The organism is Bradyrhizobium algeriense (assembly GCF_003062295.1).
Lineage (GTDB): Bacteria > Pseudomonadota > Alphaproteobacteria > Rhizobiales > Xanthobacteraceae > Bradyrhizobium > Bradyrhizobium algeriense.
Genome location: NZ_PYCN01000017.1, coordinates 1 through 55,939 on the forward strand (window position 1 = coordinate 1; position 55,939 = coordinate 55,939).

A 55,939-nucleotide genomic window follows, 5' to 3' on the forward strand; every position below is an offset into this window, starting at 1 on the left:
CGTGCGCGCTGATATCCATGATGGCCCGGAGCACCACACGCTCCAATCAGAGGCCGGATACATTGATGCAAGACCGCATCTGCCAGGTTGACGAAACCTCTTGCAACGCGCGGCCGGACCATACATTCGGGTCAGAACGATTTTCGATTGGTTAGCGCCAGTTCGAAACTGGCCGAGTCGTTTGCGAACTGTTGCTCGTCTCTCAGTAGGCAGGCTAACCACTAGGCCGGCGCAAGATCGATCTGCTCAAGCCGATTTCTTTCCGCATCATAAACCTTGACCTGAAGGTTGGGAAAACGCCTCTTCAAGTCTTTCGCTGCTTGATTGGCAGAGTCCTGGGTCTTGAACTCTCGCTTCGCTTGGCCGTCCACGACAAGTGCATAACCACTTGTCGGAAGGTCGGTCGGCGCCCTGCTGGTCGGCGCTCGCGCAGCCATAGGCGCGCCCTGCGTGCGTTCTTGGCGCATGAGAAAACTCCTTTTGGGGGATTGCTTATATAACGCCCCACCGGCCCAACGGTTCCTGGCGCAGCGACGGATTTATCTCAGAATGAAGTGGACCCCTCATCAATATTCGATCGCCGCCGCCGCACGCCGGGAAATTTGTGATGGGTGCGACAAAAAGGCTTTTGCAACACCATCAACCATAAGCAGGCGTAGCCGTTCGATCTCCTCACCGGCGAGCAGGAACGGCCTGACAAGCGTCGCTCCGCACGTTTTGACCGGTCTATCCACGTTTATCAGCAACGGCACCTCGCGCTGCCGCTAACCCATCGCCACCTTGTCGCCCGCGGCCCCGTGCTGGCGTTGGTCGAACCACATCGTGCCGAGCGCAAACGCCAGCCACCCGAAATTGTAGACAAGGCCTACCATCAGAACAATCCAGCCGGGGATCGGCCCGACAGCGGCGCGATCGGCAAATTCCGACAAGGTCGACGCAGGCGTCGGATGGATCGCTATCTTGCCGTAATAGGCAATGACCTGGACGGCGAGAATCCAGACGTAGTTGCGACGCAGCCGCCGCCCCGCCGCGCGGACAAACGAAATGTGGTGGCGGGGCGCCGTGTAGTCGCGCCCGAGAATCATCTGCCAGCTATCGTCGCGGGCTTCACCGGTGAATATTGGCGCGTAGAAATTCATCTCCATCCATCGAGCGCGGGCGCGCCAGACATTGAAGTAACGATAACGTCGCGCCTCCATGCCGAGAAAAACGGCAATGAGCAGGCCTACGAGCAGGAGTGGCAGGGGGGAAGCCTCCGGGCTCGAAAAGGTCGTCGACAGAGCGATGCCCATCGTGACGATCGCCCAGTTGGTCGTGTTGTCGAGTCGCGTTCTCCAGATCGTCGAACGGTAGACTTCGCCCCGGTAGAGATGAGCGATGGCGCCCATCTCAGCAGGATTGAAGGTGTGTTGGAGGTGTGTTTCGCTGGAAGCCGTAACAGACATGGCAGGACTCCGGTTGTCCGAACCGCAGATCACCGGCGTTGACCGGGAGAGTCCGCATCATCGACGCCGACGAACCTATCCGGAATTGTGACGTCGCAACTATGCTCGCCCCGGGGCCGAATTGCCAGCAACAGATCCAGCAATAGAACGGTGCACCACACCATCCTGAGCCGCGGCCGCATCAGGTCGCACCCTCTAAGTTCCCGCAACAGAGTCAGGATGGCGAAAGCGGCACTGCATACCGCGCAGCGGGATCATCTGAGCGCAGGAGAACAGCGGCATCAGAACTGGCGCAGGACCATGGTTCGATCGATTGGGAGATGGCCCCTGGCCGAGACCCGGCAGGTCGCGGCGTCCCTACCTCTTGGCCCCGAGATACGTCGTCCATACGGCGCTGGCTAAAGTCTGGGATGCTTTCCGAGCGCATGTCTTTTCGACTTCCGCCACGATCGACGACACATTGATCTTCGGCTGTGTTTGGCCACTCGCCGCTGCAACATAATTAAGTCCCGTCCAGAAACCGTGAATCCAGACCGTCCCCTCCAGTCGGTGCTCTTCCGTGGACCGCCAGTGCGCGCAACTCATGCTCCCGACGCCAATCATTTCGACTGAAACCTTGGCGTCCTGCGCTGAGGCCACGCAGACGGAAGCGCCGAAGACGATTGACGCAAATAGAGATCGCTTCACCATCCACCAGATCATCCTGGCACCTCTCGCCTGAACGCCAAAAGTCGGCTGTCGCGTAAGTCCAGCGATCGGGTTGTCCACCGGAATGCCGCTACCAAATGATGCCCGCAAGGTTCGCGGCACCATCGAGGGTTCGATCAACGTGGATTCTCTGCAGCATCACCACGAATTAGGCTGCAGCGTGACGAATGAAGGTGACGTCAGCCTTTCTGCCGCTCCCACGTGTAGGGGCGATGGATGGCGCCAGGATCACATCCTGCTCGGCAAAGTTGGTCCATCAGCCATTGCAATCGCAGCGACAGCGCTAGCGATCAGGAGCTCTATGAGTCCACGCCCGAGCCTGCCTGCGCTTCAGGCGCCGGCCATCGCCTGTTCGATCGCCGAGAGCGCCGCGTTGGCCTTGGCGCCATCGGGCCCGCCGGCCTGCGCCATGTCGGGCCGCCCGCCGCCGCCCTTGCCGCCGAGCGCCTCGGAACCCTTGCGCACCAGTTCCACAGCGTTGAAGCGCGCCGTGAGATCGGCGGTGACGCCGACGACGATACCCGCCTTGCCGTCCTCGGTGACGCCGACGATCGCGACGACGCCGGAGCCGATCTGCTTCTTGCCGTCGTCGACCAGGCTCTTGAGGTCCTTGGTCTCGACGCCCTCGACCGCGCGGGCCAGCAGCTTGACGCCGCCCGCTTCGCGCACGCCGCCGGCCACAGCCCCGCCATTGGTGGCGCCACCGCCCATCGCCAGCTTCTTGCGCGCATCCGATAGATCGCGCTCGAGCTTCTTGCGCTCTTCCATCAGCGCCGCGATGCGCGTCGGCATGTCGTCGACCGAGGTGCGCAGCTCCAACGCCGCGGTCTTGGCAATCGCCATTGTATCGTTGGCGTGCTTGCGCGCATGACGCCCGGTCAGCGCCTCGATTCGCCGCACGCCGGAGGCCACCGCGCTTTCGCCCGTCACGGTAATCAGCCCGATATCGCCGGTGCGGCGCACGTGGGTGCCGCCGCACAGTTCGACCGACCAGCCGAGCGCGTTCTGCCCCTGTTCGCGCGGGCCCTTGCCCATCGAGACCACGCGGACCTCGTCGCCGTATTTTTCGCCAAACAGCGCACGCGCGCCGGCTTCGCGGGCGTCATCAACCGCCATCAGCCGCGTTGTCACCTCGTCGTTTTCGAGCACCACCTCATTGGCGATGTCCTCCACACGAGCCAGTTCTTCCGCCGTGATCGGCTTCGGGTGCACGAAGTCGAAGCGGAGCCGATCCGGCGCTACCAGCGAGCCGCGCTGGGCGATGTGGTCGCCGAGCACCTGCCGCAGCGCCTCGTGCAACAAATGCGTCGCCGAGTGATGCGCGCGGATCGAGGAGCGCCTGCCATGGTCGACTTCGAGCTGCAGCGCTGTACCCACCTTCAGCGTACCCTGCTCCACCGTGCCGATATGCACGAAAAGATCGCCGGCCTTCTTCTGCATGTCGGTGACGCGGAACTTGACGCCCTCGCCCGTCAGCACACCGGTATCGCCGACCTGGCCGCCGGACTCCGCGTAAAACGGCGTCTGGTTCAGCACGATCGCGCCGCTCTCGCCGGTCTTCAGGCTATCGGCGTCCTTGCCGTCCTTCACCAGCGCGGTGACCACGCCTTCGGCGCTCTCGGTGTCGTAGCCGAGGAATTCGGTGGCACCGAGCTTTTCACGTAGCGGAAACCAGACGTTCTCGCTGGCGGTATCGCCCGAGCCTGACCACGACGCGCGCGCCTTGGCTTTTTGCTTTTCCATCGCGTCGGTGAACGAAGCCTGGTCGACGCTGATACCGCGCGATTTCAGCGCGTCCTGCGTCAGATCCAGCGGGAAGCCGTAGGTGTCGTACAGCGTGAACGCGGTATCGCCGTCGAACATGTCGCCCTTTTTCAGGCCGGCGCTCTTCTCGTCGAGAATGGCGAGGCCCCGCGCGAGAGTCTTGCGGAAGCGGGTCTCTTCCAGCCGCAGCGTTTCTTCGATCAAGTTTTCGGCGCGCACCAGGTCCGGATAGGCCTGCCCCATCTCGCGGACCAGCGCCCAGACCAGGCGATGCATCAATGGCTCATGCGCGCCGAGGAGCTGCGCGTGGCGCATCGCGCGGCGCATGATCCGGCGCAGCACATAGCCGCGGCCTTCGTTCGACGGCAGCACGCCGTCCGAAATCAGGAAGGCCGAGGAGCGCAGATGGTCCGCAATGACCCGGAACGACGCGACGGTCTGTTCCTTCGGTCCGGTGCCTAGCGCCGAAGCAGTCGCGTCGATCAGATTACGGAAAAGATCGGTTTCGAAGACGCTCTCAACGCCCTGCAGGATGCAGGCCATGCGCTCCAGCCCCAAGCCGGTGTCGATCGAAGGGCGCGGCAGCGGCTGGCGCTCCTCCTTCGTCACCTGCTCGAACTGCATGAAGACGAGGTTCCAGAATTCGAGGAAGCGATCGCCGTCCTCTTCCGGGCTGCCCGGAGGCCCACCCCAGATGTGCTCGCCGCGGTCGATGAAGATTTCTGAGCACGGCCCACAGGGCCCCGTGTCGCCCATCGCCCAGAAATTGTCCGAGGTCGCGATGCGGATGATGCGGTCGTCCGAAAAGCCGGCGATCTTCTTCCAGTGTCCCGCCGCCTCATCGTCGTCGTGGTAGACGGTGACGAGCAGCTTGTCCTTCTTGAGCCCGAACTCCTTTGTGATCAGCTTCCAGGCAAGCTCGATCGCGCGCTCCTTGAAGTAATCGCCGAACGAGAAATTGCCGAGCATCTCGAAGAAGGTGAGATGGCGCGCGGTGTAGCCGACATTGTCGAGGTCGTTGTGCTTGCCGCCGGCGCGCACGCATTTCTGCGAGGTGGTGGCGCGCTGGTAGGGTCGCTTCTCGACGCCGGTGAAGACGTTCTTGAACTGCACCATGCCGGCATTGGTGAACATCAGGGTCGGGTCGTTGCGCGGCACGAGCGGCGACGACGGCACGATCTCGTGGCCGTTCTCCGCAAAGAAATCCAAGAATTTCGACCTGATCTCGTTGACGCCGCTCATGTTCATCCAATCGGAAGTATGCCCGGGTCGGGCCGCAAATAGCCCAATCTTCCGGCGGAACGCTTTTAGACAAGGGCCGCCGTGCTGTCCAGAAACTGTGCAGGCGGATCATGGGCTTGCCGCAGCACACAAGATAGGCGCGCAAGTCCCGTTGATAATGCTGCGGCTGCGTTGACAGGCTTGGCAGGGCTGTGTTTCCCTCCTATCTGTAAGACGTCACGTCGGGAGAGATCGGCTTTAGCGCCGGCGCCGAAGGAGCAACCGCCCCGGAAACTCTCAGGCAAACGAACCGCGTGACGAACTAGCATCTGGAAAGTGACGCCGGGCGGCTTTCGCCCAAGGCGTCCGCCGACGGGATAATACTCTCAGGCACAGCGACAGATGGGGCTTTCTTTCGGGTTTTCGGGGGCTGGTCCCCGGAACCCCTGAGGGTCCCTGGATGCTGGCACGCGACGAATCTCACCTGAAACGCACCCCGTTGCACGCGCTCCATGTGGCGCGCGGCGGCAAGATGGTTCCCTTCGCGGGCTATGAGATGCCGGTGCAATACGCCTCCGGCGTGCTCAGGGAGCATCTGCATACGCGCGCGAGCGCCGGCCTGTTCGACGTCTCGCATATGGGCCAGCTCGCGCTGCGTCCCAAATCAGGCCAGGTCGCCGATGCGGCGCTGGCGCTGGAGCGGCTGGTGCCGCAGGACATCGTGGCGGTGGCACCGGGACGGCAGCGCTACGCGCAGTTCACCAATGAAGACGGCGGCCTCCTCGACGATCTGATGGTGGCGAATTTCGGCGATCATCTGTTTCTGGTCGTCAACGCCGCCTGCAAGGCCGAGGACGAAGCGCATCTGCGCGCACATCTCTCCGAGACCTGCGTCATCGATCCGCTGGCTGACCGCGGCCTGATCGCGCTGCAGGGGCCGAAAGCGGAATCGGTGCTGGCCAAATTTTGTGCAGACGTATCAGCGATGCGGTTCATGGATACCGGGCCACGGCAGGTCTTAGGCTTCGACTGCTTCGTCTCGCGCTCCGGCTATACCGGCGAGGACGGTTTTGAGATTTCGGTTCCGGCCGAGCACGCCGAGACGCTGGTGACGGCGCTGCTGGATAATCCGGACGTGCTGCCGATTGGCCTTGGCGCGCGCGACAGCCTGCGGCTGGAAGCCGGGCTATGTCTTTATGGCCACGACATCGACACCACGACGACGCCGGTCGAGGGCGCGCTGGAATGGTCGGTGCAGAAGAGCCGCCGCACCGGCGGCGCCCGCGCCGGCGGATTCCCCGGCGCCGAAAAAATCCTCTCGCAGTTTGAAAAAGGCGCGTCGCGCCGCCGCGTCGGCTTGCGGCCCGACGGCCGCGCACCGGTGCGCGAAGGTGCGCTGCTGTTTGCGGACGCCGCCTCAAGCGAACCGATCGGCAAGGTCACGTCGGGCGGTTTTGGCCCGAGCCTCAATGCGCCAGTTGCGATGGGCTATCTGCCGACATCGCTGTCCGCCGACGGCACGCAGGTTTTTGCGGAGGTGCGCGGCCAACGCCTGCCGCTGCAGGTCGCGGCCATGCCTTTCGTTCCCAACACCTACAAACGCTAGTTCTGCAAACGCCAGAGGAAGTTTCATGACGACGTTGTTCACCTCAGACCACGAATGGCTCCGCATCGAGGGCGATGTCGCCACCATCGGGGTCACCGACTATGCGCAGTCGCAGCTCGGCGACGTCGTGTTCGTCGAACTGCCCAAGGTCGGCCGCGCCTTGAAGAAGGCCGAAGCCGCCGCCGTGGTCGAATCGGTCAAGGCCGCCTCCGACGTCTATGCGCCGATCTCGGGCGAAGTGCTCGAAGTCAACGAAGCGCTCGCCGCCGAACCCGCACTGGTGAATTCCGACGCCGGCGGCAAGGCCTGGTTCTTCAAGCTGAAGATTGCAGACAAAAGCGAACTCGGCGGCCTGATGGATGAAGCTGCCTACAAGGCACATACGGCTTAAGGAAGAACGCCATGAACGCGCCGCTGAAAACGACCGCCGAAGCCGCCACCGATTTCGTGCGCCGGCATATCGGCCCCTCGCCCCGCGACATCGCCGCGATGCTGGACAGCGTCGGCGCGAAAAGCCTCGCTGAGCTGATGAGCCAGACGCTGCCGTCCTCGATCCGGCAGAAGGCGCCGCTCGATCTGGGACCCGCGTTCAGCGAAACCGAGGTGCTTTCGCATATGCGCGAGCTCGCCGCGCAGAACCAGGTGTTCACCTCGCTGATCGGCCAAGGCTATTCCGGCACCATCCTGCCCGCGGTGATCCAGCGCAACATTTTAGAGAACCCGGCCTGGTACACGGCCTACACGCCGTATCAGCCGGAGATCAGCCAGGGCAGGCTGGAAGCGCTGTTCAATTTCCAGACCATGATCTGCGACCTCACCGGGCTCGACGTCGCCAACGCCTCGCTGCTCGATGAGGCCACCGCCGCCGCCGAAGCGATGGCGCTCGCCGAACGCGCCGCGCAGGCAAAGGCAAAATCATTCTTCGTCGACGCGGAAGTGCATCCGCAGACGCTCGCCGTGCTGCGCACCCGCGCCGAGCCCTTGGGGTGGAATGTGATCGTCGGCGATCCCCTCACCGATCTCGACAAGGCCGAGGTGTTCGGCGGCCTCTTGCAGTATCCGGGGACGTCAGGCGCGGTGCGCGACCTCAGGCCGGCGATCAATACGCTGCACGCCAAGGGGGCGCTTGCCGTCGTCGCGGCCGACCTGCTGGCGCTGACGCTGATCGCCTCGCCCGGCGAACTCGGCGCTGACATCGCCATCGGATCGGCGCAGCGCTTTGGCGTGCCGATGGGCTATGGCGGCCCGCACGCGGCCTACATGTCGGTGCGCGATGCGCTGAAGCGTTCGCTGCCCGGCCGTATCGTCGGCCTGTCGGTGGATTCGCGGGGGGCGCCGGCCTATCGGCTGGCGCTGCAGACCCGCGAGCAGCACATCCGCCGCGAAAAGGCCACCTCCAACATCTGCACCGCGCAGGTGCTGCTGGCGGTGATCGCCTCGATGTACGCGGTCTATCACGGCCCGGAGGGGCTGACGCACATCGCGCGGACCGTGCATCGGCGCGCCGTGGTGCTGGCGGCGGGCCTCGCAAGGCTCGGCTTTGCGGCGCAGTCGCAGGCATTCTTCGATACGGTGACGGTCGCGGCCAGCGCCAGGCAGAATGAAATCGTCGCCCGCGCGCTCACTGAGAAGATCAACCTGCGGATCGGTCAGGGCCGGCTCGGCATTGCCGTCGACGAGACCACGACGCCTGAAATCGTCGAGGCGGTGTGGCGCGCGTTCGGCGGCATGCTTTCCTATGCGGAGGTCGAATTGACCGCGCGCGAGACGTTGCCCGTTGAACTCAAGCGCGATAGCGCGTTCCTTGTCCATCCCGTGTTCCATGCGCACCGCTCCGAGACCGAGCTCTTGCGCTACATGCGCAAGCTCAGTGACCGCGACCTCGCGCTCGACCGCGCGATGATTCCGCTGGGCTCGTGCACGATGAAGCTCAACGCGACCACGGAGATGATTCCGTTGACGTGGCCCGAGTTCGGCAGTCTGCATCCGTTCGCGCCGTCCGAGCAGGCCAAGGGCTATCATGTGTTGTTCAGGCGGCTTGAGAAAGCGCTGTGCGACATCACAGGCTATGACGCGATCTCGCTGCAGCCGAATTCGGGCGCGCAGGGCGAATATGCCGGGCTGCTCGCGATCCGCGCCTATCATGCCGCGCGCGGCGAACCGCATCGCAAGGTCTGCCTGATCCCCTCCTCCGCGCACGGCACCAACCCGGCCTCCGCACATATGGCCGGCATGGAGGTGGTGGTGACCGCGTGCGACGCGCGCGGCGACGTCGACGTCGACGACCTCCGCGCCAAGGCGGAGAAGCATTCCAAAAATCTCGCCGCCGTGATGATCACCTATCCCTCGACGCATGGCGTGTTCGAGGAGCATATCCGCGATATCTGCGAGATCGTTCACGGCCACGGCGGCCAGGTCTATCTCGACGGCGCCAACATGAACGCGCAGGTCGGTCTCTCGCGGCCCGGCGATTACGGCGCCGACGTCTCGCATCTCAACCTGCACAAGACGTTCTGCATCCCGCATGGCGGCGGCGGCCCCGGCATGGGCCCGATCGGCGTGAAGGCGCACCTTGCGCCTTATCTACCCGGCCATCCCGCCATCGACGGCGCGGTGGCGGCTTCCGTAGGACCGGTGTCGGCGGCGCCGGCAGGCTCAGCGTCGATCCTGACCATCTCCTACATCTACATTTTGTTGATGGGCGGCGAAGGCCTCACGCGCGCCACCGAGATCGCAATCCTGAACGCCAACTACATCGCAAGCCGGCTCGATCCGCATTTCCCGGTGCTCTACAAGAATGCCAAGGGTCGCGTCGCCCACGAATGCATCGTCGACCCCCGCCCCTTGAAGGCGACCAGCGGCGTCACCGTCGACGACATCGCCAAACGCCTGATCGACTACGGCTTCCATGCGCCCACCATGAGTTTTCCGGTGCCGGGCACGCTGATGATCGAGCCGACCGAATCGGAATCGAAGGCCGAACTTGATCGCTTCTGTGATGCCATGATCGCGATCCGAAGCGAGATCACCGAGATCGAGGCTGGCCGCTGGAAGGTCGAGGCCTCGCCCTTGCGCCACGCCCCGCACACCGTGCACGACATCGCCGACGATGCGTGGAGCCGGGCCTACAGCCGAGCCAAGGGTTGTTTCCCCGACGGCGTCTCGCGCACGGACAAATATTGGAGTCCAGTCGGCCGCGTCGACAACGTCTATGGCGACCGCAATCTGGTGTGCTCGTGCCCGCCGGTGGCGGACTACGCGCAAGCCGCGGAGTGATGCTCTTGTAGGATGGGTAGAGCGAAGCGAAACCCATCATGGTCATCACCGCGGGTGCGGCACGGTGATGGGTTTCGCTTCGCTCTACCCATCCTACGGCCACGCCGCTACGGCACGAGCAGGACGGGGTCCCAGCGCCACAGCCGGTCGTTGGTCAGGCGCGTGCCGCCCCACCAGCGATCGATCGGGTTATGGCGGCTGAAATCTTCAGCTCCCGCCAAAATTGCATTGCCGAGCGGCGTGAGCGATAGCCGGCTTTCCTTGTATCGTTCAAGTCGCTCACGCTCATTGTGCATCTCCAGTGTGAAGGGCCATTCCGCGAGGCCCGACACCGCGGGCATCGGGGCAAGCCCGAGCCCTTCCAGGAGAGCACCCGCTTCCCAATAGCCGAACACCCGGTGCTGAAAGCGCTGCCTATAATGGGGAAACACATCGAACGGATGCACGTAACCAGCCGAGATCAACTCGAGCATCCGCAACTCCGACGCGCCCAGCCTGGTTGCGCGCCCCGGTAACTCTTCGAGCATTTCCAGAACGCATCGCCGAAGGTGCGGCAAGATGCTCAGATCCCTGCCCAGCAGATCGAACCACGCGTGCGGCGTCGGTGCCCGGAAGGCCTGCCACGCAAGGCTTGCGATCTCGAGATGGTCATCGGTGATGGCGACGCCCATGAACTTCGATTTGGCGAGACGCGCTGGCTCTGCCTCGCCGAGAGAGGCATCCACGTGTCGCAAAATTATCCTTAAGGTTTTCGCCCGCGGGCCGAGATAATCCAATAGCCAGATCAATACCAGTTGGGCGTTCGGCTCGGTTTCCATCCAGAGTTCGACCGTTTCGCAACGTTCGCAAGCCTCGAGCAGTCCGAGATCCTTGATGCCGAATTTCTGACGGCGCTGCGGCGGCACAGAATCGAGCCAATGCGAGTCCGGCCCTTGCATTGTCCTTGCCGCCCAAAATGCCGCAAGCTCCGCATCGGAACGCGGCGGCCCCCAAACCAGCCGAGACTCGATGGCAATCGCCAGATCGGCAAGACCGGCCGTTACAGCGCAGCCCGCACTTGAGGAATCTGCCGTCAGGATCAAACGCGTCACGGTACGCCTCGTTCAGACTGCCTGCAGAAGGGCTTGGTCAGCGCCGGATTCCAGCACCAGAGCCGATCGTTGGTCAGGTGGGTGCCGCCCCACCAGCGGTCGATTGGATTATGCCGGCTGAAGTCTTCTTTGTGGGCGAGAACAGCCCTGCCGAATTCGGTGATCGACAGCCGGCTGCGCAAGTAGGCTGGGTGCCGGTCCCGCAAATTTTCGCGGTCGAGCGTACGCAGCGTGTCGTCGAGGCCCGCCACGGCCGGTCTGGGCCCGAACGCCAGCCCATCCAGCAAGTAGCCGTATTCCCACTCGCCGAAGATGCGCGTTTGCCGCAGCTGGTAGAGATGGAAGAGCGCATTTGTGAGCGAGTACCCGCGCGCGATCAGCTCGAGCATCCGCATTTCCGTGGCGCCAAGCCCGGTCGAACCTGACGGCAGCTCTTCGAGCAGATCGATCAGGACGGGTTTGAGAAGCGGAAGCGCGCTCAGATCCTTCCCGAGCAACTCGAAGCAGGCTTCCGGCGTCAGCGCCCGATAGGCCTGCCAGGCTGCGCTTGCCGTCTCAAGCTCCCTTTCGGTGACATCGACAACCACCGGCCGCCACCTGCCGAGCTGCCTAAGCTCGATCATCGCAAGGTCAATCAGACAAAATTTCAACTTCGCGATCGTCTCCGGATAAGACCGGAAATAGTCGAGCAGCCAGACCAGTTTCAACTGAGCATTGGGCTGCGTGTCGAACCATAGTTCGACGGTTTCGTATTGATGACAGAATTCAGCCAGACTGAGATTTCTGCACTTCCTGTTTTTGCTCTGGTTCCACCCCAAGGCAAAATCCGACCAGTGACACCCGCGTGCGACTTCTGACGTGCGCGGGCCGAGATAAGTGGCGAGTTCATCCGGCGAAGGCAACTCTCCCCAGCCGAAGCGAAAGAAGAATTCAACCGCGAGATCGGCAAATTCCGGTTCGTTGAATTCCGGGACCGACCAGCCGGTCAGGATCAGAGGCTTCATCGCGCTCATCCGCACTACACCTAACAAGACGGGCGCTGAAGACGTCGGCAACTCAACGTCTACAACACCCGTCCGTCACGTTTCAGGCCTTAACCCCTGACGCGTTTCTGATAGCTTATTCCTCTGCCGCCTCCGGCTCCTCGCCATCCGCGTCGCGCTCGGCGGGACCGGCGAGGATCTGCTCGGCGATCAGGCCGGAGTTCTGGCGGATCGCCATCTCGATCTTGGCGACCATGTCGGGATTGGCCTTGAGGAAGGCTTTTGAGTTCTCGCGTCCCTGGCCCAGCCGCTGGCTGTCATAGGAGAACCAGGCGCCGGACTTTTCGACGATGCCGGCCTTGACGCCGAGATCGAGAATTTCGCCCATCTTGGAGACGCCCTCGCCATACATGATGTCGAATTCGACCTGCTTGAAGGGCGGGGCCAGCTTGTTCTTCACCACCTTGACGCGGGTGGTGTTGCCAACCACTTCGTCGCGCTCCTTGATCGCGCCGATGCGGCGGATGTCGAGGCGGACGGAGGCGTAAAATTTCAGCGCATTGCCGCCGGTGGTGGTTTCCGGCGAGCCGTACATCACCCCGATCTTCATGCGGATCTGGTTGATGAAGATCACCATAGTGTTGGACTTGTTGATCGAGGCGGTGAGCTTGCGCAGCGCCTGGCTCATCAGCCGCGCCTGCAGGCCGGGCAGCGCGTCGCCCATCTCGCCCTCGAGTTCGGCCTTCGGCACCAGCGCCGCCACCGAATCCACCACAAGCACATCAACCGCGCCGGAACGCACCAGCGTGTCGCAGATTTCCAGCGCCTGCTCGCCGGTGTCGGGCTGCGAGATCAAGAGCTCGTCGATGTTGACGCCGAGCTTGCGCGCATAGACCGGATCGAGCGCGTGTTCGGCGTCGATGAAGGCGCAGATGCCGCCCTTCTTCTGCCCTTCCGCCACCGTGTGCAGCGCCAGCGTGGTCTTGCCTGAAGATTCCGGCCCGTAGATCTCGACCACGCGCCCCTTCGGCAACCCGCCTACGCCGAGCGCGATATCGAGCCCGAGCGAGCCCGATGAAATGGTCTCGATATCCATCGAGCGGTCATTCTTGCCCAGCTTCATCACCGAGCCCTTGCCGAACTGGCGCTCGATCTGGGAGAGCGCGGCAGACAGGGCCTTGGTCTTATCCATGGAGGATCCTTCAACGATACGCAGGGCAGTGGCGGACATAATACGTGCTCCTTATGGCGGGGATTCGCGAGCGGGACAAACGGGCGATGGAAGGTTTTAGGATTCGACGGTGTATAGGAATTTCGTACCACGTTTGTTCTATGTTCGCAATATGTTCTTTTTCCCGGAAATGGCAATGGCCTGTTTCAACCCCTGGTAGCCGGTTTTGAAGTTAACGGTGGCCTAATTTGATTTTGAGCTTAGCCTTCACTGCCTCACAAGAAGATAGAGGCAACGCCCGTGAAGTCTCTCCATTGCAGGTTCAGCAATCTGTATGGCTTTCGCAGCTTCGAATGGAGCCGCTCTGGCGGAGTCGCTGGGATATCAATGCCGCTCCGCCTGCTAACGCCGAGGTCGAAGTTATGGACAATAAAATCAAGGAGTGCGGAGGCCGCCGACTGAGGCGGCCTTTTTCGTTCAGGCCTGCCTTTTGCGAGCGGGCCTATTTCAGCCGGTACCTTGGACACGTGAAATTTGGCCACTGGTGTCCTTAAGCAGACTTGCCAGTTTCCCGACTTTTCATAATTCCGTAATTTTACGGGCGCGGACCTTCACGCGGCCCGCCGGCTTAAGTATGAATCGAGGCTTGGGGTCAATCGACGGGGTGCGTAAATGACGGGACACACTCAATTGGCAATAACACCACGCGACCGTTTTCTTGAGACGGCGCAAAAGGAACTGGCCGCCTTCGAGCAGCGCGAGCGTGAATTTTCCAGGAAGGAACGGCAGGAGCGGGCAGCAGAACTACAAATTCCCGTCTACAAGGGCGGACTTCACAGTTAGGCGGAGGCCTGTAACAAGACTGTCATCGATCGCTAATAGCCGTAGCGGACCATCCTTCGAGATGGATCATCAAAATGGTTAGACTCATAAAGCCGCCCAACAGGGCGGCTTATTTTTTGATGTTTTCCAGCCGGACGGCTCCAGCTACGTAACCATACGGAAGTGACCCGGCGCGCAGGGCTCGGCATGTTTCCGCGGATGGGCCGACACATCCTTTTCAAATGCCCACGGCTGGGCACCAACGTACAGCATTGGCTTCCGGCGGCCTCGCCGGGGGACGCCAGTTCCAATTCCGCCAGTTCCTATGTGTCCGTCGTCTGCCTCGCCTGCACCCGGCTTCATTTCATCCACAAGGAAACCGGAAAACTCCTGGGCAACGAGTGATACCGAAATCGGCAGCTCGGCTCGGAACGCCCGCCCTCAAGGCCCGGCACGAACATGGCGAACGCTCCATATCTCCGCCGTCTTGAGTCCATTTTTGTACTTTTCCGCCGGAACTGATTCCGCCGCAGTGCGTAATCGCATCAGGAGCGACGACGGGTAGTTTAACGGGGAACCAGAATTGTGCCGGGTAAAAAATATCTAACGGAACAAGCGGCAACCTTTTTGAAATTTGCAATGGCCACCACGGATCCGGACGTCGCCGCGGGCTTTCTCGACAAGGCCGCCGACCTTTCGGCCAGGAGTGAAGAGGCGCCGGACGCCAGCCCCCGGCCGCCTGACGTAGAGCAGCCGGAAAGCTAGCTCTCGCGATGAGGCCGCCGAACCGGCGGTCTCATCGTTTGTTGGTCGATCTGCAAAATCATGCCTTGCGACGTCTCATGCCTTGGACGCCCCTTGGACGCCCCTTGGGCGACGTCGCTTACAATTTTAGGCGTGCTTGCAGTTTCATCTGAACCGGCCGTCAAGACGCGCACGCTATGCCTTGCTGCATGCACATACAGGTTGCCCTCACCCCCGCTCCCACCCTGCCGATGCTTCAGCAGCATGGCGCCCATCTCCTCACACGGCGCTTGAGCCTCAGCCGCACTCCGGAGCCCTCGCGGGTGCCGCAGCCGGTCCGGCCGGACGCGCCCTCCAGACCCCATATGCCGCCGCGGCAGCCTTATCCAACGCGCCAGGAATAGGCGCCGGCAGCAGCGGCCTTTCCCTGCAAGCGCGGGTCGCCCCAGCCAAAACGACCCCGCCGCATGGGGCTGCTATGCAGCGAGGTCGCCGACGGCGGGGAAATCTGGAGGACCACCCCCGCCCTCGCGAGCAGATACGTCTGCCGCAAGGCCCCGTTTCAGCGTGCAAATTGCCCGGCAAATTCGCCCCCAGCGCGTTGAACCTTTTTCTCGCCATCCAGACAAAACCTTGCCTGGGACATTGCATCACTCGGGGAATAGGCCTGCGCCGCCAAGCGACCATACTCCGCTTGCGCGGCGCAGTGCTTTTCAGCGGCGCGCAAACGGGGACGGCGGGGGAATTCGGACGCGCCTGCGGGGTTGGAACGCATACAGCGCCAGGATTTCTGCCGCGCCGGGGTGCGGCAAATGTCAGCAGATGGAATATGGAACTTTGTGGTTCCGCCGCCGTTATCTCGGAGGAGTGCGGGGGATTTTCATGAACCACAAAGGCGTAGAATATACGCTCACCAAGTCGGAGACCCCGGGCTTCTGGAAGTGGCAATTTCGGATTGGCGACCTGGTCAGGTCGGGTAAGACCGAGGCGAGCCTTGTCTTGCTGGCCATGCGCCGCATCGAGTTAAGAATCGATCGCGAGCTGAACTACGCGGCGCGCCATGGTGTCCTGATCGGGGCCGTGGGTTTATTCCCGGCTCGTATCCGTTTCTTCGCAGGCGTCTGACTGGCGCCTGATCAAATCTCATACAGTTGCATTGTTTGTTTCTTGCAATTTTAGGTGAAGTATGGATTTGAAGCGGTTGGGGTCGCGGCGGGATTTTTGTATGGTCTACAAGGGTGTTGAATTCACCGTGACGGCGGTCGCTCCGGGCATTTGGAAATGGCAATTCCGCATCGGCGACCAGGTCATCGCGGGCAAGACCGAAGCCAAGCTCAATCTGCTGGCCATCCGGCGGGTCCAGCTTCGGATTGATCGGGAGCTGAAAAAAGCCGAACGGGATTAGCCCGCTTCGTCGGATCCTTGCGTCGGCCGCCCGCCCGTGAAATCTTAAGTAATTACATAATGTTACAGCCATATCATGATATGGCGCATATGCCCGGTAACGGGCATATGCCCGTAAAAACCCGGAGTTGATCTTTCCGCGCGCCAGGAATCCACTCCGCCTGCACTTGCGCATTCCAAGGGCCAACGGCGGCCCATTTGACGTTTGGTCCATTGCCATGCCGATCTTCTTCTTCAGCGTTCGACATGGCGAGGATGCATGCGTCAACAACGACGGCGCGGAGTTTGCGGATCATAACGCCGCCTGGAAGGAAATGACCGGCGTCTGCGGCGACATGATCGCGGACATTTCCCGCCAACTCTCCGAAAACGCCGAGTGGCAGATGGAATTGCTGGACGAATCCAGGAAGCCGGTATTCCGGATTCGCCTGGTAGCGGAGACGCTGCAGGACGCCGATTAAGCGTCAGGCGTGCGCTTTTTTTGAAGTGGCCTCCGGCTCGCCGGCCGGCGCAGCGCCCTTTCGCAGCTCCCGGGCGGAAATGAATCGGACGCCGACCAATTCGCCCCTGCGCCAAATCAGCGTGCATACCCGCCGCACCTCGCCGCCCGCAGTCAGCGAAAGGCCGAACACTTTTGGCACCGCGAGGTCGCCCACATCCAGGCAGGCCCCGTTCTCGGAAATGTCGAGGATGTAGCACTGGATCCATGGCGCATCCGGTGCCGGAATCAGGAATCCCGGCTTGCGCAAGTCGACCCGAACGAACTTGCGGGCACCGAGGTCTTTGCGGTTTCTCGTCATGGTTTCTCCTGCGCGGAGAAGTCCTAGGCGGAATACCTGAATACCGAGTTATCGGAATCCGGCAAAAATCGAGGTGTTGGTGATTTCGTGGACCCCCATAGCGTTTTCTAGCGAAGCATGCCCCGGACTTGATCCGCAGGTGCGGACCGGTTCGCGTGAAGAAAACGCGTCAAACAAGAATCTAAAGTTTCGGTTCGGATTCAATCAGAACCGAAACTGCTCTAATCGGCGCTGGCAAGCCGGCGCATCGTGAATTCGATGTCGCCATCGGGCAGCTCGCGCCAGCTTTCGACCGAGCTCATATAGGCCGCCTTGGGATAGCGGTCGAGAAAGTCGCGCGCCCGCGCTCTGGCCTTGTCGCGCGGCAGCGTAAAGGTCTCGCGCAGATAGCCGTCGTCCGGCTTGCGCCGGCCGGCCATCCGGCTCGCGAGATCGCGCGGACGAAAGACCATGTCGTAACTCCAGACACAGGACGACAGGTCGAATATAGGGGTTGCGGCGAACGAATCCTACTCGCCGCTTTTCGCGAAACTGTTACTGGTTGTTGCTGCCGGTCTTGCTCTTCTTGGGCGCCGCCGCGGCCTTGGGCGTGTCCGTGCTGCGCACGGTGCCCCAGGGATCGGAAGAGGCCTTGGCGTCGGGTATCTTCTTCAAGGATTCCCTATAGGCTTTGTCCTTGATCGCATCCGCCTCCTTCTCCTCCGGCGATTTGGACTGGAATTCCGGCATCAGGTTGATGTTCGGGGTCTGCGCGTAGGCCGGCACCGTCAACAACACCACCACCGCGGCCGCGCTCAGCATTCTCATGAAGCTCTCCTTTGGGACGCTGACTTTGCGTTTCCGGGAAGGATACCACCGGCTCAACCGCCTCGCCAAGCACGGGCGCCCCCACCTTTGGTTCGACGCGGCGGACGCGCCCCGCGAAGCACGGCCGAATTCGCAGGATTTCGTGCCGTATTTGTGGCCCGCCGCGCTGTTCCCTTCGCCGCAATGACCACTACAATACGGCCTGCAACACTATCAGGCGAGGAAACGGGCGTTCATGCAACAACAGCCACCAGCAACGGAATTCGGCATCGCGGACGCCAGGCGGGTGCTTGGCGAGGTCTTTGCGCCCTGGGTGATGGATCTCAATCTTGCGATCGAGCGCTTCGACTGTGCCCGACCAGGCGACGCCGCCGACTGGCAGCCGGGCGCGATCCTGCGCCTGCCGTTCTCGGAGCGGCTGTGCCGCAATGGCGGCACGGTCTCGGGCCAGGCGCTGATGGCCTTTGCCGACACCGCGACGGTGATCGCCAACCTCGCCGCCAACCGCGGCTACCGGGCCATGACGACGGTCGACCAGACCACGCATTTCATGCGCGCGGTCTCGGCCTCCGACGTGCTGGCGGACGCGCGCGTGGTCCGCCTCGGGCGCACCATGAGCTTCGGCCGCGTCACGCTTCTTTCCGCCACCGACAACAAGCCGGTGGCGATGGTCTCGAGCGCGTTCGCGATGCTGTAGTCCCGAAAGCGTTGCAGCGGAGGAGTTAATCGTGGGCGCTAACAAAGCGATCAAGCTTGCGGTGATCGGACGTGGTCTGATCGGGTCGGCGGCTGCGCGACATTTGTGCAAAATGGGCCATGATGTTGCACTGATCGGGCCCAATGAGCCGGCAGATCTTTCGCGCCACAGCGGCGTCTTTGGAAGCCACTACGATGAGGGCCGTATCACGCGGAGGTTCGATCCGGAGCCATTTTGGGTGCAAATGAACTGCGCTGCAATTTCGCGCTACGACGAGATTTCAGCGGAAAGCGGTGTGGAGTTCTACCGCGAAGTCGGCGTGCTGCACGTTGGCCCTGGCGAAAGCAGCGACGTCGCATCGGTTGGCAAAATCACCGCTGAGGCCGGGATCCCTTGTGAAGCATATAATGATACGGGGCTCGCGGAGCGATTTCCGTATCTCGGATCAACGGCGGGAATGCAGGGGTATTTCGAGCCGCGGAATGCCGGATACATCAGCCCGCGCCGCTTGGTCCGGGCGCAGACGATCGCGGCGGAGCGCGCCGGGGCTCGGATCATCGACGAACCTGCTCTGGGGATTTCGGAAAGCGGCTCTGGTGTGACGATCCGGACGAGATCGGGCAGTATCGAGGCCGAGCGTGTTCTCGTTGCGGCAGGCGGGCATACCCAATCACTGCTCGGTCGATCGTTGGGTTTTACGGTCTATGCGCGTACCGCCGCGCTGTTTCGACTTGGTGCGGCGGAGGTTCAACGTTTAGCGGGAATGCCGTCGATGCGTTGTATCGGGCCCAAGGGCGAGAATCCCTATATTCTGCCACCCATCCCCTATCCGGACGGCCAAACCTGGTTAAAGCTCGGCGGTGATCCGGTCGATCTTCCGCTCGAAAGCGAGACGCATATCAAGGACTGGTTTCAATCGGGCGGATCGATTCAGGTTGCTGATCGGCTTCAAACGCAGATCCTTGACCGTATTCGTGATCTCAATTTCGAAGAACGCCGCGTCGTCCCTTGCATGACCACCTTTGGCGACACTGGCCTGCCCTGCATCGGACCGCTTTCGGAACGCGTAGCGGTTGCATTCGGCTGCTACGGCAAGAGCGCGAAATGTTCGGACGAATTGGGTCGGTTAGGTGGCATGGCGCTGCTCGGCGAGGTTAGAGCAGAACTCGCACCCTGACTGAGTTTTGTGTAGGTTTTTCTGCAAGATATTGCGCGCCCAAGCGTGCTTCAGGGCCAAACACGCACCAAACGCGGACGGCGAACACGTCAGCAACAAGTTCACCGGGACCTTTTAGCCTTCGAGCTACAAGTTCGTCGTGGTGGAAAAGAGCCACGAGTTCACCTTCGTGACCACGCGGCGTAAGCCGGGCACATGGATGTCCATCCAGTTCGTCTCAAGGACGCCAAAGCTTCGACAACTTCAGCTTCCCAGACCTGTACCGGATGGACAACCTATTGAAAGCTCGCAGCTCTACCTTACTTGGCTGAGCCGGTAGTCGTACCTGCGCCAGGAGTCGTACTTGCGCCGGCTGCGGTGCCTGTGCGTCGCTCCGTGCGCCCGGTGCGCCGGTCGTCACGCCTGTCCTGCCGTCCTGCGCGTCGGTCCTGACGGCGCTCCATACCGACAGTCTGAGCCTCAGCAGCGGAAACCGTCAGTGCGGCAACAGACGCCATGACGGGAATGGCAGCAGCTTTTCCGAAAAGGGAGAGAGCCCTTCGACGAGAAATCGCTTCTGATTTGATGATTTCACTCATGGCCAATACTCCACGCAGGCTGGTGAACGCCCATGCGGTTGCCGTTCCAAAGTGCCCGTGTTGATTTAGATCAAACCGCCTGCCGCAGGCAGCGCGTCGGTGTTTGCGGCACCGCCCGTCGAGAAACGACGAGCCCGGCACCACAAACGATTGGAGGCAACCATGGCCGAGCCCGACGGCAATGGGATTTCCGCGCGACTGTGGAGGCTTCCTGGGCAGCTGCTGCTGGCACTGATCAATGCGACGGCGATCCTGGTGATCGTCGCCGCGATTGTTGCGCTCGTCGCGATTGGTCGCATCAACCATTTTGCCGAAAACGTCGCGACAACGATGACTGAGGCCGTGCTGTCGAAAGTCGACTTGCCGGAGAGAGGCGTACTGGCGAATATCCGGAACCTGACCGCGGAAGTTCGCACGCTTGGCAGCACGCTTCGGGAGATCAAGGCTGGAGAACGTCCGGCCCTTCAACCCGAGTTGGCGCGGCTCAGGGAGGCGCTAACCGTCCTGAATGTCAGCATTGACCGGATCGGAAACGCGAGATCGATCCTCACCGACGAAGCGATTGCGCAACTGGGCCGGACGGTCACCGACGGCCTGATGAAGTTAAGGGATTGCTCTACCAGTGCTCGCCAAGTGGAACGGCACCCTCAGAAGCAAAACGGTCGAAGCCGAGCCTTTCAGGAAGCGCCGCCCCATGAAAACTGACTCCGCCGCGATTGGATAGGCTGTGGAACGGCTATGCCGCCGGCAACGTTACCCGGAATATGGCTCCGTGCGGGGTTGCGCTCGAAACAGACAACGTACCCTCGTGACGCTCGACAATCATCCTGCTGATGGCGAGTCCCAAACCCATTCCATCTGGCTTCGTCGTAACGAAAGCATCGAAAATGTTTTCAGTATCCGGCGGACGAACACCTGGCCCCCTATCTTCAACAGCGATCGCGACCTTGTTGTCGCCTTCCCGTTCTGTTCGCACAATCAGCGCCCGAGGTCCAACTACCGAATTCATTGAATCGACCGCATTCTGGATCAAATTTGTAACAACTTCCTGCAATTGAACTTTGTGACCGAGAGCGGGCGGCAGCCGGCTTGCCAGTTCAGTTCTGATATCGAGGCGGATTTGTGTACTCGGTCTCAGTGCTTGCAGCACCTCGAGACTGAGACTGTTTAGATCGACACGTTCTCTGGTCAGCTCCGCTTCTCCAAACAGGGATCGAAGGTTGCTGAGTATTGCCTTGGCCTGCATGGTGTTCTCGACAATGCTCTCAAGAGCTTCCGTGGATTCGTCAATTTCCGGCGGCGTCGACTTAAGACACATCAGCGCTGACTCACTGTTCAATAGAGCTGCTCCGATCGGTTGGTTTAACTCGTGTGAGATCGCGGCGGCCATTGCTTCCATACTCATGAGCTTGTTGTGTCGCTCGCGCTGCAGCAGATTGTTCGACCGAGCCAAATGAACGTAGAGTAATGTCGTCTCTGCAAGCAGTACGATCAGGACGACACTTGAGGTAACGAGCGAGAACACGCGCCCCGCGTAAAAGCCAACACTAAAACGAACAGTTGGTAGCAGGCCGCTGAAGGCCAGTTCCCCAATGAACACCGCTGCCACCACGATGAGCCAAAGATCGAGTATCGAACGCCGGCGGAATAACAAAATGACAAGCCCCGCGGCGGTAATCAGGATGGTGAACCAAATTGGGTAAATCACGAAGGGACTGAGCCGTGAGGCATCAAGAATGATCGGCGGTAGCAGCGCCTCGCCTCCTGTGGTTAGCCAGGTAATTCCGCTCACCAACGCAACTACGGCAACCGCGCTCCAGCCGATCTCACGCACAACCGCTGTCTCGGCAGCGAGCCTGCCGCGCGTCATGTCCTTCGATAGCGCGTAACCCAGCAAAGCGCTGGCGAAGCCGATGTGCCAGAAGATGAAAAGCCATGATCCTGTCTGCAGGCCGGCACCGAAGAGGCCTGTCGGCGAGAAGGCGCCCGAAAACGTCAGGGCATGGGGAATGACGATCAATGCCGTGAAGAAGTAACCGCTCGCCAGTATGAGGAGCGAGCGCGAACGGGACATCGAAAATTGCGCATACAACAGAACGGCTGTGATCAGGTCAGTGACTAGTACAATCGCGTCGAGCGAGGGAAAGAATGCATTGAGCGCTGCCGCCTGCCTGCCGGAAAACGGGGCCACTAACGAAAAAGCAACCACCACTATAACGACAACGGCGATTGCCGCCCGCGTTTGACGCCTTGTCGGCGGCAGGTCCGTTAGCAAGGCAATGGATGCGTGGTTGTCCAAAATCATTGCAAACACCAAGACATCCGCTAATCTCTTGACGTCGCACGGAGAATATTGGTCAACGCGTGGAAAGAGTCCACCCGGCCCGCGTTCGGCGACCTCCGGACTGCACGATTGTCGGCATTTGTCGCGGTAAATTGCTGCCGCGGGGAGGCTGCTGGCCAAGGAGCGGGAATGGCTGATGTTTTCTGGCACAAGGCCGTTCGAACAATCTCACCTTGCAGCAAGCGCCTATGACCATCGAGAGGAGTTGGGGGCAACGCAGCCCGGTCCAAAGCTGCCGCATGAAAATGCGCCGCCACCATCTCCTACGTTGCCCCCTCTGTTCTGTCGTGAACTATCTTGAGAAGCTGGCAGTTCGTAGGGTGGGCAAAGGAGCGCTAGCGACGTGCCCACCATCTATCACCGATCGCGCTTCGAAATGGCGGGCACGCGGAGCCTGTCATCGGGCGCGCATTCGCGCGACCCGGTGGCTTTGCCCACCTTACGGACTGCGAACTGATTTGCTTCGCACGCAAGCGCAATCTCGGCGCGCAACTGCGACAAAACAACACGACGGGCAAATCAGTCAAAACCTGTCCAGCCATTCGCGCAAAAATATTCCGCTTAACACGCAGGCCAAATCAACCGCATAACTCCGCCCGTCTCGCGGCGGATGAGGGGCGTTGGCCATCGTCACGAACGTGCGGTGAGATGCGATGGACGCGAGAGCTGCGACTGACGTGTGCAGCTTGAGCGTACGGCGAAGTCGTGTGGTTCGGACGCCGCGGTGCTGGCGTTAAGTCCAAGAGAACAAAACTTCTCGCGGGCGACGGAGGCAAAAGAGCCGTTCTCCGGGAAGAGCACGAAGTAAGCCGTAAAGCCATTGCGCAGGGAAGGCCGGAGTGTTCCGCTGCCCTGTATGCTCGTGTGCATTTTACTTAGTGCAAATCGCACGCGAGACCGCGGGTGCAGCAAGCACCCGGTCTTCCCTGCGCCCTCTAATTTCAGAGGAGGGCAAACCAAGATGCAAACCTCGGACGCAATGCGCCGCGAGAATACGAAGGTATGTCAACCGTCATTGCGAGCGCAGCGAAGCAATCCATGCAGCCGCAAAGAGTGTATTGCTTCGCTTCGGTCGCAACGACGATGGTCCGCTCACACCCTCCCCACCCTGCTCCGCCGCCAGCGCCAGACCAACATCGCCATCAGCACGATCACAAACCCAACCACGATCGCCCCGCTCATGAATCGCCCGCCGGGCCGGTCGATGGTGCGCGACCGCAGCGAGGGCGCCTCACCCGGCCGCGCCAGCCGAAACGCGACCACGCTGTCGCCGATCGTGGTGCCCGACTCCGAATGACCGCCGGCGCCGATCGCGACATATTGCTCGCCCTTCCACAGATACGTCATGGGATTGGCGACGCCCGGCACCGGCAGCCGGCCCTGCCACAGCTCCTGCCCCGATCGCGCGTCGAGGGCGCGCAGATACGCATCCATCGCGCCGGTGAAGACGAGACCGCCGGCGGTGATCGCAACGCCGTTGACGAGCGGCGTGCCGAACGGAAAGGCGATGCCGAGCGGCGCGCGGTCCTCGGTGGTGCCCACGCGCGAACGCCAGAGAATCTTGCCCGCCTTCAGATCGACCGCGACCATCTCGCCCCACGGCGGCTTGTTGCACAACAGGCCCAGGGGCGACGTGGCGACAGCCCGCGTCATCGCAAACGGCGCGCCCTGCTGCCGTCCGAAATCGTGCCCGGGCGGCGGCTCGAACCCTTGCGTGGCCTCACGCGGAATCAGTTTGACGATATGGATCGCGCGCGAAATGTTGGCGTAAAGGATCTGGTTGACGGGATCGAAGGCAGCACCACCCCAGTTCACGCCGCCGCCGGTCATCGGAAACACCACGGTGCCCTGCGTCGACGGCGGCGTATAAACTCCATCATTGCGCGCCGCTGCGACCTTCGCGCGGCAGGCCCCGCTATCCCAAAACGGAATCAGGCCGAACACGTCGTCGGCCGAAATCTGCTGCGACAGCAGCGGCGGCACATGGGTCGGAAACGGCTGCGTCGGCGAGAGCTGCTCGCCTTCGGCGCCGCCCTGCGGCACCGCGCGCTCTTCCACAGGCCACACCGGCTTGCCAGTATCGCGGTCGAGCACGAACACAAATCCCTGCTTGGTCGGCTGGATCACGACGTCGCGCGGACCCTCCCCGGTATCGATGCGCGACAACGTCGGCTGCGCCGACAAGTCGTAATCCCAGACGTCATGATGCACGGTCTGATACGACCAGACCCGCTCGCCGGTCTCGGCGCGCAGCGCCACCACCGAATTGGCGTAGTCGTTGTTGCCGGGCCGCTTGCCGCCCCAGAAGTCTGGACTCGGCGAGGACGTCGGCAAGAACACTAGGCCGCGCTCCTCGTCCACGGACATCGGCGCCCAGACATTGGCGTGGCCGGCCAAGACGCCGCTATGCATCAGCGGATCGAAACTCCAGCGCGGATGCCCGGTTCGCGCATCGAAGGCGCGCACCATGCCGGGGGGCGCCTCGACACGGCGGTTGTCCGCGATCGCAGAACCGACGATGACGGTGTCGCGGATAATGACGGGGGCCGACGTGATCTGGAATTCGCCGGGCCACTCCAGCGGCATGCCGGTCTCGACCTTGATCTCGCCATTGGCGCCGAAATCGGCGCAGGGAATGCCGGACCTGGCGTCGATCGCGATCACCCGCGCGTCGTTGGTGCCCATGAAAATTCGTGCGCGGCAGGCGGCCGTTCCGGCCGCGTTGTCGTCGTCCCAATAGGCGACGCCACGGCAATTGTAACGGTTGGCCGGGCGTTGATTGGTCGAGATCTTCGGATCGTACCGCCACTTCTGCGCGCCGCTGCCGGGATCGAGCGCGATGACTTCGTTGAATGGCGAGCAGAAGATCAGGCTGTCTTCGACCAAGAGCGGCGTGGCCTGAAACTTGGTCCGCTTCATCACCTCGGGCGCGCGGGTGTCGAGATCGCCGGTGCGAAACTCCCAGGCGCGAACCAGATTGCCGACATTATCAGGCGTGATCTGGTTGAGCGACGAAAACCGCGATCCACCCCGATCGCCGCCCCAGTGCTCCCAGGCGGAAGCCGGAAGCGCGATAAAGGTGCAGAAGATGGCAACGATGAAAGTGAATAGACGAACCGGACTTCGCATCCTGCCCCCGCAAGCGCAACGCAACGCTTGCGGGATCGATTACCCTATTGCCACTTCAGTATCTACCCCGGTCGCCATAGTTGCCGCCATGGCCGCCGCGGCCGCCGCCAAATCCGCCGAGACCGATGCCGATGCCGATGCTGACCGGCGGTCTCGATGGCTCGTACACCTCGCGCGGCGGCGGGTCGTACACCACGCGCGGCGGCGGACGGCGAACGACCACGACGTCGTCATCCGGCTCGCTCCGACGCGGCGGCTTGCGATCGACCCGCTTCTTCGGCGGATCCGGCTCGACGCGCCGGACCGGGGCATTGACCTTCAGTGGCTGCGGCGACGGCGGCTGCACGTTGCAGGGGCACATCGGCCCGGTGAGCGCAACGTTTTGCGGCACGGCGGCGTTGGCGGCGGCGACCGCCGGCGTGAACTCGGGACGGTTGCGCAGCCGCTGTTCCAGCTTGCGCGCGGTCGCGCTGAGATCGCTGTCGGGGAATTTCGCCAGGAAGGAGCGATATCCGGACGCGGTGTTGATGAGCACGGCCTCGTTCCACGCCACCATGCGGCGGTGCCGAACCAGCCAGTCGCGCGCCAGCCGCCCGAGCGCCGTCTGCGGGTAGAGGCCGGCAAAGGCCTCATACGCTTCGTCGGTGCCGTCGGCCACGATCACCTCGTTCGCCGCCTCGACCGGCTTGCCCTTCAGATCGCGGGTCCACTCGGCGACCGACTTCTTCGGAGTTGCGGCAGGCTTCGGCCCGGCGACGGATGCGCCCGAAAAGCGGAAATCCTCGGTCAGCGAGGAGCTGTCCCACGGGGTCTGCCGCCCTTCGGTGACCTTGTTCACCGCAAGCCGCACCCGCTTGAAGGTCTCCTCGATCGGAATGTTCTGCTCCTTGCCGGCCGCCAGCAGCGCGTTGGTATACGGGCTGTTGGAGCCGGAACCGTCTTCCGCGACCGCGCCGGGCGAGGTCGAGAACGACAGGAACGTGCCGGGCGAGCCGACCTTGGCATCGACAAGGGCAAGCCCGCCGCCGGCGGTCTTGAGGTCCGGGAACGGATTGTTGCGGCAGGCGTCGAGCATCAGGATGCGCATCTTGCTCGGCACCGACGTCAGCGTGTTCAGGATGTCGTTGAGGCGCACTGCCTGGATCGGAATGTCGGCTTCCCGCTTCGGATCGATGTCGACCGGAACCAGAAAATTCTCGCCGTCGATCTGCAGCCCGTGACCGGCGTAAAACACCAGCGCTACGGTGTCGGCGCCCTTGGCCGCGACCTTGCCGGCGAAGTCGCTGACCGCCTCCCGCATCTGGCCTTGCGAAAGGTCGGACGCGGTCGAAACCTCGAAGCCGGAATCGGTCAACAATTGCGTGACCGCCCTGGCGTCATTGGCCGGATTGGGCAGCGCCGGCACCGAGCGATAGGCGGATTGGCCGATCACCAGCGCTAGGCGGCTTTCGGCAGACGCCGAATGTGCGCCCAAAAGAACCGCAGCGGGAATCATCAACTTGAGCAGCGTGTGACGGAACATGATGCCACCTCCCGGCAATGCAGGCTACGGATTGGTCATGGTCCCGAAGCCAAAGGTTCAAGCCGGCCGCGCCGTTTGGGGCGTGACAAGGGCTTCATTCAACGGCGATGTTGTCGCAGGCCCAAGTCCCGCGCAGTGATCTCAATCACAGTATCGGGATCGCTATCTGGTCAACATACCCTGTTCTACCGCAGCGTGTTCGGGGTAAAACCGCCCTCGGATGCGGCGGATCGTGGTTCACATAGCGCTGATGGCGGGCGCGGCGCTGATGCTTGCGGGTTGCGGCTTTGCCGACATCCGCTCGCCGGTGCCGGAGTTCATGCGCGCCAAGGCACCCGAACCGCCCGCGCTCGAGCCGCCGCCCGACGTCAAGCGCATGCTGAAGGAGAAACTGGATTCGGTGTTCACCGCGGCCTCGCAGCCGACCAGTGTTCGCGTTTCCGAGCCGCGCCCCAATCTCCGCGGGCCGGGCTGGACCGCCTGCGTCAAGGCCGAAGTGATTTCGGTGACCGGCAAGCCGTTGGGCACGCAGACCTATCGTGTCGAGATTTCCGGCGGCGTGATCGCCGATCGCCAAAAGGTCGAAGCCGAGGATACCTGCAATGCCGAGAGCTACGAGCCGGTCTAGCGCTACAGGCAGCGCGTCGTCGCCCGCACCGGACAAAGCTTCAGCGCGCTGGTCAGCGAGAACAACACCCGTGCGCCACGGGTGGGATTATCAGGCGCGCGATAGGTGAGCGGCGCGGCGGCGCCGATGTCGGCCTGCAGGCCGTCGGCGAGGAAGAAGCGAACGCCGCCGCCGGCCGATGTCAGCGAAAGTCCGTCGCTCAGCCGGTAGCCGTCATTCCAGGCCACGCCGCTGTCGACGAATCCGTAGATCTGGTAACCGCTCAGATATTGAAGGTTCGTCTTCTGGTCGAAGCGCAGTTCCGCCGAGCCCGCCAGACCGTTATCGCCGCTGATCTCGGCGCTGCCATAGCCGCGTCCGAATGCGATGCCGCCGAGATAGAATTGCTGCGAGGTGAACAGCGGTCCGGACGCCGTCTGGCCGGCCGCGGCAAATTTCAGCGACCAGGCATCCGACAGCGTCTGGTAGCGCGTGAACCAGAAATTCAGCGCGGAGAATTTGCCGGACGCCCCGTCGCGCGACAGATAGTCGTCGCGGTGCGAGGCGCCAAGAATGTCGAGGCCCTGGCGATAGTTCACGGTCAGATAGTTAGTGCCGCCGAAACTGTCCTGCAGCCGATAGTCCGACGTGAGGCTGGCGGTGCGGATACGGTCGGCATAGATCGGGCCGAACACATCGTTTTCGGTGGCATTGGTGAATCCGGCCGCCGCGGTCAGCGTCAGGCTCGATTTCTGCGATTGCAGCGCAGCGATACTGCCGCGAATTTCGAACGACTCGGTCTTGATGTTGTCGCTGTAGAGATGGCGGTAGTCGCCGGGCCACACCTCGCTGTAGTAGCCCGATGCGCCGATGCGGGCGCCGTCGGTGCCGACGGGCACTTCGTAGGACAAGCGGCCGAATGCGAGCTGCCGCGGATCGCCGGGCGTGGTCGACAGGTTCAACACAAGGGAATCGCCGGGAGCGAGATAGGAGTTGAGCGCCGCCGTCCCGTAGCTTTGCCACGGTCCGACCGACGACGATCCCAGATTGTCGACGCCGAACGACGTGAAGAGGTGCCAGGTTTTCAAAGACACGATCAGGCGAAAATGGCCGCTCGCGGAGCCGATCTCCTCGATCGCGGTGTCCTCGATCCGCACGCCGGGCCGTCCGTTGATCAGCAGCAACTGCCGTTCGAGCGTCGCAAGCCGCGAGGGCCGCTCAGTCAGCACGGCATCGAGCATCGGCCGGACGCCGAATTGTTCGGCGCCGTCTCCCTTCAGCGCCAGCTCCGTGATGCTGCCTTCGATGACTTGAATGCGAAGCTGGCCGCTCTGGATGTCCTGTGGAGGAACGATCGCCCGGCTGAGGTGAAAGCCGGCGGCGCGATAGACGTCGCTGACCGCAGCAGCGATAGCCGCGAGATCGGCCTGCGATACCTTTTTCCCGATGTAGGACTGATATGTCGCCGCAAGCCGCTCCTGCGGTATTGCGACGGCGCCGGAGATCGAGACATGGCGGAGCACGAACAGCGGACTGGAATCCCCCTGCCCCTCCGGCCGGGCGAGTTCCGGCAACGGCAACCGGGGCCGCCGCCCGTTCGCGCCCTGGCTCGATTGCTGATCATCGAAACGTTTTTCGGTCTGCCGCGGATCATAGCCCGGCTGGTTCGCATGCTGCGCTTGCGCCGGAAGGCAGCCGATCAGGGTCCAGAGGACGAGGCCGGCGGTGCTCAGGTGGTGCCGGGACAAAGCCGCATGGGCGCACTTCCGTAGAAGTACGGACGCCAAGCGCCAATCGTTAAGGGAGCCCCTACCCATATGATTTTTAATAAAATTTTATGGTCAATGAACCGTTAACGAGGCTCGCGCAGTTCACCGCTTCCGCTCACTCAATGTTGAAACATTTTCGGTACTAACCGGGACAAAGCGGCAATCAGAGAGAGTTTTCATGCGTGCGATCCCTCACGTCTCAAGAGCACTCGCGACCATGTTCGTGCTGGCGACGGCTTCCGTCGCTTTCGCCGCTGACGGCGGCGAGTGGACGGTCCACAAGTCCTCGGGCGAGGTATGGCTCACGGGCAGCGGCGTGCAGCAGGCATCGCTGAGACAGGAGGACGTGCTGAAGCCAGGGGACACCATCAGCACCGGCCGCACCGGGCGCGTGCTCCTGAAGCGCGGCGATGAAATGATCCTGGTTTCGCCGAATTCCGTGGTCGGCGTCCCCGCCCAGAAGAAGGAAGGACTCTCGACGACGATCAAGCAGCAGGCCGGCTCGATCCTGCTCGACGTCGAGAAGCGCAACGTCAAGCATTTCGAGGTCGAGACTCCCTACCTCGCGGCCGTGGTGAAGGGCACGCAATTCCGCGTCACCGTCAACGCGGGGAAGACCACCGTCGACGTGGTCCGCGGTCAGGTTGAAGTCGCAGATTTCAAGTCGGGCCAGATCGCCCAGGTGATGGCGGGCCAACATGCTACGGCGTTCGCAACCGGCAAGACCGGCCTCTCGCTGGGCGGCTCCGGCGCCCTCGCCCCGATCGAGCAAGGCAAGCCGCGCGCACCGTCGGTCGAGCGCGTTCCGGTGCCGCGCGGAGGCTTTACCGCGATCCGCCACGCCACAAATGGACAGGGCGTCCAGTCATTGCGGCATACAAGCGTGCAGCCCGCAAAGCATGGCGTCACCCGGATCTCGTCATCGATCGGTGAAGTCCGGTTGAACGTCCACCGCGCCACGCACGGCCTTGCCCATGGCGCTACTTCCTCGGGTAGCGCCGCGCGGGGCGTGGTCGATACCAATACAGTCTGGAACTCATCCGGCTCCGACTCGGCCGTCGCCAACAATGGTCAAGGAGATAATGGCAACGGCGCTGCCGCCAGCGCCGCCGGTCGAGCCAATGCAAGCGCGGTGGCGGCCGCTGGCGGAGGCAACGCCAACAGCGGCAATGGCAATGGCAATGGCAACGGCGATAACGGCAATAGCGGCAACGGCAACGGCAACGGAGCCAACGGCAACGGCAAGGGGAATGGAAACGGAAACAGTAACGGGAACGGCAATGGCCGCGGCCGGAACTGAACCGGCGACCTGACGCCATTGCACGAGACTAAAAGCCACAAGCACAACGACACCGCATTCGAAGCACCAGAATGGTGACCCCGTGAAACGATATCGGCCGCATATTTTCGTGATGATTGCGCTCGCAATCGTGTTGGCGGGCGGCTGGCACAATTCGCTTCGCCACGCATTGGCCGACCTGCGCTTTGCCTGGCAGTCGCGCCAGGCCTCTGGCGATATCGTGGTGATCGCGATCGACGCATCGTCGATCGAGAGGGTCGGCGTCTGGCCGTGGCCGCGCCTGCTCCACGCCGAGTTGGTCCGGCAGCTTCAGAAGGCGGACGTCCAGGACATCGCGCTCGATGTCGACTTCTCCACGCCCTCCGACGCGGCGTCGGACCGGAACTTTGCCGAAGCCCTGCAGAGCGCCGGCGGATCGGTCGTGCTGCCCTCCTTCCAGCAGCCCCGCACCGACAGGACAACGCTTCACGTCAATCGCCCGTTGCAGCAATTCGCCGAACATTCCTGGCCGGCGCTCGTCAATGTCGAGGTCGGACCCGATGGCCTCGTCCGCCGTTACCCGTTCGGCGAGAAGCTGGACGACAAATTCGTGCCCGCGATGGCGGCCGTGCTCGCCGGCCAATACGATGAGAAGCGCGCGCCCTTTCTGATCGACTTCAGCATCCGAACGGCAGGAATCCCCAAAGTATCCTTTGCCGACGTGCTGCGCGGCGACCCGGCGACACTGCAAAAGCTGCAGGGCAAGAAGGTCGTCGTCGGCGGCACGGCGCTCGAACTCGGTGACCGCTTCAGCGTCCCGAACGGCGCGATCGTGTCCGGCCCCGTGCTGCAAACACTGGCCGCGGAATCGCTGCTGCAGAACCGCGCGCTGCAATGGACTTCGCAAATCGTCACGCTGACCGGCCTCGCTTTGCTCGCCTTGCTCATGCTGTTCTCATGGCGGCGCCTTTCCGCCGGCAAGCGCGTGGCGCTGCTCGTCGCAACTTCTGTCGGCCTCGAAACAGGTGCGCTTGCGCTGCAGGCGGCTTTCCCCCTCATTCTCGACACCTCGCTGTTTCATATCGCCATCATCGTCTACATCGCCGCGATCGCGCTCGACGAAATCGACATCCGCGATCTGCTCGGCCGCGTCGCCGAAAACCGCTTTCAGCGCGTGGCGATGTCGCTCGGCGACGGCCTGATCTGCACCGATTCCAATTACCTGATCACGGTCTGGAATCCCGGCGCGACCGCTATCTTCGGCTACCAGCCCGAGGAGATGATCGGCCGGCCGTTCGACGAGATTTGCGCGCGCGATGCGGATACGCCTGCATTTTCCGTCAGGGATGCAGCAGCACTCGCCGCCGGCACGGTGATCGAGTTCGACGCACGCCGCAGCGACGGCGAGGTGTTTCCGGTCGAAGCCAGTTTCTCCGGCTGGCAGGGTACTGATGGATTTCAGTTCGGCGCGATCCTACGCGACGTTTCGGTGCGCAAGCGTGAAGCCGAGAGAATTCGATACCTGGCGGAACATGACACGCTGACCGGCCTTATCAACCGCAATACCCTTCACGCCAAGCTTGAAGCGAAAATTGCCAAAGCCGGGGCTGACGGCCGCAAGGTAGCGCTGCTGGTGATCGGCATCGACGGCTTCCAGCAGGTCAACGACATGCTTGGTCATGCCAGTGGCGATCTCGTGCTTCGCGCCATATCAGAGCGGCTGATGGAGGTGATGCCGGCGACGGGCCTGGTCGCGCGCTTGAGCGGAGACGAGTTCGCCATCGCAGTTCCGGCGAATGCCATCGGCCAAAACGTCAGCCGTTTTGCCGGGCAGATCGGTGCAGGCTTCGACGAACCGCTGCTCGTCGGCACGCGTCACCTCCGCGTCAGGGTCAGCATCGGCGCCGCTGTCTTCCCGTTCGACGGACGGACGGCGGCCGAGCTCCTGAGCAACTCCCACATGGCGCTGAGCCGTGCCAAGGCAACCCGGCGCGGCGGTCACGTGCTGTTCGAGGATTCGATCCGCCGCGAACTGGAAACCCGCTTGACCCTGGAAGCGGAGCTGGCGCTGGCCGCGGAGCGCAATGAATTCGAACTGTTCTACCAGCCACAAATACAACTGGCCGACGGCAGCCTGGTCGGCGCCGAGGCCCTGATCCGCTGGCGTCATCCCGAGCGTGGCCTGGTTTCGCCGGGGGAATTCATGCCGGTTGTCAACACCTCACCGATCTCCGAACGAATAGCGGAGTGGGTTCTCGAGACCGCCTGCGCCAAGGCGGCCGCCTGGGAGCGCGCCGGACAAAAACTCCGGATAGGCGTCAACCTTTCGCCCTCCCAACTGCACTCGGGTGACCTCGCAAGCTCGGTCGCGCAGGCCCTTGCCCGCACCGGTTTGAGTCCAACCAATCTTGAGCTCGAGGTCACCGAAGACATCCTGCTCCACGACGAGCAGAGCGCGCTCAATACGTTCCTGAAGATCCAGGCGCTTGGCGTGCGCCTCGTGTTCGACGATTTCGGCACCGGCTTTGCCAGCCTGAGCTACCTGAAGAAATTCCCGCTCGATGGACTGAAGATCGACCGCTCTTTCGTGCTCGGATTGCTGGTCAATCCCGACGACGCAGCGATCGTCAGCTCGACCATCGGGCTGAGCAAACAACTGGGCCTGTCGGTCATCGCCGAAGGCATCGAGGATCGCGCCACGGCCGACTTCCTGATCAGGATGGGCTGCGAGGAGGGACAGGGCTATTTCTTCGGACGGCCGATGCCGGCGAGCGAGTTCGAAGCCAAATTCCTCACCGCGCGCGCCACTGCCGAGGTGGCGTGACGGCTGCGCGACCTGATCAGACTGAACGATCCGTTAACGCGACCGCTCAAAACCGAGCTTCGCGGCAACGGTATTTTCCACCTCTGTCCGCTAGCGTCGCCCCGTGAACGCGATGGCCGGGCGGCCCCCTCAAGGTGTCGTCGGTCACATAAATCGCGAACGGGGATTCGGGGAAGTGGCTGACATTGCCGACACATCGACGGCTCGTCGTGCATCGAGCAAGGACGCGGATGCACATGCGCCAGACGCCGTCGGGGCGCTGACGCCGCTCGCCCGCATTTCCGCGCCCCAATGGCGCGCGCTCTCGACGCGCGCCGCCGAACCGAACGGCTATTATTTGCCCGAATGGGAATTAGCGGTGAACGCTTCGGCGCGGGGCCGCGGCGACACCGACGCGCTCGGCGCGCGGCGCGATGCTTCCAGCCTGATCGGCCTGGTGCCTGTGATCTCGATGTGGCGCGCCTACAAAATCCCGCTGCCCGCCTTGGTCAGCGCCGATCCCTACGGCACGCTTTGCACGCCACTGCTTGATCGCGACATGGCGGAGGAAGCCGTTACGGGCATTCTGCAGCAGGCCCGGCAGGCTGGCGCGCATGCGCTGATCTTCCGCGCCACCTCGCTCGATGGCGCGGCCATGAAAGCCTTTACCGACGTGCTGCATCGCAGCCGCATGCAGCCCGTTGTGCTGCAATCGCATGTCCGCGCCTGCCTTGATACCACCGGTGATGCCGACGAAGTGCTGCGCGAGGCGCTGGGCGCGAAGAAACTGAAGGAACTGCGCCGCCAGCGCAATCGCCTCGCCGAACACGGTGCTATCAACTTCGACGTGGCGAGGACGCCCGCCGAAATGACCACCGCCGTCGAAACATTCCTGATGCTGGAGGCCAGCGGCTGGAAGGGCCAGCGCGGCACCGCGCTCGGCCAGGACGACGGCGATGCGGCCTTCGTCCGCCGCGCCACGTCAGCGCTGACCGAGACCGGCCAGTGCGAGCTCGTGACGTTGCGGGCCGGAGAGACACCGGTGGCAGCCGCCATCGTACTGCGCCATCAGGATCGCGCCTTCTACTTCAAGCTCGGCGTCGACGAGCGCTTTGCGAAGTTTTCACCGGGCGTGCAGCTGACGCTGGAATTGACCCGGTATCTCTGCGCGGATCCGGCCATTTCAATGGTGGATTCCACCGCCGCCCCCGACCATCCCATGATCAACCCGATCTGGCGCGGACGCCTTGCGATCGGCGACGTCTTGATCCCGCTGCGACGGGGCGATCCGGTCGTGTCGTTGATCCGCGCCGCGCTCGGCTTGCGCAGCGCGATCCGCGAGCCGGTACGCCGCTTGGTTCATTTCGCCAGATCCCGGCGGGAGAAATCCTAAAATGAATACGCTCACCGCCATCGCGCCCGTGATCACGGCCGATCACGACGCACTACGCCGCGAATTTCCGCTCAAGCCGTTTGCGATCCATCACAAGCTCGCCGGCCATCCGCTGCTGACGCTGCCGCGCATCGCGCAGCTCGCGGCCGAACTGCCGCGCGATCTGATCGAATATAACTCCGGCAAGGTCGCGATCAGCCAGGATCCGGACGCGATTCCCTCCGTCGACCTCGATCCGGTCGAAGTGGTGAAGCGCATCGAAACCGCCGGCGCCTGGATGGTGCTCAAGCGCGTGGAGAATTCGCCGGAGTATCGCCGCCTGCTGGAGGACACCCTGCTGTCGGTCGCCCGCGCCCGCGGCTTCAATAGCCTGCTCGACGCCGGCTTCGAGCAGGTCGAGGGTTTTCTGTTCGTGTCCTCGCCGAACTCGACCACGCCGTTCCATCTCGACAGCGAAGACAATTTCTTCGTCCACATCCACGGCGAAAAATTCTTCACGATCTTCGACAATACCGATCGTTCGATCGTCTCCGACGACGAGATCGAGCGCTCGATGACCAAGCACCGCAACCTGAAATACGACGAAAGCTTTGCGCCGCGCGGCAAGGAATTCCATCTGTTCGCGGGCGACGGCTGCTACGTGCCATACCAATGGCCGCACTGGGTGCGCACATCAGGCTCGTTCTCGATCTCGATGGCGATCACCTGGAAAACGCGCGAAGTGCGGCGGCTGAACGACCTGCACTTCTTCAACTCGATGCTGCGCGGCATCGGCCTGCCGCAACATCCGCCCGGCAAGCAGCCAGTGCGCGATGCGCTGAAGCTCGCGTTCTATCGCATGGTGACGACGGCCATCAAACCGCTGCGCGCCTCGATGGCGATGCGCCGCATGCTGCGGCGGATCGCGCTCGGCAAACGGGCGAATTACTATTTGAAGGGGGCGTAATCGTAGCCCGGGTGAAGCGAAGCGTAACCCGGGGCCGGTGCATATGAGATGCGAAAGTCCCGGATTGCGCTTCGCTCCATCCGGGCTACGAGTAAGACTACTGCAGCGGCGAATGCGGCGCCGGCAGCATGATGGTCGAGTGCATTTCCTCGAGGAAGCCCGGCCCCTTGCCGAGAAATTCCTGCCAGGCCGGATCCTTCATCGCGTTGCCGCGGGCTTCGGCACGGGCGTTCAGGCTGGGATAGGCCCAGATGTGGCAGGCCTCGTTCGGCTGCCCCGCTTCGGTCGTCCAGAGGCCTACGATCTTTGAATATTTCTCGCGCTCCGGCAGCACCGCGGTAAACGCGTCGAGCCACTGCTTGAGGCCACCGGCAGGCTTGCCGTGGTAGTTGCGGAGTTCGTAGACATTGCCCGTCGATGCCGGCGCAACCGGCGGCCGCACCGCGTTCATCAGGCGGACCTCCTGACGCACCAGCAAGGGGCGGATCAGCGGCACATACTCGCCGGTCCAGCGCGGGTTCTTCGCAAGCTCCGCACGCATCCGCGCGCGCTCGTCAAAGCTGTTGTAGCTCCACATGTGCAGGACCTGATTGAGCGGCCCGATCTCGGTCGACCAATAGCCTTCGAGCTTGCCGTAATCATCCTTGCGGATCTCGCGCGACACCGTGCTCGCGGCCTTGATCATGTCGCCGAGCGTGCCGGGCTTTACGGTGTAGGTTCGCAGTTCGTAGATCATGGATGCCTCCCCAAATGTCGTTGTTGTTTATTGTTGGGGACGACACTCACTGTCAAACGCTACACTGCGCCCGCGGAGAGAAGCCCCTCACCCCGACCCTCTAAGAGCAAGCTTTCGCTCGTCTCGACCCCGCAAGAGCGGGGCGAGGGAGAAGAAAGCCGACCGCTACTCCGCTGCCTGCGCGTTGATTTCGCCGGATACCTGGCGGATGGCGCGGGCGAGCTGCTCGGCGGGCTGCGCGCCCGACACCGCGTATTTCTGCGCGAAGATGAAAGTGGGGACGCCGGAGATGCCCTTGTCGGATGCCTCCTGCGCCTGGCCGGAAATCAGCGCGACATCCTCGTCGGTAGCAAGCCGCCTGCGCACGTCATCGGCATCGAGGCCGACATCGGCCGCGGCCTGCACCAGCACGTTGACGTCGGTCAGGTCGCCGCCATCGCGGAAATACAATTCCATCAGGCGCTGCTTCATCTCGGCCGATTTGCCCTGCGCCTCCGCCCAGTGGATCAAACGGTGGCAATCGATGGTGTTCGGCTGGCGCTTCACGAGTTCGGGCCGGTAGGTCAGCCCCTCCTCGCCCGCGGCCGCCACGACGCGGCCGGCGATGCCCTTGTAGGCTTCGACCGAGCCGAATTTTGCGGTGAGATATTCGTCGCGGCTGATGCCCTCGCGTGGTACCCAGGAATTGAGGAAGAACGGCCGCCAGCGCACTTCGACGGGAACATCAGGCACCAGCGCCAGCGCGTTCTCGATCCGGCGTTTGCCGATATAGCACCACGGGCAGACCACGTCGGAGACGATGTCGATCTTGAGGGGTTTTAGGGTGCTCATCGGCGTCTCCTCGAGGGCTCATCGGGGCTCAAAAATGATGCCCGCAAAGTAAGCCAAATGGGCCGCCAAACAAGGCCGCCAGCCGCATGTCTCACATCTGGTGCGGATCTGATCTCAACAGAACGACTGGATCACAATCTAAGAGTGCGCAGTATACACATACAACGGGAGTGTGGGAAAGGGGCGATCGCCCCCGCTTCATTGTCGTGTTAGCGTAAAGGTTGTATCGCTCCGGTAGCGAAAGGAGGACAAATGGACATCTCGGAACGACTCCGAACCGCAATCGAGACCTCGGTGCTTTGCTGGCTCGCTACCGTGGATGCAGACGGTCAGCCGAACGTCAGCCCAAAGGAAATCTTCTGCATGGGCGCAGGCCCCAATGAGGTGTTGGTGGCCGAGATCGCGTCGCCAGTAAGTAAGAGAAACATATCCAAAAATCCTAAAGTTTGTATTAGCGCAGTCGATATCTTTGCGCAGAAGGGCATTAAGGCCTACGGCATCGCCGCGCTAGTAACTCCCGCAGAACCGAACTTTGCTGCGATTGTGCAGCCTCTTACACGAATGGCGGGACCTGAGTTCAACATACGCGCCGTAATTCGAGTTGCGGTTAGCAGAGTCGCGCCAATTCTTGCTCCCAGCTACATCATATTCCCCGAAAGGGCCGAGGAAGAGCAACGGCGACGTGCGTTCAAAACTTATGGGGTGCAAGAGTGCCAAGTGAAATAGAGGGTCGCCCGCTCCAGGACATTGAGCAAGCAACGGCAGCGAGTGTCAAGGCGCCAGATACTGCAACAGCCTTGGATCGTTGCGAACCTCCTGCGCCGATCCGGTGAGCGCGACCCTTCCACGATCGAGCACAAAGGCCCGGTCTGCGACGCGTAGCGCGAGATCGAGATGCTGTTCCACGATCACGACGGCGATCTCCCTGGCGAGCAGGATCAGACGTTCGGTGATTTCCTCGATCACGCCGATCCAGACGCCTTCGGTCGGCTCATCCAGCAGCAATACCCGCGGGTTCGACAACAAGGCACGGCCGATCGCGAGCATCTTGCGCTCGCCGCCGGACAATGTGCCGGCGACCTGATCCATCCGCTGGCCCAGTTTTGGAAATATCTCCAGCACACGATTAACGGCCTGGCTGTCGCGGTTGGTCAGCGCGCCGACGGCGAGATTGTCGCGCACCGAAAGCCTGCCGAACACGGAGTGCTCCTGCGGCACGTAGCCCAACCCGAGGCGAATGCGCTGCTCTGTGGCTAGCTGGCCGACGCTGCGGGCATCGAGACTGACGGAGCCGCCGAGCAGCGGCAATTCTCCGACGATGGCCTTCATCAACGTGGTCTTGCCGGCGCCGTTGCGGCCAAGGATGGCGACGCCGCCGCGCCAGGGAACGCCCAGCGTGACACCGAACAGCACCTGGCTGCGGCCATAGCCCGCATCAACATTCTGGATATCGAGATACTTGTCCTCGTTAGGCACGGCGGAGATAGACCTCCTGAACCCGGGCGCTCGACTGAATATGCTGCACCGAACCGGTATCCAGCACGCTGCCCTGATCGAGCACGGTCAGCCGATCGCAGATGTCGCGAATGAAATCGAGATCATGCTCGACGATGACGAGGGAGCAGCGCTTCTTGATCGGCTGCAGCAGTTCGCCGGTAACCCGCCGTTCCTCGAGGCTCATGCCGCCGGTCGGTTCGTCCAGCAGCAGGAGTCTTGGCTCGGGCGCCAGCGCCATCGCGATTTCAAGCCACTGCTGCTGGCCGTGGGAGAGCGCGGAGGCCGGATCCGCCGCCCGGTCCACCAGACGGAATTGTTCGAGCATGGCCATGGCGCGGTCGTGCAGGATTCCGCGGGTGCGCGAGAACACCAGCCGGGGAAGCGACGTCTGCGCCTGCAGCGCCAGCAGAATGTTGTCGTACAGCGTCAATGCCGGCAGCACGCTGGTGATCTGGAACTTGAGGCTCATGCCGGCCCGCGCCCGCTCGGCAGGAGAGGCTTGCGAGATATCGCGGCCGCCAAACGTCACCGTGCCCGACGTCGGGATTTCAGCACCGGCGACGCATTTCATCAGCGTGCTCTTGCCCGAGCCGTTGGGTCCGATCAAGCCGTGGAATTCGTTCTCCGCGACCGTAAGATCCGCACCGTTCAGGGCCGTCAGCTTGCCGAATATCTTGACCAGGCCTCGCGCTTCAAGAAGATCCATGATCGCCCTTCCCCGGCGGCCGGCCGAAATTACCGACGCGCTCGCGCTCGCTGAGGACCAAGCTGATCAGGCCGGCGGGACGAAACAGGATGACCAGCAACAACAATACGCCGAGGATGATCGGCCAGATATCCTGATAGCTGTTCGACAGCCAGAAACTGACCGCCTCGATCGCAACTGTTCCGATCACAGCTCCGATCAGCGTGCCGGAGCCGCCGAACAACACGTAGAGAACCACCTGCGTCGATATCACCACGCCCAGCATGTTGGGCCAGACGAAACCTTCATGAAATGCATAAAGGCTGCCTGCGAGCCCTGCGACGGCGCCGGCGAAGGAAAAGATGATCGCCTTGAGGCGTTGTACCTGATAGCCGAAGAAGGCGATCCGCTGCTCGTTCTCGCGCAGACCCGCCAGCGCAAGCCCGAACTGCGATCGCACCAGAAAGCGGCATAGAAGATAGACCAGGACGAGAATCCCGAGCGTCAGATAATAATAGACCGGCCCCTCGGTGATATCGTAGCTGCCGAGCGACATCGGCGGGATCGATGGAATGCCGTTCTGGCCTCCCAGATAATACCAGCCCCGCGCCACGCGATCCGCCGCGTAGGAGCCGGTGAGCGTGCCCAGCGAAACAAAGATCACGCTGGAGGGATGACGTCCGAGCAGTAGAAAGCCGCCAAGCAGCAGTGCAAATGCGAGCCCGATCAACAGGCCGGCCGGCAGCACCAGCAGGATCGAAGTCACGCCGAGATCGCGGGCGATCAGCGCAACGCCATATCCGGCGGTGCCGAAGAACACGGCCTGCCCAAAACTCATGATGCCGGCGTATCCCCACACCAGATCGAACGAGAGCGCGAACAGGCAGAGGATCAGGACGCGCGTCGCATAGACCGTCAGATAATCCTTGAGGACCAGCGGCAGCAGCGCGCCGATCACCAGCACCGCGATTTCGATGATCGGTAGCACCTGTAACCGGCGCGAGCGGCTGGCACGAAGCGAAAGGCTCAAGGGCGTCGTCTGTGTCGTTTCTGTCATCAAGTTGCCAGTAAATCCGCTCCGGAGTTCGCAGCGGCGGGTTGCCGCCGCTGCATTGCGCTCATCACTCAGCATTCCTTGGGATCGACGAGGCCGGCGCTGCGCGCAACGATCTCATAATTGCCGCCCTTGGCAACCGCCGTATACATCTTCATCTTGCAATGCCGCTTGCCGGGAACCATTTCCGCAGGTCCGCCGGGACCTTCGGCGATCTTCGCATGGTCCAGCGCAGCCGCGACCGCGTCACGATCGACCTTGCCGGCCTCTTTCACTGCCGCTTCCCATAGTTTGAGGCCACGATAGGTCCCGGTCGCTGCACTTCCCGCGGCAAACAGGAATGTGCCCGGGAACTGCTTTTCGTAGGTCGCCTGAAGCTTGGCGCTGAACGAATCTTCCGGCGTCAGCGCCTTGAAATAATCGAGGCAACTCGCAAGTCCTTCGATCTCCGCGGCCTGGTTGATGTTGAGCGTGTTCTCGTCGTAATAGACACACGACAGCCGGCCGCCGTTCTTCAGAAATCCGGCCTCGTAAAGCTGCTTGAAGAACGGTCCTACCCCCGGCGGGATCACGGTGTTGAACACCACGTCCACCTTGTTGGAAATGACCCGGTTCACCGTGGCACTGAAGTCGATCTGGTCGAGCGGGTAGTATTCCTCAAAGATGACTTCGCCGCCATTGGCCTCGATCACCTTGCGGGCATAGACGTTCAGCGTGTGAGGCCAGACATAGTTGGCGCTCGGCAACGCGAACCTCTTGCCGCCGTTCTTGATCAGCCAGGGAATGAATTCGTCGCACTGCTGCGCCGGCGTCGGGCCGGTACAGAACAGATAGGGCGTGCATTCCTTGCCCTCGTACAGCTGCGGATAAATGTAGAGCGTCTTGCCACGCGCGACGATCACGTCCTTGATGGCGTTGCGCATCGAACTGGTGATACCTCCCAGCACCAGATCGACCTTGTCGCGCTGGATCAGCTTGCGGACGTTGCCGACCGCGACCGATTCATTCGACGCGGTGTCCTCGATGAACAGCTCCAGCGGCCGGCCAAGCAGTCCGCCGGCGTCGTTGATCTCCTTGATCACCATCTTCGCGACATTCGCGTCCGCATTCCCGGCGTAGCCGATCGGACCGGTCAAGTCGGTCGCGATGCCGACCTTGATCGGGTCCGAAGCCGCATTCGCCCAGTCGGGGCGGACCACCCAACTGCCGACGCCGGTGGCAATGGCGGTACTGGCAAAGGCGAAGTTGGAGAGAAATCGCCGGCGGCTGAGATTGCTGCGGTCGCTGAACATGGACTAGACCCCCTTTGTTGAAATCAGGCCTTGCGGCCGAAACTTGATGAAGATGATGGCGAGAACGAACACGAGAACGTCGGCGATCACGGGCGGAATGATCCATGGCAATGCGGCGGCGAGCGTTCCGATTACGCCCGCGCCCGCCACCGGCCCCGCGAACGAGCCCACCCCACCGACCATGACGGCGACGAACCCCTGAATCAGGAAGCGCAGGCCGAGATCGGCAAACAGCGAGAACACCGGCACGATCAGCGCCCCCGCAAGCCCCGCGAGTGCGGCACCGAACGCAAACGTTGCACCATAGATCGCATTGGTCGAAATGCCCGAAGCGCGAGCGAGCGCGGGATTTTCCAGCGACGCCCGAATTCGCAAACCGAAGGCAGTGCGCGCCAGCAGCAGATAGCTGCCGATCATCACCAGTGCCGTAATGAGAATGATGACCAGCCGCCAGGTGGAGAAATGCATGGTCCCGATAGTGACCGAACCGCCGAGCGGCTCCGGGACCGACAGATACAACCCGCCGATCAAACCGCGGACGATCTCGCGGATGATGAGCCCGAGTGCGTAGGTGCCGAGCATCGCCACGATCGGTGCAGCGTAAAACCGCCGAACGATCGTCCGCTCCAGGAAAAATCCCAGTGTGCCGACGACAAAAGGCGCAGCCAGCATTCCGAGCCAGACCGGCAGGCCCGCACTGTAGACGATATAGGTGACATAGGCGCCAAGCAGGACGAACTCGCCCTGCGCGAAGTTGAAGATGCCCATCATGCTGGCGATGATCCCGAGCCCCAGCACGACCAGAACGACGATCGCGCCGAAACTCAGGATCTCGAACAGTGCGACGAACAGATTATCCATGTGGTATCACCAGCACCCCTGTCACCAGCCCCCGGGCGTTCGGCTGCCTGCTTACATTTTCTTCCAGTCGCCGGACTGCTCGAAGGCATGCGCCGCGCGATAGATGGTCATTTCATCGAAATGCCGGCCGACCAGCATCAGGCCGACAGGAAGTCCGTCCACCATGCCGCAGGGCACCGACATCGCCGGGTGGTGCGTGATGTCGAACGGCGCGGTGTTGCTGATCATCTCGAACGCGCGCGCGCACACCTCTTCCCGGCTGGCGCCCGGTGCAGGCAACGGCGTCGCCTTCATCGGCGTGGTCGGCATCAACAGCAGATCGTAGTTCGCCAGCACCTTGTCATAGGCCGCGGTCACGCGACGCGAAATGTTGACGGCCTTGCCGTAGTAACGCGGACCGAAATTATTGTTGACGTAGACGCCAAGCATCAGAAACAGTTTTGTCGTTTCCGACAGCGAGTCCGCCTGCCCGCGCCAGCCGCGGTGAAAATCCATCAGCGATGTCGAGTAGAGGTCCGAACGGCTGAGACCATAGCCGTCGCCAAACATCATGGTCTGCGCGATACCTTCGGCTCCGATCGGCGTCCAGACCGCCGGTGCGACCATGTGCATCGGGATCGAAACTTCCTCAACGGTCGCGCCGAGGCTCGCAAGCCGCTTTGCCGCTTCCCGCACGCTTTCGTTGACGGCGGCTTCGGCGCCGACCTGCTCAAAGCCTTCCTTGACGATGGCGATTTTCATGCCCTTGACGCCGCCGCCAAGCGCCTTGGTGTATTCCTGCACCGTGGGCGACTTGATCCGCGGATCATAGCCGTCGTCACCGGCAAGCACTTCGAGCAGCAGGGCGTTGTCGGCAACGTTCGCGGTCATCGGCCCGGTATGGTCGACGAAGATTTCGATCGGCATGACGCCGGTGTAAGGCACCAGCCCCCAGGTCGGCTTCATGCCGTAGGTGCCGCTGAACGAGGATGGCATCCGGATCGATCCGCCCTGGTCGCCGCCGATCGCCATGTCGACCTCGCCGAGCGCGACAACGACCGCACTGCCCGAGGACGATCCGCCGGCGGAGAATCCCATCTTGTGGGGATTATGGACCGGGCCTGTTGAGTTGGTGTGGCTGCCGCCGGATATGCAAAACGACTCGCAATGTACCTTGCCGGCGATCTCGGCGCCGGCATCGAGCATGCGTGTGACGATGGTGGCGTCGAAATCCGGCACGTAGCCTTCGAGCGTCGCGGAGCCGTTCATCATCGGCACCCCGGCCAGCATGATGTTGTCCTTCAGCGCCACGACCTTGCCTTTCAGCTTGCCGCTCGCGGCACCCTTGACAGTCGATTTGCGGTACCAGGCGTTGCGCGGATTTTCCTCCGGGCCGGGCCGATAGCCCGGCGTCCGCGGGTATTTGACGACCGGGACTTCGTCGGGCATCGCGCCGACAGCGTTGTAGGCATCGACCGAGCCTTGCATCAATCCGCGGAAGGAAGTGACATCCTCATCGGTCAATGCCAGGCCGCATTGATCGGCGACCGCGCGCAGTTGATCGGGCGTTGGAAGCGCTACTGTCACGATGGTTTCTCCTGTTTCTTCTGAATGCTTGTGGGCAAGTTGCCGGATGAAGGCCGGCCCCGTTCACATCACTAGAAACGGAAATGTTTTCCTTTTCAAGTATTATTTCGCAACCTTCCATTTTGGTGAAACGATACGTGCGGCCGTCAGAACTGCTTGATCAGCTGGAAGTCGAGCCCGCTGGCCGCCGCAAGATAGATCGGCATGCGTGCACTGCCGCGCCTGATGCCGACGGTGCCTCGTGCGCCCTGATAGTCCACATTCGCAGCAGCGGAGAGCAGCGGCTTCCTCGCCAGCGATCCTGCACGCGCTGCGACCGTCTCCAGAAACCGCAACCCTTCGTAGTTTGACTGCGCGATCGAGCCGAGCGGCGGCGCGTGACGGCCGAACGACGCCTCGTATTGGCTGAGGAAGGCATCGTTCTCGCGCGACGCCCTGTCGATGAAATAGCCAGACGCGCAGAACAGGTTTTCGGTGTTGTCGGCGCCGATCCCGAGCAGCACCGTCTCGTCCATCGCGCCGGCCAGACGGAGCATTCGGGAGCCGAGCCCCTGCTCGCCAAAGGTACGGTTGAAGACGACGCTATCGGCGCCGATCAACGTGATCAGAACCACGTCGGGCTTGGCGGCCCGAATCCGCGCGAGCTGGCTGCTGTGATTGTGCTCGCCGATGGGCACGAACTCTTCGCCGACGACACGCCCGCCGGCATCCGCGATGTATTTCTTGATCGCCTTGTGCGAGAGCCATGGCCAGACATAGTCGCTGCCGATCAGATACCAGTTCGACGCGTGCCTGGCGTTGGCGAGCCACTCGATGGCCGGGCGCCATTGCGCCCCCGGCGTCTCGCCGATGGCCATGACGCCGGGCGTTCGCTCGCCGCCCTCATAGACCGGCGTGTAAAGGTAGGGAATGTGTCCGGCGACGACCTTGCGCAACGCCACCCTGACCGCACTGATATGCGAGCCCATCACGAGATCTGCGTCTTCGGACGCGACAATGTCGGAAGCCGTCCGCGTCACGTCGTTGATATCGCCGCCGGTGTCATGGAACGCAACTTCAATCTCGCGGCCAAGAATGCCGCCGCGGCGGTTGATTTCGGAAACGCCCAGCAGCGTACTGTTGATGGAAGCCGGCCCCCAGATTCCCGACGGACCCGATAGTCCGACAAAATTGGCAATGCGCAGTTTCTTGCGGTCGCGGCGCTCACGGAACAGGCGCGGCGATGGCCCGGAGCTTCCCGAACCGAACTCCGGGAGTCCCCTTAGCAGCCATTCCGGCGGCATCGACGGCCCGCCGAACTTTCCAAATTGCGTTAGCGAGAGCAATTCGCTCTCCTTTCAGCTTCTTTAGTCCGGCGCGATCAGACTACCATCGGCAAGGTGATCGGCAACAAAAAATATCCTAGTGGAAAATATTGAATATTCAACGATTCCCATGCATATAGAACAAGCAAGAGCGCTAAATATTCATCCAAAACCCCCGTTATGAAGTTCAAACCCTTGGCCAAATCGCCCAGCAAACCCATCACCGAGCATCTCGCTTATCTGCTTGCGCAGGCCAACCGGGAGATCAACCGTCAGCTCGACGCGCGGTTTCGCAAGGAAGGCGTGCCGGTCGAGCAATGGCGTATTCTGAAAGTGCTTTCCGATGGCAAGGGCCATTCGATGGGCGAACTCGCGGAAGCGGTACTGCTCAATCATCCGACCCTGACCAAGATGGTCGACCGAATGGTGTCCGACGCGCTCGTGTACCGGGTCCAGGACGCCGACGACCGACGCAAGGTTTTGATGTTCTCCTCCGATCGCGGCAAGGCGCTGACCCAGCGCCTGAACTCGCTGGCGCTGAGTCAGGAAGCCTTTATCGCCGAGAACTACGGCGACAAGGCCACGGCAGAATTGAAACGCCTGCTGGAAAGCCTGATCGAGAAGGCGAACTGACCACGGCTCTGATTAAATCAGAGCCGTGCTCTAGTTTTTTTGTTTGACGCGTTTTCTTTACGCGAACCGGTACCCACTTCGCTCGAAAACGCTATGGATCCGCGCTACGCCGCCAACGCTATGAGCGCGGCCTCGGAGGCAGCGTCCGCCGGCATGAACATCTCCACGCGCAATTCTTGCAGCGTCACATCCTGTGGTGTGCCCAGCGTCAGCACCGCCCCGATCAGACCGATACTGACGTCGCCCTTGCGCAAGCGCACTTCGCACAGCGGTCCCGGCGCTTCGCTTTCGTTGAGCTGTGGGGCGAAGCGAAACCCATCAATACTGATTATGACGCTGATGGGTATCGCTGCGCTCCACCCATCCTACAAGTTACGTCAAACTCGCCGCTATCTGCCGCATCCGCTCGGCGGTCAGATCGTCGGCGGGGAAGAAGGTTTCCAGCGCCAGCTCCTGCAACGTGATGTCGACCGGCGTGCCGAATACCATGGTGGTCGAGATGAAGCTCAGCACTTCGTCATTGCGGCGCAGCTTGAAGGGGATCGCGACATTGTCGGCCGAGACCGGACCCGAGCGCGCCGGCATCCGATAGGCTTTCAGTTCCTGATACAGTTTGAGCAGTTCGGGATCGGCCGTCGCTTCGCACTGCCGGTGCAGCCGCTCCAGAAGATGCGCGCTCCATTCGGCGAGATTGACTGTGCGCGGCGCCAGTCCCTCGGGATGAAAGGCCAGCCTTAGAATGTTGAAGGGTTGCCCGAGCAGATGCGGCGGCAAGCCTTCGAGCAGCGGCGCCACCATGCGATTGGCCGTCACCAGATTCCAGTGCCGGTCATAGGCCAGCGCCGGATTGGGCTCATGCGCCTTAAGGACGAGGTCGATCGCCTGCCGGGCTGATTTGAGCGCGGGGTCGTCGAGCGAGCGCTGCGGAAAGGCCGGCGCAAAGCCCGCCGCGACCAGAAGCACGTTGCGTTCACGCAAGGGAACCTCCAATCGCTCGGCGAGCTTCAGCACCATTTCGCGCGACGGCGCAGCGCGGCCCGTCTCCACAAAACTGAGATGGCGCGCGGATATTTCGGCATCCCCCGCCAGATCAAGCTGGCTCAGATGGCGGCGCTGCCGCCATTCGCGCAAATGATCGCCGATATGGACGGGCTGGGTTCGTTCGGCTCGCGCCGTGGCAGCATGTGCGTTCATGGTGAAAAACCTACCATGCGAATTTCGTCCATTCCATTACGTCCGAGGTAATCGAAACGGGTCACGGGCTGGCTCATCCTGGGGGCACAGGAGATGACCCATGCTGATGCTTTCCCTCTTCCGCTTCGTCGCCGCTGTAATCCCCTGGGTGGTCAATCTGGCCACCTGGTTGCTGGCGCGCTCCCTGAACTTGCCGCAGCCGTTGGTGCACGACACCAGCGTCTTCGTGTTCGTGCAGGTGCAGACGATCGAAAACAGGGTCGGCAAGGCGCTCTGCCCGATGCGGCTGATGCGTCAGCTCCGGTCGCTGCTGCAGCGTTGATCGCTGTCTCGCCCAAAGTCCCCCCAAGCCAAAGGAGAACTGCCATGATTCATCCGTCCACATTCCTGAACCGCGCGCTGCTCGCCGACGCCATCTTCAGCGGCGTCGCTGCGGTGGCCCTCACCCTCGGCGCCGGCGCGCTCGCGCCCTTCCTCAATCTGCCGGAGGCGTTGCTGCGTGAAACCGGGCTGTTCCTGATCGCCTATACGGCGCTGGTTGGCTGGCTGGCCACACGGTCGACGGTGGCGAAGGCGTTGGTGTTGCTTGTCATCGTGGGAAATGCCGCGTGGACGCTCGGCAGCATCGCACTGCTGTTCTCGGGTGCGGTAAGCCCGAACCTGCTCGGCCAGGTCTTCATCGTTGCCCAGGCGATTGCGACAGGCGTGTTTGCTGAGTTGCAGTACATCGGCCTGCGCAAGAGCGGCGAGACGGCAACGGCATAAGCCTCAGCCGTCATTGCCTGCGACAAACGCGAAGCGTTTGCGCAAGGGAGCAAAGCGACGAAGCAATCCACGCCTCAGCAAGTGGAGAAGTGGATTGCTTCGCTTACATCGACAGCAATGACGGGGAAAGAGCCTCAGCTTAGCATTACCGCCGCGATCATCCCGGCAAAGGTCAGCACGAGCCCGATCACGAGCATCGGCACCAGGCCGCTGCCGGAATACGGATCGGCCTGCTCCTTGTTGGTCACGACATGCGCACGATAAGCCATCACACTGCTCCTGTTTGATTGCGCCGAAATCGTTCCCCGTTGCCGAGCATGACGCCGTGGGTGCCGGCGATGCCGAGTTCGAGGCTTGCCGCGATGCGTCGCGCCCGTTCCACGAAATGCACTTCCGCCTCAGGCGGGCAGATCTCGCGGGCGGTTTGCTCGAACAGTTCGAGCCAGCGGTCGAAATGCCCGGCGTCGACCGGCAGCGGCAGATGTTTGGCCATCGGGGTGCCGTGGTAGCGGCCTGTCATCAACGCGACCGATGACCAGAACGCGCACATCTGCGCCAGATGCGGCTCCCAATCCTTGATCCTGATATCGAAGATCGGCCCGAGCACCACGTCGGCCCGCACCTTGGCGTAGAAGCCGCGTACCAGGCGCTCGATCATCGCCTCGTCAATGCCTGTCCGTTCCATGATTTCGGCCGTCAACCGCTCCCGCCGCGCCGGCCCTGCCACGATCGCTTCCATTTTTGCGCCTGCCCTTAAATAGGTATTTCAAATACCTATTTAGACGGCTATAGATGAATTGCAAGCAGATCTTTCAAGAGGGCTCCCATGCGCCTGACGTCGTTCACGGATTTCGCGTTGCGCGCCTTGATGCGGCTGGCGGGCGAACCCGGCCGTTCCTTCGCCACCAACGAGATCGCGGCCGAGTTCGGCATTTCCCGCAACCATCTGGCCAAGGTGGTGCGCGACCTCGCCGATAGCGGCTTCATCTCGACCCAGCGCGGCGTTGGCGGCGGCTTCACGCTGGCCCGCCCCGCCCAGTCGATCACCATCGGCGAAGTGGTGCGCGCTCTGGAAGGGCCGCCGCTGGTCGAATGTTTTCGCGAGGACGGCGGCAATTGCGTGCTGAAGCCGCGCTGCCGGCTGAAGGCAAAACTCGCCGCCGCCCGCGAAGCTTTCATGCGCGAACTCGACGCTACGACGCTGGCGGAATGTGCCTATCCGCCAAGCGCCAGGCGGAGCCCGGCACTTGCGTGAGGGCTGCAAGAAACCATGACAAGGCTCAGGTGCAACTCATGAAACCGATCGAGTTCGAAAATGGCGCAGTGCAGATCGACGCCGCCATCGTCGCCGAAGGCCTCGGCCTGGCGCCTTCCCTGCTGCAGGAAGCAATGCGCGCGGGCCGGATCACGAGCCTTGCGGAGCGCGGGGTCGATGCCGATTCCGGCCGGCATCGCCTGACCTTCTTCTCCGAACACCGGCGGTTTCGCGTCGTGATCGACGAAACCGGCGCGATCATTCAACGCTCGGCGGTCGACTTCGGCGATTCGCTGCTGCCGAAGTCGGTGCACAAGGCTGGCGGATGAGACGTCAAATGGCGGTGGGCTGAGCCTCAACGGAGATGGCAGCGGGCTGAACCTCGAGGACCGGCGCGGGCGCGGAAACTGGCGGCTTGCTGGCGCTCGATTTTTTGCCGGCAACCCTGACGCGGCTGTTGCCGTTCAGACGTTTGGCGTTGAGCGACCTGCCGTTGAGAGACTTCCCGTTAAGCGAATGGCCGTTCAGCTTCAGCGTCTTCTTCGCCTTCCGCTCAGCCTTATCCTTCAGCTTCGCTTTAGCCTTCTGCTGTTCCTTGGCCAGCTTTTCAGCCTTCTTCAGCGCTTTCCGCTCGGCCTTGGCCTTGAGGCGGGCCTTCTCCGCCCGCGCCTCGGCGCGCTGCTTCTTGCGCTTCTTCTCGCAGGCCGCACATTTGCAGCCGATCGGCTTCAGATAGGCTTTGAAATAATCGGTGCCGTAATCGTAGTTGATCTCCTCGCCCGGCTCGATGTTCTTGATGGCGCGGATGAAGACCTTGCGCTTGCGTGGGCGAACGTCGGATTCCGCGTTCGGCTTGCAGGCGTGGTTGATGTAGCGGGCAATGTTCTTGCGCACCGAGCCGTCGATGGTCCAGCGGTTGTTCAACTCGAACAGGTACTTGTTCTCGATCGCGTCGTCTTTTTTCTTCTTCGAATCCAGAAGCGGCCCAAAATAGCGGATGATTTTGGTGCCCTTCTTGATCGGCTTGGTGGCGAAGAGTCCAAGTCCGGTGCGGGAGCGACCGACGCGATAGGGCTTATTCGATGGTATGGAAGGCATGAGGACTGAATGACTGCGCGCTTGGGAAACGACGAATTGCGAGCCGCCCTTCTAGGACGATTCCGCGGCAAAGTCAGGTGTTTCGTACCTTTGCCATGAACCTTCCCCAGATTGCACACGTCTGATGCTGGAGGTTCCATGCGAGAAGTGCAGATGAAACGCTTTCCCCATCGGCCGCTCACTGTGTCGGCCGCCGCGACCCTGTTCGCGGCTGCATTCGGCCTGATTTCACCGGCCAACGCCCAAACATTCAGCAGCAGCTACACATCGACGGCGCCGAAGGACTGCCGCACTATCGGCGAGCCCGAGAACGGCAGCACGACGCAGGTGTGCCCCGGCAAATCGGGGCTGGTGGTAGTGATCAGCGAGGACGACCTGCGCCAAACTGTCTCGGTCGGAGCCGACCGCGCTGCCGCCAGCAAGGAGCCGGCCGCGGAGGCCTGGTTTGCCCCCTTTAATTCCACCGCCAATACCGTCGAATGGCGGGCGGTGGACGGCAAGCCGTTCGCGATCATTCAGCGCTGGCTGATCGCCGACAACGACGCCCCGGACAGGACCGGAAGCCCGACCTCGAAACCGATGCTCGCCGTGACGCGGTTGCCGCCAGGGCCGGTCTGCCATGTCGCCTATATCGACGGCCAGGCCAGCCGCAATGCCAACGAGCTCGCGCGCCAGGCGGCGGACGAATTTGCGCGTGATTTCAAGTGCGGCAAGGACGAAGTGAAGGTAATCGGTGAAAAAGGCGCCGCCGTCAGCCTTGCAAAGCGCTGACGCAGCCCACGGCCGGCGTGTTTTCGCCGCATTAACGTCAAAGCTACAGCCTTGAGTGCTTGATATATTCTCACGTCACGGGTTTTAACGGCGGCCACACCGGAGCGACGATGCTAACGAGAATCATGGTTCTGCTGGTTGCAGGCTCCGCCCTCACCGGCTGCTGCGCCTCCGGCACCGGCTGCTCGACGACACAGACCGCAGGCGCGCCGATCGCCTGGGACGGGTTGGGCGAACCACCGACGGCAAATGACGCGCCGGGCGAGCCAAAACGGCCGGCAAAGCGAAGAACGGCCCGCAATCAGGAGATCATTCTCGGCCCGCTGAACGATGCCCCGGCCCAATCGAACGCCAAAGCGCGGTATGACGAGTGGACACGGCAGCCCAACGAAGACGCGGAGGCCGACGCAAGGCTCGCGCGCCAAACCAAGATTTGCAGGGGTTGCTGAGCGGCACGCCATCCACACCGTTGGCCGCGCAGGGTCCATTCCGGCGCCAGCGAACTCGCCCCCAAACCGCTGTCCTATAGCGCCGGCGGCCGTGCGACGGTCGAGACCAGCATCGCATGTAGCAGCTGGTCGACGCCGGTGCCTTCCGGCAGCCGGTGCAAAATATCCTTCAGCCGTCCATCGAGCAGCAGCGTGGTGAAGCCGTGCACCAAAGACCACGCGCGCGCGATGGCCGCAGCCTGGTCAAGCGACAATGCTTCCAGCGCCGCGCCGGTGAGCTTCTCATCACGGCCGAGGCCAGCCGCGGTTGCCAGTCCTTCGAAGGAGGCAGTGGCCGCCTCGTGCAGCGACGGCCGCGTCATGTCGAGCCGCTCGGTTCGGAACATTAGCCCGTACATGCCGGGACGCGCCTGCGCATAGGCGACATAGGCCTTGGCGCGCGCCATCGCCTTCATCAGGGGGTGCGTTTCAGTCTGGCCCGCGGCCGTCATGGCCTCGTTGAAGCGCCGGAAGCCGATGGCGGCGAGTTCGCTCAGGAGCCCGGTGAGATCGCCGAAATGATGAGTCGGCGCGGCGTGCGACACGCCGGCCTCGCGCGCCACCGCGCGCAGCGTCAGGCCCGCCAGCCCATCGCGTTCCAGCACCCGCTCGGCGGCGGCGAGCAAGGCGTCGTGCAGATCGCCATGATGATAAGGGGCCTCGCCGGCTGGACGGCGACGCCGGCTGGCCGGCCTTTCGGTCACGGCTCTTGCCGGCTTGCGCTTCGCGGAGGGACGGCTGGTTCTGGCTTCTCTCGAGATTCTTGTCATACGAATCCTTATAGCTGCAATTTTTACACTGTAAAGATTTTGCTTGACGGTCGATGGCAACGCGCTTACTGACATCTTTACGATGTAAAGATATATCCGGAGGAAACGTAAGATGCTCGACCAAGTGGCGACGACCAATACGGCGCGGGACAATCCGGCGCCGATCCCGATGGAATGCGACGCGCCGCATCTCAAGGTGACCGGCGAATTGCCGCGCGAGCTCAACGGCACGCTCTATCGCAATGGCCCCAACCCGCAGTTCGAGGCGCCGGGCGCACACTGGTTTTTCGGCGACGGCATGCTGCACGCCTTCCACTTGGAGAACGGCCGCGCCAGCTACCGCAACCGCTGGGTCCGCACCCCGAAATGGCTGGCCGAGCACGACGCCGGCCGCGCGCTGTTCGGCGGCTTCGGCCGCAAGCTGCCGGGTGCGCCGGCCGGGACCACCGACGACGGCGGCGTCGCCAACACCAACATCATCTTCCATGGCGGTAAGCTGCTGGCGCTGGAAGAAGGCCATCTGCCGACCGAGATCGAGCCCGACACCCTTAATCGCGTCGGCTATTGCGACTACAAGGGTGCCATCAAAGGCCCCTTCACCGCGCATCCCAAGATCGATCCCGTGACCGGCGAGATGGTGTTCTTCGGCTATAACGCCGCAGGCCTCCTTACCCCTGCCCTCTCCTTCGGATCCGTCAACGCCTCCGGCGTGGTGACGCGGTACGATCGCTTCGATGCGCCCTATGCCAGCATGGTGCACGACTTCATCGTCACCGAAAACCATCTGCTGTTTCCGATCCTGCCCATTACCGGCAGCATGGAGCGCGCGATGCGCGGCAAGGCGCCTTATGCCTGGGAGCCCGAGAAAGGCGGCTACGTCGGCGTCATGAAGCGCAACGGTTCCGCCAAGGACCTCGTCTGGTTTCGCGCCGAGAGCTGCTACGTCTTCCACGTCATGAATGCGTGGGAAGAAGGCAACCGTATCATTGCCGACGTGATGCAGTTCGAGGAAGCGCCACTCTTCAACCATCCTGATGGTTCGAAGACTGACCCGCAGAAATCACGCGCGCGGTACTGTCGCTGGACGTTCGACCTCGCCGGCAATACCGACCGCTTCACGCAAACCTATCTCGACGATCTGACCGGCGAATTCCCGCGCATCGACGACCGCCGCGCGGGACAGGCGAACAGCCATGGCTGGTACGCCTGCGCCAACCCTGATTTGCCGATGTTCGGCGCGCTGTCCGGCATCGTCCAGGTCGACGGCAAGGGCAAGCGGCTCGGCCATTATCTGCTGCCGGCCGGCGACACCATTTCCGAGCCGGTGTTTGTCGAACGCGGGCCTGATGCCGCCGAGGGCGATGGCTGGCTGCTCGCCGCCGTCTGGCGCGCGCAGGAGAATCGCAGCGATCTTGCGGTGTTCAACGCCCAGGACGTCGAATCAGGCCCCGTGGCGCTGGTGCATCTCGGCCATCGCGTGCCCGACGGCTTTCACGGCAATTGGGTCGGCGCGGCGTAGGCGTTCAACCGCCGTCATTCCGGGGCATCGCGCAGCGATGAACCCGGAATCCAGAGGTTGTGATCTCGAGATTCCGGGTCCGATGCTGCGCATCGCCCCGGAATGACAGCATCAATAGACGGCCCCCGAGGAGACACACATGCATCTGCCCTCGATCACGTCAGCCTATCTCGCCGTACTCGCCCTCCTCTATGCCATCCTCGCTGTTCAGGTCGGACGGCTGCGCATGAGAGACCGGGCGGCGTTCGGCGACAATGGAAGCCTCGCGCTACGCAGCGCGATCCGCGCGCATGCCAACTTCATCGAGTACGTGCCGATCATTACGCTGATGGTCGCGATGCTGGAAATGTCCGGCTTGGCAGCGATGTGGGTCCATCTGTTGATGGGCACGCTGCTGTTGTCGCGGCTCTTGCATCCGCTCGGCATGTACGCCGCGCCCAATACGCTGCAATTCCGCGTCGGCCGGATGGGCGGCATCACCATCACGCTGCTTTTACTGCTGGTCTGCGCTCTGACGATCCTGATGCGCGTCGTATAGGGCCACAAGCCATTGCAAATACGTTGATTTTCTCACTTCGCGATTTTTATTTTTACACTGTAAAGATTTTTCTTGACGACTCCCTGCCTCCCCCATAGTTTATCTTTACGTTGTAAAGATTAGCCCGAGAGGCTGCCATGACCATCTTCCTGATCCTCGCCCCATTCGGTTCGTTCGCCCTGCTGATGCTGGTGACCTCCGCCGAGATCAGCCTGTTCGTATCGGCCGGGATTTGCCTCGCCGTCATCGGCATAGACGTCTACCGCGGCCGTTCGATCAAGATGCTCGGCGCGGGCTGCGTCGTCGTGTTCGCCGCACTCGGCGCATACGTTGCGCTGGTAGATCCGAACCTGAGTCATTCGGCTGTCAAGCTGACAGTTGATATCGGCGTGCTCGCAATATCGCTGGCGTCGCTCGTCATCCGCAAACCGTTCGTGCTGCAATATGCGCTCGAGGAGGTCGATGCCGAGACGGCGAAGCTGCCCGGTTTCAAGAAGGCGATCTATATCATCACCTGGGCGTGGACCGGCGCCTTTGTCCTGATGATCGCGGGTAACGTGCTGATGATCTACGTGCCGGGCGTGCCGCTCTGGTCCGGGCTCGTGATCGCCTTCGCCGCCCGCAACAGCGCCGCCTATTTCACGACATGGTATCCACAATATCGCAAGACAAAGTATGGTTCCGCGCCGGCCAACGCCCTGCCCGGCACCCACTAAGTACCCCTTTCGATCCGCAACAATCCTCCAGCAGAAAGCAAGCCGATGAAGGACGTATTCGCCAGACTGGGCGCCGATTTTTTCTCCACCATCCTGTTCATCGCGATCTACCTCGCCACCGACAACGTGCTGCTGGCGACCGGTATGGCGATCGCAGGCGCCATCGCGCAAGTGATCTACTCGCGCGTCAAGGGCAGCGAACTCGGCTACATGACCTGGGCGAGCCTCGCGCTCGTCATCGTGCTCGGCAGCGCGACGCTTTTGACCCACGACCCGCGCT

At 62.3% G+C, this 55,939-nt stretch carries 58 protein-coding genes and 1 riboswitch (1 of these 59 cut by a window edge); of the genes, 28 read left to right on the forward strand and 30 right to left on the reverse strand.

Annotated elements, in window-relative coordinates:
* Positions 1–221: 221 nt before the first annotated feature.
* The 5 genes from C7G61_RS26825 to alaS form a co-directional block, all read right to left on the reverse strand.
* A complete protein-coding gene (locus C7G61_RS26825; RefSeq protein ID WP_244608478.1) occupies positions 222–467 on the reverse strand; it encodes a hypothetical protein in 246 nt (81 codons plus the stop codon).
* Positions 468–566: 99 nt separating this feature from the next.
* On the reverse strand, positions 567–746 hold the full coding sequence (locus C7G61_RS44055) for a hypothetical protein (RefSeq protein ID WP_145963692.1): 180 nt from the start codon (positions 744–746) through the stop codon (positions 567–569).
* An 18-nt stretch (positions 747–764) separates the two neighbouring features.
* Positions 765–1,445, reverse strand: coding sequence for a DUF2270 domain-containing protein (locus C7G61_RS26830; protein ID WP_108519697.1), 681 nt, complete (start codon positions 1,443–1,445; stop codon positions 765–767).
* A gap of 357 nt (positions 1,446–1,802) precedes the next feature.
* On the reverse strand, positions 1,803–2,273 hold the full coding sequence (locus tag C7G61_RS26835; protein ID WP_145963693.1) for a hypothetical protein: 471 nt from the start codon (positions 2,271–2,273) through the stop codon (positions 1,803–1,805).
* Between the two features lie 210 nt (positions 2,274–2,483).
* Positions 2,484–5,159 carry an alanine--tRNA ligase gene (gene alaS / locus C7G61_RS26840; protein ID WP_190242001.1) on the reverse strand — a complete coding sequence of 892 codons (2,676 nt, stop codon included), beginning with the start codon at positions 5,157–5,159 and terminating at the stop codon, positions 2,484–2,486.
* 211 nt (positions 5,160–5,370) lie between these two features.
* Positions 5,371–5,461, forward strand: a riboswitch (glycine riboswitch).
* A gap of 137 nt (positions 5,462–5,598) precedes the next feature.
* Between alaS and gcvT the strand changes: the two genes are divergently transcribed.
* From gcvT to gcvP, 3 genes are read left to right on the forward strand one after another with little or no spacing between them, the layout of a single operon-like run.
* Positions 5,599–6,744: a glycine cleavage system aminomethyltransferase GcvT gene (gene gcvT, locus C7G61_RS26845; protein WP_108519700.1), complete on the forward strand. Its 1,146-nt coding sequence runs from the start codon at positions 5,599–5,601 to the stop codon at positions 6,742–6,744.
* 25 nt (positions 6,745–6,769) lie between these two features.
* On the forward strand, positions 6,770–7,135 hold the full coding sequence (gene gcvH, locus C7G61_RS26850) for a glycine cleavage system protein GcvH (RefSeq protein ID WP_108519701.1): 366 nt from the start codon (positions 6,770–6,772) through the stop codon (positions 7,133–7,135).
* 11 nt (positions 7,136–7,146) lie between these two features.
* A complete protein-coding gene (gene gcvP, locus C7G61_RS26855) occupies positions 7,147–10,020 on the forward strand; it encodes an aminomethyl-transferring glycine dehydrogenase (RefSeq protein WP_108519702.1) in 2,874 nt (957 codons plus the stop codon).
* A 107-nt stretch (positions 10,021–10,127) separates the two neighbouring features.
* Here gcvP and C7G61_RS26860 read toward each other — a convergent pair whose 3' ends face one another.
* From C7G61_RS26860 to recA, 3 genes are all read right to left on the reverse strand, one after another.
* A complete protein-coding gene (locus tag C7G61_RS26860) occupies positions 10,128–11,111 on the reverse strand; it encodes a hypothetical protein (RefSeq protein ID WP_108519703.1) in 984 nt (327 codons plus the stop codon).
* Complete coding sequence (locus tag C7G61_RS26865) at positions 11,108–12,115, reverse strand: hypothetical protein (protein ID WP_190242002.1); 1,008 nt, start codon at positions 12,113–12,115, stop codon at positions 11,108–11,110. The genes C7G61_RS26860 and C7G61_RS26865 overlap by 4 nt, the downstream gene beginning before the upstream one ends.
* 115 nt (positions 12,116–12,230) lie before the next feature.
* Positions 12,231–13,325, reverse strand: a complete 1,095-nt coding sequence (gene recA, locus C7G61_RS26870; protein WP_108519704.1) for a recombinase RecA — start codon at positions 13,323–13,325, stop codon at positions 12,231–12,233.
* A 612-nt stretch (positions 13,326–13,937) separates the two neighbouring features.
* Between recA and C7G61_RS44895 the strand changes: the two genes are divergently transcribed.
* The 5 genes from C7G61_RS44895 to C7G61_RS26900 all read left to right on the forward strand — a co-directional run bounded on the left by C7G61_RS44895 (position 13,938) and on the right by C7G61_RS26900 (position 16,696).
* On the forward strand, positions 13,938–14,108 hold the full coding sequence (locus C7G61_RS44895) for a hypothetical protein (RefSeq protein WP_190242003.1): 171 nt from the start codon (positions 13,938–13,940) through the stop codon (positions 14,106–14,108).
* 564 nt (positions 14,109–14,672) lie between these two features.
* Positions 14,673–14,852, forward strand: a complete 180-nt coding sequence (locus tag C7G61_RS26880) for a hypothetical protein (RefSeq protein WP_108519705.1) — start codon at positions 14,673–14,675, stop codon at positions 14,850–14,852.
* A gap of 861 nt (positions 14,853–15,713) precedes the next feature.
* Positions 15,714–15,956: a hypothetical protein gene (locus C7G61_RS26890; protein WP_145963694.1), complete on the forward strand. Its 243-nt coding sequence runs from the start codon at positions 15,714–15,716 to the stop codon at positions 15,954–15,956.
* Between the two features lie 100 nt (positions 15,957–16,056).
* Entirely contained in the window at positions 16,057–16,236 is a 180-nt protein-coding gene (locus C7G61_RS26895) for a hypothetical protein (RefSeq protein WP_108519708.1), read from the forward strand.
* Between the two features lie 217 nt (positions 16,237–16,453).
* Positions 16,454–16,696, forward strand: coding sequence for a DUF6894 family protein (locus C7G61_RS26900; protein WP_108519840.1), 243 nt, complete (start codon positions 16,454–16,456; stop codon positions 16,694–16,696).
* 3 nt (positions 16,697–16,699) lie between these two features.
* Here the strand turns inward: C7G61_RS26900 and C7G61_RS26905 are convergent, their stop codons facing one another.
* The 3 genes from C7G61_RS26905 to C7G61_RS26915 form a co-directional block, all read right to left on the reverse strand.
* Positions 16,700–17,035 (reverse strand): PilZ domain-containing protein, encoded by a 336-nt coding sequence (locus C7G61_RS26905; RefSeq protein ID WP_108519709.1) that lies wholly within the window; start codon positions 17,033–17,035, stop codon positions 16,700–16,702.
* A gap of 221 nt (positions 17,036–17,256) precedes the next feature.
* Positions 17,257–17,487: a hypothetical protein gene (locus tag C7G61_RS26910; RefSeq protein WP_025590163.1), complete on the reverse strand. Its 231-nt coding sequence runs from the start codon at positions 17,485–17,487 to the stop codon at positions 17,257–17,259.
* Positions 17,488–17,569: 82 nt separating this feature from the next.
* On the reverse strand, positions 17,570–17,842 hold the full coding sequence (locus C7G61_RS26915) for a hypothetical protein (RefSeq protein WP_108519710.1): 273 nt from the start codon (positions 17,840–17,842) through the stop codon (positions 17,570–17,572).
* Positions 17,843–18,077: 235 nt separating this feature from the next.
* Between C7G61_RS26915 and C7G61_RS26925 the strand changes: the two genes are divergently transcribed.
* The 3 genes from C7G61_RS26925 to C7G61_RS26935 all read left to right on the forward strand — a co-directional run bounded on the left by C7G61_RS26925 (position 18,078) and on the right by C7G61_RS26935 (position 20,999).
* The gene (locus tag C7G61_RS26925; RefSeq protein WP_108519712.1) at positions 18,078–18,539 is read left to right on the forward strand and encodes a PaaI family thioesterase; all 462 of its coding nucleotides are present in this window, start codon (positions 18,078–18,080) and stop codon (positions 18,537–18,539) included.
* Positions 18,540–18,570: 31 nt separating this feature from the next.
* Entirely contained in the window at positions 18,571–19,716 is a 1,146-nt protein-coding gene (locus C7G61_RS26930; RefSeq protein WP_202975800.1) for an FAD-dependent oxidoreductase, read from the forward strand.
* A gap of 740 nt (positions 19,717–20,456) precedes the next feature.
* Positions 20,457–20,999: a hypothetical protein gene (locus C7G61_RS26935; RefSeq protein WP_108519713.1), complete on the forward strand. Its 543-nt coding sequence runs from the start codon at positions 20,457–20,459 to the stop codon at positions 20,997–20,999.
* Positions 21,000–21,030: 31 nt separating this feature from the next.
* Here C7G61_RS26935 and C7G61_RS26940 read toward each other — a convergent pair whose 3' ends face one another.
* The 3 genes from C7G61_RS26940 to C7G61_RS26950 form a co-directional block, all read right to left on the reverse strand.
* Positions 21,031–22,599 carry an MASE4 domain-containing protein gene (locus tag C7G61_RS26940; RefSeq protein ID WP_108519714.1) on the reverse strand — a complete coding sequence of 523 codons (1,569 nt, stop codon included), beginning with the start codon at positions 22,597–22,599 and terminating at the stop codon, positions 21,031–21,033.
* Positions 22,600–23,730: 1,131 nt separating this feature from the next.
* On the reverse strand, positions 23,731–25,767 hold the full coding sequence (locus C7G61_RS26945) for a pyrroloquinoline quinone-dependent dehydrogenase (protein WP_108519715.1): 2,037 nt from the start codon (positions 25,765–25,767) through the stop codon (positions 23,731–23,733).
* A gap of 55 nt (positions 25,768–25,822) precedes the next feature.
* Entirely contained in the window at positions 25,823–27,289 is a 1,467-nt protein-coding gene (locus C7G61_RS26950) for a caspase family protein (protein ID WP_108519716.1), read from the reverse strand.
* A 232-nt stretch (positions 27,290–27,521) separates the two neighbouring features.
* Here C7G61_RS26950 and C7G61_RS26955 point away from each other — a divergent pair, with 232 nt between their 5' ends.
* Positions 27,522–27,917 (forward strand): hypothetical protein, encoded by a 396-nt coding sequence (locus C7G61_RS26955; protein WP_244608479.1) that lies wholly within the window; start codon positions 27,522–27,524, stop codon positions 27,915–27,917.
* A gap of 2 nt (positions 27,918–27,919) precedes the next feature.
* Here the strand turns inward: C7G61_RS26955 and C7G61_RS26960 are convergent, their stop codons facing one another.
* Complete coding sequence (locus C7G61_RS26960) at positions 27,920–29,683, reverse strand: ShlB/FhaC/HecB family hemolysin secretion/activation protein (RefSeq protein ID WP_420836801.1); 1,764 nt, start codon at positions 29,681–29,683, stop codon at positions 27,920–27,922.
* Positions 29,684–29,843: 160 nt separating this feature from the next.
* On the opposite strand from C7G61_RS26960, the gene C7G61_RS26965 reads away from it, so the two are divergent.
* The 4 genes from C7G61_RS26965 (at position 29,844) to C7G61_RS26980 (ending at position 36,086) form a co-directional block, all read left to right on the forward strand.
* A complete protein-coding gene (locus C7G61_RS26965; RefSeq protein ID WP_108519719.1) occupies positions 29,844–30,965 on the forward strand; it encodes a FecR domain-containing protein in 1,122 nt (373 codons plus the stop codon).
* An 82-nt stretch (positions 30,966–31,047) separates the two neighbouring features.
* The gene (locus C7G61_RS26970) at positions 31,048–33,768 is read left to right on the forward strand and encodes an EAL domain-containing protein (RefSeq protein WP_190242004.1); all 2,721 of its coding nucleotides are present in this window, start codon (positions 31,048–31,050) and stop codon (positions 33,766–33,768) included.
* A gap of 175 nt (positions 33,769–33,943) precedes the next feature.
* Complete coding sequence (locus C7G61_RS26975; protein WP_244608480.1) at positions 33,944–35,140, forward strand: GNAT family N-acetyltransferase; 1,197 nt, start codon at positions 33,944–33,946, stop codon at positions 35,138–35,140.
* Between the two features lies 1 nt (position 35,141).
* Positions 35,142–36,086: a cupin-like domain-containing protein gene (locus tag C7G61_RS26980; protein ID WP_108519722.1), complete on the forward strand. Its 945-nt coding sequence runs from the start codon at positions 35,142–35,144 to the stop codon at positions 36,084–36,086.
* A gap of 97 nt (positions 36,087–36,183) precedes the next feature.
* Here the strand turns inward: C7G61_RS26980 and C7G61_RS26985 are convergent, their stop codons facing one another.
* Entirely contained in the window at positions 36,184–36,822 is a 639-nt protein-coding gene (locus C7G61_RS26985) for an NIPSNAP family protein (protein ID WP_108519723.1), read from the reverse strand.
* A gap of 165 nt (positions 36,823–36,987) precedes the next feature.
* A complete protein-coding gene (locus tag C7G61_RS26990; protein WP_108519724.1) occupies positions 36,988–37,653 on the reverse strand; it encodes a DsbA family oxidoreductase in 666 nt (221 codons plus the stop codon).
* Between the two features lie 252 nt (positions 37,654–37,905).
* Between C7G61_RS26990 and C7G61_RS26995 the strand changes: the two genes are divergently transcribed.
* The gene (locus C7G61_RS26995) at positions 37,906–38,379 is read left to right on the forward strand and encodes a pyridoxamine 5'-phosphate oxidase family protein (RefSeq protein WP_108519725.1); all 474 of its coding nucleotides are present in this window, start codon (positions 37,906–37,908) and stop codon (positions 38,377–38,379) included.
* A 45-nt stretch (positions 38,380–38,424) separates the two neighbouring features.
* Here the strand turns inward: C7G61_RS26995 and C7G61_RS27000 are convergent, their stop codons facing one another.
* From C7G61_RS27000 to C7G61_RS27030, 7 genes are all read right to left on the reverse strand, one after another.
* Positions 38,425–39,129, reverse strand: coding sequence for an ABC transporter ATP-binding protein (locus C7G61_RS27000; RefSeq protein ID WP_108519726.1), 705 nt, complete (start codon positions 39,127–39,129; stop codon positions 38,425–38,427).
* A complete protein-coding gene (locus C7G61_RS27005; protein ID WP_108519727.1) occupies positions 39,122–39,856 on the reverse strand; it encodes an ABC transporter ATP-binding protein in 735 nt (244 codons plus the stop codon). Before C7G61_RS27005 ends, C7G61_RS27000 begins: the two co-directional genes overlap by 8 nt.
* Positions 39,843–40,892 (reverse strand): branched-chain amino acid ABC transporter permease, encoded by a 1,050-nt coding sequence (locus tag C7G61_RS27010; protein ID WP_108519728.1) that lies wholly within the window; start codon positions 40,890–40,892, stop codon positions 39,843–39,845. Before C7G61_RS27010 ends, C7G61_RS27005 begins: the two co-directional genes overlap by 14 nt.
* A 68-nt stretch (positions 40,893–40,960) precedes the next feature.
* Positions 40,961–42,181 carry a substrate-binding protein gene (locus tag C7G61_RS27015; protein WP_108519729.1) on the reverse strand — a complete coding sequence of 407 codons (1,221 nt, stop codon included), beginning with the start codon at positions 42,179–42,181 and terminating at the stop codon, positions 40,961–40,963.
* Between the two features lie 3 nt (positions 42,182–42,184).
* The gene (locus C7G61_RS27020; protein WP_108519730.1) at positions 42,185–43,042 is read right to left on the reverse strand and encodes a branched-chain amino acid ABC transporter permease; all 858 of its coding nucleotides are present in this window, start codon (positions 43,040–43,042) and stop codon (positions 42,185–42,187) included.
* A gap of 51 nt (positions 43,043–43,093) precedes the next feature.
* Positions 43,094–44,608 carry an amidase gene (locus C7G61_RS27025; protein ID WP_108519731.1) on the reverse strand — a complete coding sequence of 505 codons (1,515 nt, stop codon included), beginning with the start codon at positions 44,606–44,608 and terminating at the stop codon, positions 43,094–43,096.
* 146 nt (positions 44,609–44,754) lie between these two features.
* Positions 44,755–45,933: a substrate-binding domain-containing protein gene (locus C7G61_RS27030; protein ID WP_244608481.1), complete on the reverse strand. Its 1,179-nt coding sequence runs from the start codon at positions 45,931–45,933 to the stop codon at positions 44,755–44,757.
* 174 nt (positions 45,934–46,107) lie between these two features.
* Between C7G61_RS27030 and C7G61_RS27035 the strand changes: the two genes are divergently transcribed.
* The gene (locus C7G61_RS27035) at positions 46,108–46,545 is read left to right on the forward strand and encodes a MarR family winged helix-turn-helix transcriptional regulator (RefSeq protein ID WP_108519843.1); all 438 of its coding nucleotides are present in this window, start codon (positions 46,108–46,110) and stop codon (positions 46,543–46,545) included.
* A gap of 104 nt (positions 46,546–46,649) precedes the next feature.
* Here C7G61_RS27035 and C7G61_RS27040 read toward each other — a convergent pair whose 3' ends face one another.
* Positions 46,650–46,799, reverse strand: coding sequence for a hypothetical protein (locus C7G61_RS27040; RefSeq protein WP_244608482.1), 150 nt, complete (start codon positions 46,797–46,799; stop codon positions 46,650–46,652).
* A 118-nt stretch (positions 46,800–46,917) separates the two neighbouring features.
* A complete protein-coding gene (locus C7G61_RS27045) occupies positions 46,918–47,739 on the reverse strand; it encodes a helix-turn-helix domain-containing protein (protein WP_108519732.1) in 822 nt (273 codons plus the stop codon).
* A gap of 100 nt (positions 47,740–47,839) precedes the next feature.
* Here C7G61_RS27045 and C7G61_RS27050 point away from each other — a divergent pair, with 100 nt between their 5' ends.
* Both C7G61_RS27050 and C7G61_RS27055 read left to right on the forward strand, forming a co-directional pair.
* Positions 47,840–48,061: a hypothetical protein gene (locus tag C7G61_RS27050; protein ID WP_108519733.1), complete on the forward strand. Its 222-nt coding sequence runs from the start codon at positions 47,840–47,842 to the stop codon at positions 48,059–48,061.
* Positions 48,062–48,105: 44 nt separating this feature from the next.
* On the forward strand, positions 48,106–48,504 hold the full coding sequence (locus C7G61_RS27055; protein WP_108519734.1) for a hypothetical protein: 399 nt from the start codon (positions 48,106–48,108) through the stop codon (positions 48,502–48,504).
* 134 nt (positions 48,505–48,638) lie between these two features.
* Here the strand turns inward: C7G61_RS27055 and C7G61_RS47075 are convergent, their stop codons facing one another.
* Both C7G61_RS47075 and C7G61_RS27060 read right to left on the reverse strand, forming a co-directional pair.
* Positions 48,639–48,773, reverse strand: a complete 135-nt coding sequence (locus C7G61_RS47075) for a hypothetical protein (RefSeq protein WP_274542291.1) — start codon at positions 48,771–48,773, stop codon at positions 48,639–48,641.
* The gene (locus C7G61_RS27060; protein WP_108519735.1) at positions 48,773–49,243 is read right to left on the reverse strand and encodes a group III truncated hemoglobin; all 471 of its coding nucleotides are present in this window, start codon (positions 49,241–49,243) and stop codon (positions 48,773–48,775) included. The genes C7G61_RS47075 and C7G61_RS27060 overlap by 1 nt, the downstream gene beginning before the upstream one ends.
* Positions 49,244–49,330: 87 nt before the next feature.
* On the opposite strand from C7G61_RS27060, the gene C7G61_RS27065 reads away from it, so the two are divergent.
* Positions 49,331–49,759: an RrF2 family transcriptional regulator gene (locus C7G61_RS27065; RefSeq protein WP_108519736.1), complete on the forward strand. Its 429-nt coding sequence runs from the start codon at positions 49,331–49,333 to the stop codon at positions 49,757–49,759.
* A gap of 38 nt (positions 49,760–49,797) precedes the next feature.
* On the forward strand, positions 49,798–50,088 hold the full coding sequence (locus C7G61_RS27070; protein WP_108519737.1) for a DUF6522 family protein: 291 nt from the start codon (positions 49,798–49,800) through the stop codon (positions 50,086–50,088).
* Between the two features lie 4 nt (positions 50,089–50,092).
* On the opposite strand, the gene C7G61_RS27075 is transcribed toward C7G61_RS27070, so the two are convergent.
* Positions 50,093–50,857, reverse strand: a complete 765-nt coding sequence (locus C7G61_RS27075; RefSeq protein WP_108519738.1) for an SET domain-containing protein — start codon at positions 50,855–50,857, stop codon at positions 50,093–50,095.
* A gap of 153 nt (positions 50,858–51,010) precedes the next feature.
* Between C7G61_RS27075 and C7G61_RS27080 the strand changes: the two genes are divergently transcribed.
* Complete coding sequence (locus C7G61_RS27080) at positions 51,011–51,628, forward strand: hypothetical protein (protein ID WP_244608483.1); 618 nt, start codon at positions 51,011–51,013, stop codon at positions 51,626–51,628.
* A 110-nt stretch (positions 51,629–51,738) separates the two neighbouring features.
* Positions 51,739–52,077 (forward strand): hypothetical protein, encoded by a 339-nt coding sequence (locus C7G61_RS27085; protein WP_145963696.1) that lies wholly within the window; start codon positions 51,739–51,741, stop codon positions 52,075–52,077.
* 74 nt (positions 52,078–52,151) lie between these two features.
* Here C7G61_RS27085 and C7G61_RS27090 read toward each other — a convergent pair whose 3' ends face one another.
* Positions 52,152–52,886, reverse strand: coding sequence for a TetR/AcrR family transcriptional regulator (locus C7G61_RS27090; protein ID WP_108519740.1), 735 nt, complete (start codon positions 52,884–52,886; stop codon positions 52,152–52,154).
* Between the two features lie 112 nt (positions 52,887–52,998).
* Between C7G61_RS27090 and C7G61_RS27095 the strand changes: the two genes are divergently transcribed.
* From C7G61_RS27095 to C7G61_RS27110, 4 genes are all read left to right on the forward strand, one after another.
* Complete coding sequence (locus C7G61_RS27095; protein WP_108519741.1) at positions 52,999–54,405, forward strand: carotenoid oxygenase family protein; 1,407 nt, start codon at positions 52,999–53,001, stop codon at positions 54,403–54,405.
* Positions 54,406–54,544: 139 nt separating this feature from the next.
* Positions 54,545–54,943, forward strand: coding sequence for an MAPEG family protein (locus C7G61_RS27100; RefSeq protein ID WP_108519742.1), 399 nt, complete (start codon positions 54,545–54,547; stop codon positions 54,941–54,943).
* A 137-nt stretch (positions 54,944–55,080) separates the two neighbouring features.
* Positions 55,081–55,659, forward strand: a complete 579-nt coding sequence (locus C7G61_RS27105; RefSeq protein ID WP_108519743.1) for a hypothetical protein — start codon at positions 55,081–55,083, stop codon at positions 55,657–55,659.
* A gap of 45 nt (positions 55,660–55,704) precedes the next feature.
* Positions 55,705–55,939, forward strand: partial view of an inner membrane-spanning protein YciB gene (locus C7G61_RS27110; protein ID WP_108519744.1) — the 5' end (the start) only. It continues 323 nt past the right edge of the window; the window shows 235 of its 558 coding nt (coding positions 1–235); it begins with the start codon at positions 55,705–55,707; its stop codon lies beyond the right edge, outside the window.

Excerpts from the sequence above, each read along its gene's own strand:
- C7G61_RS27005 (WP_108519727.1), bottom strand. The coding sequence starts at position 39,856 with ATGGATCTTCTTGAAGCGCGAGGCCTGGTCAAGATATTCGGCAAGCTG.
- C7G61_RS26990 (WP_108519724.1), bottom strand. The coding sequence starts at position 37,653 with ATGAGCACCCTAAAACCCCTCAAGATCGACATCGTCTCCGACGTGGTC.
- C7G61_RS26965 (WP_108519719.1), top strand. The coding sequence starts at position 29,844 with ATGCGTGCGATCCCTCACGTCTCAAGAGCACTCGCGACCATGTTCGTG.
- C7G61_RS26895 (WP_108519708.1), top strand. The coding sequence starts at position 16,057 with ATGGTCTACAAGGGTGTTGAATTCACCGTGACGGCGGTCGCTCCGGGC.
- C7G61_RS27090 (WP_108519740.1), bottom strand. The coding sequence starts at position 52,886 with ATGACAAGAATCTCGAGAGAAGCCAGAACCAGCCGTCCCTCCGCGAAG.
- C7G61_RS26925 (WP_108519712.1), top strand. The coding sequence starts at position 18,078 with ATGCAACAACAGCCACCAGCAACGGAATTCGGCATCGCGGACGCCAGG.
- C7G61_RS26865 (WP_190242002.1), bottom strand. The coding sequence starts at position 12,115 with ATGAAGCCTCTGATCCTGACCGGCTGGTCGGTCCCGGAATTCAACGAA.
- C7G61_RS27100 (WP_108519742.1), top strand. The coding sequence starts at position 54,545 with ATGCATCTGCCCTCGATCACGTCAGCCTATCTCGCCGTACTCGCCCTC.
- C7G61_RS26985 (WP_108519723.1), bottom strand. The coding sequence starts at position 36,822 with ATGATCTACGAACTGCGAACCTACACCGTAAAGCCCGGCACGCTCGGC.
- C7G61_RS27010 (WP_108519728.1), bottom strand. The coding sequence starts at position 40,892 with ATGACAGAAACGACACAGACGACGCCCTTGAGCCTTTCGCTTCGTGCC.
- C7G61_RS26905 (WP_108519709.1), bottom strand. The coding sequence starts at position 17,035 with ATGACGAGAAACCGCAAAGACCTCGGTGCCCGCAAGTTCGTTCGGGTC.
- C7G61_RS26940 (WP_108519714.1), bottom strand. The coding sequence starts at position 22,599 with ATGATTTTGGACAACCACGCATCCATTGCCTTGCTAACGGACCTGCCG.
- C7G61_RS27080 (WP_244608483.1), top strand. The coding sequence starts at position 51,011 with ATGAAACGCTTTCCCCATCGGCCGCTCACTGTGTCGGCCGCCGCGACC.
- C7G61_RS26980 (WP_108519722.1), top strand. The coding sequence starts at position 35,142 with ATGAATACGCTCACCGCCATCGCGCCCGTGATCACGGCCGATCACGAC.
- gcvH (WP_108519701.1), top strand. The coding sequence starts at position 6,770 with ATGACGACGTTGTTCACCTCAGACCACGAATGGCTCCGCATCGAGGGC.
- C7G61_RS26935 (WP_108519713.1), top strand. The coding sequence starts at position 20,457 with ATGGCCGAGCCCGACGGCAATGGGATTTCCGCGCGACTGTGGAGGCTT.
- C7G61_RS26830 (WP_108519697.1), bottom strand. The coding sequence starts at position 1,445 with ATGTCTGTTACGGCTTCCAGCGAAACACACCTCCAACACACCTTCAAT.
- C7G61_RS27065 (WP_108519736.1), top strand. The coding sequence starts at position 49,331 with ATGCGCCTGACGTCGTTCACGGATTTCGCGTTGCGCGCCTTGATGCGG.
- C7G61_RS26945 (WP_108519715.1), bottom strand. The coding sequence starts at position 25,767 with ATGCGAAGTCCGGTTCGTCTATTCACTTTCATCGTTGCCATCTTCTGC.
- C7G61_RS27070 (WP_108519737.1), top strand. The coding sequence starts at position 49,798 with ATGAAACCGATCGAGTTCGAAAATGGCGCAGTGCAGATCGACGCCGCC.
- C7G61_RS27105 (WP_108519743.1), top strand. The coding sequence starts at position 55,081 with ATGACCATCTTCCTGATCCTCGCCCCATTCGGTTCGTTCGCCCTGCTG.
- gcvP (WP_108519702.1), top strand. The coding sequence starts at position 7,147 with ATGAACGCGCCGCTGAAAACGACCGCCGAAGCCGCCACCGATTTCGTG.
- C7G61_RS47075 (WP_274542291.1), bottom strand. The coding sequence starts at position 48,773 with ATGGCTTATCGTGCGCATGTCGTGACCAACAAGGAGCAGGCCGATCCG.
- C7G61_RS27060 (WP_108519735.1), bottom strand. The coding sequence starts at position 49,243 with ATGGAAGCGATCGTGGCAGGGCCGGCGCGGCGGGAGCGGTTGACGGCC.
- C7G61_RS26890 (WP_145963694.1), top strand. The coding sequence starts at position 15,714 with ATGAACCACAAAGGCGTAGAATATACGCTCACCAAGTCGGAGACCCCG.
- C7G61_RS27015 (WP_108519729.1), bottom strand. The coding sequence starts at position 42,181 with ATGTTCAGCGACCGCAGCAATCTCAGCCGCCGGCGATTTCTCTCCAAC.
- C7G61_RS26950 (WP_108519716.1), bottom strand. The coding sequence starts at position 27,289 with ATGTTCCGTCACACGCTGCTCAAGTTGATGATTCCCGCTGCGGTTCTT.
- C7G61_RS26900 (WP_108519840.1), top strand. The coding sequence starts at position 16,454 with ATGCCGATCTTCTTCTTCAGCGTTCGACATGGCGAGGATGCATGCGTC.
- C7G61_RS27075 (WP_108519738.1), bottom strand. The coding sequence starts at position 50,857 with ATGCCTTCCATACCATCGAATAAGCCCTATCGCGTCGGTCGCTCCCGC.
- C7G61_RS27095 (WP_108519741.1), top strand. The coding sequence starts at position 52,999 with ATGCTCGACCAAGTGGCGACGACCAATACGGCGCGGGACAATCCGGCG.
- gcvT (WP_108519700.1), top strand. The coding sequence starts at position 5,599 with ATGCTGGCACGCGACGAATCTCACCTGAAACGCACCCCGTTGCACGCG.
- C7G61_RS44895 (WP_190242003.1), top strand. The coding sequence starts at position 13,938 with ATGACGGGACACACTCAATTGGCAATAACACCACGCGACCGTTTTCTT.
- C7G61_RS27085 (WP_145963696.1), top strand. The coding sequence starts at position 51,739 with ATGCTAACGAGAATCATGGTTCTGCTGGTTGCAGGCTCCGCCCTCACC.
- C7G61_RS27045 (WP_108519732.1), bottom strand. The coding sequence starts at position 47,739 with ATGAACGCACATGCTGCCACGGCGCGAGCCGAACGAACCCAGCCCGTC.
- C7G61_RS26995 (WP_108519725.1), top strand. The coding sequence starts at position 37,906 with ATGGACATCTCGGAACGACTCCGAACCGCAATCGAGACCTCGGTGCTT.
- C7G61_RS27055 (WP_108519734.1), top strand. The coding sequence starts at position 48,106 with ATGATTCATCCGTCCACATTCCTGAACCGCGCGCTGCTCGCCGACGCC.
- C7G61_RS26910 (WP_025590163.1), bottom strand. The coding sequence starts at position 17,487 with ATGGTCTTTCGTCCGCGCGATCTCGCGAGCCGGATGGCCGGCCGGCGC.
- C7G61_RS27020 (WP_108519730.1), bottom strand. The coding sequence starts at position 43,042 with ATGGATAATCTGTTCGTCGCACTGTTCGAGATCCTGAGTTTCGGCGCG.
- alaS (WP_190242001.1), bottom strand. The coding sequence starts at position 5,159 with ATGAGCGGCGTCAACGAGATCAGGTCGAAATTCTTGGATTTCTTTGCG.
- C7G61_RS27050 (WP_108519733.1), top strand. The coding sequence starts at position 47,840 with ATGCTGATGCTTTCCCTCTTCCGCTTCGTCGCCGCTGTAATCCCCTGG.
- recA (WP_108519704.1), bottom strand. The coding sequence starts at position 13,325 with ATGTCCGCCACTGCCCTGCGTATCGTTGAAGGATCCTCCATGGATAAG.
- C7G61_RS26915 (WP_108519710.1), bottom strand. The coding sequence starts at position 17,842 with ATGAGAATGCTGAGCGCGGCCGCGGTGGTGGTGTTGTTGACGGTGCCG.
- C7G61_RS26825 (WP_244608478.1), bottom strand. The coding sequence starts at position 467 with ATGCGCCAAGAACGCACGCAGGGCGCGCCTATGGCTGCGCGAGCGCCG.